At 53.2% G+C, this 55,627-nt stretch carries 62 protein-coding genes (2 of these 62 cut by a window edge); 46 read left to right on the top strand and 16 right to left on the bottom strand.

Annotated elements, in window-relative coordinates; all coding sequences use genetic code 11:
• The 5 genes from MKZ07_RS22630 to MKZ07_RS22610 form a co-directional block, all read left to right on the top strand.
• Window positions 1–186 carry the 3' end of a phosphotransferase gene (locus MKZ07_RS22630; RefSeq protein ID WP_036691543.1) on the top strand. Its footprint begins 792 nt before the window's first position, so the window shows 186 of its 978 coding nt (coding positions 793–978); its start codon lies beyond the left edge, outside the window; the stop codon is at window positions 184–186.
• A gap of 21 nt (window positions 187–207) precedes the next feature.
• Window positions 208–549 carry a GNAT family N-acetyltransferase gene (locus MKZ07_RS22625; protein WP_200869179.1) on the top strand — a complete coding sequence of 114 codons (342 nt, stop codon included), beginning with the start codon at window positions 208–210 and terminating at the stop codon, window positions 547–549.
• Window positions 540–764: a hypothetical protein gene (locus MKZ07_RS22620; RefSeq protein WP_200869180.1), complete on the top strand. Its 225-nt coding sequence runs from the start codon at window positions 540–542 to the stop codon at window positions 762–764. The genes MKZ07_RS22625 and MKZ07_RS22620 overlap by 10 nt, the downstream gene beginning before the upstream one ends.
• 124 nt (window positions 765–888) lie before the next feature.
• Window positions 889–1,299, top strand: a complete 411-nt coding sequence (locus MKZ07_RS22615) for a hypothetical protein (protein ID WP_036691545.1) — start codon at window positions 889–891, stop codon at window positions 1,297–1,299.
• A 76-nt stretch (window positions 1,300–1,375) separates the two neighbouring features.
• Window positions 1,376–1,645: a hypothetical protein gene (locus MKZ07_RS22610; RefSeq protein ID WP_036691547.1), complete on the top strand. Its 270-nt coding sequence runs from the start codon at window positions 1,376–1,378 to the stop codon at window positions 1,643–1,645.
• A gap of 130 nt (window positions 1,646–1,775) precedes the next feature.
• On the opposite strand, the gene pdxR is transcribed toward MKZ07_RS22610, so the two are convergent.
• Window positions 1,776–3,209, bottom strand: coding sequence for a MocR-like pyridoxine biosynthesis transcription factor PdxR (gene pdxR / locus MKZ07_RS22605; RefSeq protein WP_036691549.1), 1,434 nt, complete (start codon window positions 3,207–3,209; stop codon window positions 1,776–1,778).
• Window positions 3,210–3,358: 149 nt separating this feature from the next.
• Between pdxR and MKZ07_RS22600 the strand changes: the two genes are divergently transcribed.
• The 3 genes from MKZ07_RS22600 (at window position 3,359) to MKZ07_RS22590 (ending at window position 7,090) form a co-directional block, all read left to right on the top strand.
• Window positions 3,359–3,907 (top strand): pyridoxamine 5'-phosphate oxidase family protein, encoded by a 549-nt coding sequence (locus MKZ07_RS22600; protein ID WP_036691550.1) that lies wholly within the window; start codon window positions 3,359–3,361, stop codon window positions 3,905–3,907.
• A gap of 276 nt (window positions 3,908–4,183) precedes the next feature.
• On the top strand, window positions 4,184–5,392 hold the full coding sequence (locus tag MKZ07_RS22595) for a hypothetical protein (protein ID WP_341027606.1): 1,209 nt from the start codon (window positions 4,184–4,186) through the stop codon (window positions 5,390–5,392).
• Between the two features lie 174 nt (window positions 5,393–5,566).
• On the top strand, window positions 5,567–7,090 hold the full coding sequence (locus MKZ07_RS22590) for a malate:quinone oxidoreductase (protein WP_036691554.1): 1,524 nt from the start codon (window positions 5,567–5,569) through the stop codon (window positions 7,088–7,090).
• Window positions 7,091–7,222: 132 nt separating this feature from the next.
• Here MKZ07_RS22590 and MKZ07_RS22585 read toward each other — a convergent pair whose 3' ends face one another.
• The gene (locus MKZ07_RS22585) at window positions 7,223–8,371 is read right to left on the bottom strand and encodes an MFS transporter (protein ID WP_341027604.1); all 1,149 of its coding nucleotides are present in this window, start codon (window positions 8,369–8,371) and stop codon (window positions 7,223–7,225) included.
• Window positions 8,372–8,507: 136 nt separating this feature from the next.
• On the opposite strand from MKZ07_RS22585, the gene MKZ07_RS22580 reads away from it, so the two are divergent.
• The 8 genes from MKZ07_RS22580 to MKZ07_RS22545 all read left to right on the top strand — a co-directional run bounded on the left by MKZ07_RS22580 (window position 8,508) and on the right by MKZ07_RS22545 (window position 15,413).
• Window positions 8,508–9,398: a LysR family transcriptional regulator gene (locus MKZ07_RS22580; RefSeq protein WP_036691557.1), complete on the top strand. Its 891-nt coding sequence runs from the start codon at window positions 8,508–8,510 to the stop codon at window positions 9,396–9,398.
• A gap of 64 nt (window positions 9,399–9,462) precedes the next feature.
• Complete coding sequence (locus tag MKZ07_RS22575) at window positions 9,463–10,248, top strand: MerR family transcriptional regulator (protein WP_036691558.1); 786 nt, start codon at window positions 9,463–9,465, stop codon at window positions 10,246–10,248.
• Window positions 10,245–10,892, top strand: coding sequence for a GNAT family N-acetyltransferase (locus MKZ07_RS22570; protein ID WP_076156289.1), 648 nt, complete (start codon window positions 10,245–10,247; stop codon window positions 10,890–10,892). Before MKZ07_RS22575 ends, MKZ07_RS22570 begins: the two co-directional genes overlap by 4 nt.
• Entirely contained in the window at window positions 10,892–11,914 is a 1,023-nt protein-coding gene (locus MKZ07_RS22565) for an alpha/beta hydrolase family protein (protein ID WP_036691562.1), read from the top strand. Before MKZ07_RS22570 ends, MKZ07_RS22565 begins: the two co-directional genes overlap by 1 nt.
• 115 nt (window positions 11,915–12,029) lie before the next feature.
• Complete coding sequence (locus tag MKZ07_RS22560; protein WP_036691563.1) at window positions 12,030–12,722, top strand: response regulator transcription factor; 693 nt, start codon at window positions 12,030–12,032, stop codon at window positions 12,720–12,722.
• 85 nt (window positions 12,723–12,807) lie between these two features.
• Window positions 12,808–13,731, top strand: a complete 924-nt coding sequence (locus MKZ07_RS22555; RefSeq protein WP_076156294.1) for an ATP-binding cassette domain-containing protein — start codon at window positions 12,808–12,810, stop codon at window positions 13,729–13,731.
• Window positions 13,724–14,485: an ABC transporter permease gene (locus MKZ07_RS22550; RefSeq protein ID WP_341027599.1), complete on the top strand. Its 762-nt coding sequence runs from the start codon at window positions 13,724–13,726 to the stop codon at window positions 14,483–14,485. Before MKZ07_RS22555 ends, MKZ07_RS22550 begins: the two co-directional genes overlap by 8 nt.
• Before the next feature lie 19 nt (window positions 14,486–14,504).
• Window positions 14,505–15,413: a sensor histidine kinase gene (locus tag MKZ07_RS22545; RefSeq protein WP_341027597.1), complete on the top strand. Its 909-nt coding sequence runs from the start codon at window positions 14,505–14,507 to the stop codon at window positions 15,411–15,413.
• 75 nt (window positions 15,414–15,488) lie between these two features.
• Here the strand turns inward: MKZ07_RS22545 and MKZ07_RS22540 are convergent, their stop codons facing one another.
• Window positions 15,489–16,400, bottom strand: coding sequence for a helix-turn-helix transcriptional regulator (locus tag MKZ07_RS22540; protein ID WP_076156296.1), 912 nt, complete (start codon window positions 16,398–16,400; stop codon window positions 15,489–15,491).
• Window positions 16,401–16,499: 99 nt separating this feature from the next.
• On the opposite strand from MKZ07_RS22540, the gene MKZ07_RS22535 reads away from it, so the two are divergent.
• From MKZ07_RS22535 to MKZ07_RS22515, 5 genes are all read left to right on the top strand, one after another.
• Window positions 16,500–16,970 (top strand): VOC family protein, encoded by a 471-nt coding sequence (locus MKZ07_RS22535; RefSeq protein ID WP_341027595.1) that lies wholly within the window; start codon window positions 16,500–16,502, stop codon window positions 16,968–16,970.
• Between the two features lie 224 nt (window positions 16,971–17,194).
• Entirely contained in the window at window positions 17,195–18,451 is a 1,257-nt protein-coding gene (locus MKZ07_RS22530) for an acyltransferase family protein (protein WP_036691574.1), read from the top strand.
• Window positions 18,452–18,534: 83 nt separating this feature from the next.
• Window positions 18,535–19,389, top strand: coding sequence for an ABC transporter ATP-binding protein (locus MKZ07_RS22525; protein WP_036691576.1), 855 nt, complete (start codon window positions 18,535–18,537; stop codon window positions 19,387–19,389).
• On the top strand, window positions 19,382–20,038 hold the full coding sequence (locus MKZ07_RS22520) for an ABC-2 transporter permease (protein WP_036691579.1): 657 nt from the start codon (window positions 19,382–19,384) through the stop codon (window positions 20,036–20,038). The genes MKZ07_RS22525 and MKZ07_RS22520 overlap by 8 nt, the downstream gene beginning before the upstream one ends.
• Window positions 20,035–20,400, top strand: coding sequence for a GntR family transcriptional regulator (locus MKZ07_RS22515; protein WP_036691581.1), 366 nt, complete (start codon window positions 20,035–20,037; stop codon window positions 20,398–20,400). Before MKZ07_RS22520 ends, MKZ07_RS22515 begins: the two co-directional genes overlap by 4 nt.
• Before the next feature lie 107 nt (window positions 20,401–20,507).
• Here MKZ07_RS22515 and MKZ07_RS22510 read toward each other — a convergent pair whose 3' ends face one another.
• Complete coding sequence (locus MKZ07_RS22510; protein ID WP_372238064.1) at window positions 20,508–21,167, bottom strand: glycosyltransferase; 660 nt, start codon at window positions 21,165–21,167, stop codon at window positions 20,508–20,510.
• A gap of 87 nt (window positions 21,168–21,254) precedes the next feature.
• A complete protein-coding gene (locus MKZ07_RS22505; protein WP_341027592.1) occupies window positions 21,255–21,881 on the bottom strand; it encodes a pentapeptide repeat-containing protein in 627 nt (208 codons plus the stop codon).
• A gap of 103 nt (window positions 21,882–21,984) precedes the next feature.
• Here MKZ07_RS22505 and MKZ07_RS22500 point away from each other — a divergent pair, with 103 nt between their 5' ends.
• From MKZ07_RS22500 to MKZ07_RS22455, 10 genes are all read left to right on the top strand, one after another.
• Window positions 21,985–22,557 carry a hypothetical protein gene (locus tag MKZ07_RS22500; RefSeq protein ID WP_036691588.1) on the top strand — a complete coding sequence of 191 codons (573 nt, stop codon included), beginning with the start codon at window positions 21,985–21,987 and terminating at the stop codon, window positions 22,555–22,557.
• A 6-nt stretch (window positions 22,558–22,563) separates the two neighbouring features.
• Window positions 22,564–23,187 carry a hypothetical protein gene (locus MKZ07_RS22495; RefSeq protein ID WP_036691590.1) on the top strand — a complete coding sequence of 208 codons (624 nt, stop codon included), beginning with the start codon at window positions 22,564–22,566 and terminating at the stop codon, window positions 23,185–23,187.
• A 34-nt stretch (window positions 23,188–23,221) separates the two neighbouring features.
• Window positions 23,222–23,494, top strand: coding sequence for a hypothetical protein (locus MKZ07_RS22490; protein ID WP_036691592.1), 273 nt, complete (start codon window positions 23,222–23,224; stop codon window positions 23,492–23,494).
• Window positions 23,495–23,529: 35 nt separating this feature from the next.
• Window positions 23,530–24,066, top strand: a complete 537-nt coding sequence (locus MKZ07_RS22485) for a hypothetical protein (RefSeq protein ID WP_036691595.1) — start codon at window positions 23,530–23,532, stop codon at window positions 24,064–24,066.
• Window positions 24,067–24,098: 32 nt separating this feature from the next.
• On the top strand, window positions 24,099–24,557 hold the full coding sequence (locus MKZ07_RS22480; protein WP_036691598.1) for an SMI1/KNR4 family protein: 459 nt from the start codon (window positions 24,099–24,101) through the stop codon (window positions 24,555–24,557).
• A 2-nt stretch (window positions 24,558–24,559) separates the two neighbouring features.
• Window positions 24,560–25,120 (top strand): DUF4303 domain-containing protein, encoded by a 561-nt coding sequence (locus MKZ07_RS22475; protein WP_036691601.1) that lies wholly within the window; start codon window positions 24,560–24,562, stop codon window positions 25,118–25,120.
• Between the two features lie 44 nt (window positions 25,121–25,164).
• Window positions 25,165–25,902: a hypothetical protein gene (locus MKZ07_RS22470; protein ID WP_036691603.1), complete on the top strand. Its 738-nt coding sequence runs from the start codon at window positions 25,165–25,167 to the stop codon at window positions 25,900–25,902.
• Window positions 25,903–25,927: 25 nt separating this feature from the next.
• Window positions 25,928–27,016: an ankyrin repeat domain-containing protein gene (locus MKZ07_RS22465; RefSeq protein ID WP_036691605.1), complete on the top strand. Its 1,089-nt coding sequence runs from the start codon at window positions 25,928–25,930 to the stop codon at window positions 27,014–27,016.
• Window positions 27,013–28,020: a sigma-70 family RNA polymerase sigma factor gene (locus tag MKZ07_RS22460; RefSeq protein ID WP_076156317.1), complete on the top strand. Its 1,008-nt coding sequence runs from the start codon at window positions 27,013–27,015 to the stop codon at window positions 28,018–28,020. Before MKZ07_RS22465 ends, MKZ07_RS22460 begins: the two co-directional genes overlap by 4 nt.
• A 75-nt stretch (window positions 28,021–28,095) precedes the next feature.
• Window positions 28,096–28,515, top strand: coding sequence for a VOC family protein (locus MKZ07_RS22455; RefSeq protein ID WP_036691608.1), 420 nt, complete (start codon window positions 28,096–28,098; stop codon window positions 28,513–28,515).
• A gap of 92 nt (window positions 28,516–28,607) precedes the next feature.
• On the opposite strand, the gene MKZ07_RS22450 is transcribed toward MKZ07_RS22455, so the two are convergent.
• A complete protein-coding gene (locus tag MKZ07_RS22450) occupies window positions 28,608–29,369 on the bottom strand; it encodes a class I SAM-dependent methyltransferase (RefSeq protein WP_036691611.1) in 762 nt (253 codons plus the stop codon).
• A 94-nt stretch (window positions 29,370–29,463) separates the two neighbouring features.
• Complete coding sequence (locus tag MKZ07_RS22445; RefSeq protein WP_036691613.1) at window positions 29,464–30,369, bottom strand: alpha/beta hydrolase; 906 nt, start codon at window positions 30,367–30,369, stop codon at window positions 29,464–29,466.
• 279 nt (window positions 30,370–30,648) lie between these two features.
• On the opposite strand from MKZ07_RS22445, the gene MKZ07_RS22440 reads away from it, so the two are divergent.
• From MKZ07_RS22440 to MKZ07_RS22395, 10 genes are all read left to right on the top strand, one after another.
• A complete protein-coding gene (locus MKZ07_RS22440) occupies window positions 30,649–31,023 on the top strand; it encodes a hypothetical protein (protein WP_036691616.1) in 375 nt (124 codons plus the stop codon).
• Between the two features lie 131 nt (window positions 31,024–31,154).
• Window positions 31,155–31,712: an RNA polymerase sigma factor gene (locus tag MKZ07_RS22435; RefSeq protein WP_036691618.1), complete on the top strand. Its 558-nt coding sequence runs from the start codon at window positions 31,155–31,157 to the stop codon at window positions 31,710–31,712.
• On the top strand, window positions 31,709–32,659 hold the full coding sequence (locus MKZ07_RS22430) for a hypothetical protein (protein ID WP_341027580.1): 951 nt from the start codon (window positions 31,709–31,711) through the stop codon (window positions 32,657–32,659). Before MKZ07_RS22435 ends, MKZ07_RS22430 begins: the two co-directional genes overlap by 4 nt.
• Window positions 32,660–32,803: 144 nt before the next feature.
• Entirely contained in the window at window positions 32,804–33,670 is an 867-nt protein-coding gene (locus MKZ07_RS22425; RefSeq protein ID WP_036691623.1) for a carbohydrate ABC transporter permease, read from the top strand.
• A gap of 58 nt (window positions 33,671–33,728) precedes the next feature.
• Window positions 33,729–34,559 carry a carbohydrate ABC transporter permease gene (locus tag MKZ07_RS22420; protein ID WP_083677884.1) on the top strand — a complete coding sequence of 277 codons (831 nt, stop codon included), beginning with the start codon at window positions 33,729–33,731 and terminating at the stop codon, window positions 34,557–34,559.
• Between the two features lie 45 nt (window positions 34,560–34,604).
• Window positions 34,605–35,765, top strand: coding sequence for an RND transporter (locus MKZ07_RS22415; RefSeq protein WP_341027577.1), 1,161 nt, complete (start codon window positions 34,605–34,607; stop codon window positions 35,763–35,765).
• A gap of 49 nt (window positions 35,766–35,814) precedes the next feature.
• Entirely contained in the window at window positions 35,815–37,146 is a 1,332-nt protein-coding gene (locus MKZ07_RS22410; RefSeq protein ID WP_341027576.1) for an ABC transporter substrate-binding protein, read from the top strand.
• A 23-nt stretch (window positions 37,147–37,169) separates the two neighbouring features.
• A complete protein-coding gene (locus MKZ07_RS22405) occupies window positions 37,170–37,868 on the top strand; it encodes a response regulator transcription factor (RefSeq protein ID WP_341027575.1) in 699 nt (232 codons plus the stop codon).
• Window positions 37,861–38,949, top strand: a complete 1,089-nt coding sequence (locus MKZ07_RS22400; RefSeq protein WP_036691631.1) for a HAMP domain-containing sensor histidine kinase — start codon at window positions 37,861–37,863, stop codon at window positions 38,947–38,949. Before MKZ07_RS22405 ends, MKZ07_RS22400 begins: the two co-directional genes overlap by 8 nt.
• A 30-nt stretch (window positions 38,950–38,979) precedes the next feature.
• Window positions 38,980–41,493, top strand: a complete 2,514-nt coding sequence (locus MKZ07_RS22395) for a hypothetical protein (RefSeq protein ID WP_341027574.1) — start codon at window positions 38,980–38,982, stop codon at window positions 41,491–41,493.
• Window positions 41,494–41,550: 57 nt separating this feature from the next.
• Here MKZ07_RS22395 and MKZ07_RS22390 read toward each other — a convergent pair whose 3' ends face one another.
• The 5 genes from MKZ07_RS22390 to MKZ07_RS22370 form a co-directional block, all read right to left on the bottom strand.
• Complete coding sequence (locus tag MKZ07_RS22390; protein ID WP_341028085.1) at window positions 41,551–42,015, bottom strand: PD-(D/E)XK nuclease domain-containing protein; 465 nt, start codon at window positions 42,013–42,015, stop codon at window positions 41,551–41,553.
• A gap of 310 nt (window positions 42,016–42,325) precedes the next feature.
• Window positions 42,326–42,949 (bottom strand): hypothetical protein, encoded by a 624-nt coding sequence (locus MKZ07_RS22385; protein WP_341027572.1) that lies wholly within the window; start codon window positions 42,947–42,949, stop codon window positions 42,326–42,328.
• Window positions 42,950–43,131: 182 nt separating this feature from the next.
• A protein-coding gene (locus MKZ07_RS22380) for an IS5 family transposase (protein WP_341027176.1) occupies window positions 43,132–43,904 on the bottom strand; the annotation gives its coding sequence in 2 pieces (ribosomal slippage) (window positions 43,132–43,574 and window positions 43,574–43,904; 774 coding nt in all).
• Between the two features lie 47 nt (window positions 43,905–43,951).
• Window positions 43,952–44,422, bottom strand: a complete 471-nt coding sequence (locus MKZ07_RS22375; protein WP_341027570.1) for a hypothetical protein — start codon at window positions 44,420–44,422, stop codon at window positions 43,952–43,954.
• Window positions 44,423–44,685: 263 nt separating this feature from the next.
• Window positions 44,686–45,087 (bottom strand): RidA family protein, encoded by a 402-nt coding sequence (locus MKZ07_RS22370; protein WP_341027569.1) that lies wholly within the window; start codon window positions 45,085–45,087, stop codon window positions 44,686–44,688.
• A gap of 517 nt (window positions 45,088–45,604) precedes the next feature.
• Between MKZ07_RS22370 and MKZ07_RS22365 the strand changes: the two genes are divergently transcribed.
• Window positions 45,605–47,716 carry a TerD family protein gene (locus MKZ07_RS22365; protein ID WP_341027567.1) on the top strand — a complete coding sequence of 704 codons (2,112 nt, stop codon included), beginning with the start codon at window positions 45,605–45,607 and terminating at the stop codon, window positions 47,714–47,716.
• Window positions 47,717–47,797: 81 nt separating this feature from the next.
• On the opposite strand, the gene MKZ07_RS22360 is transcribed toward MKZ07_RS22365, so the two are convergent.
• The 3 genes from MKZ07_RS22360 to MKZ07_RS22350 all read right to left on the bottom strand — a co-directional run bounded on the left by MKZ07_RS22360 (window position 47,798) and on the right by MKZ07_RS22350 (window position 52,206).
• The gene (locus MKZ07_RS22360; protein ID WP_341027565.1) at window positions 47,798–48,295 is read right to left on the bottom strand and encodes a hypothetical protein; all 498 of its coding nucleotides are present in this window, start codon (window positions 48,293–48,295) and stop codon (window positions 47,798–47,800) included.
• 27 nt (window positions 48,296–48,322) lie between these two features.
• Window positions 48,323–51,868 carry a DUF3289 family protein gene (locus tag MKZ07_RS22355; RefSeq protein ID WP_341027564.1) on the bottom strand — a complete coding sequence of 1,182 codons (3,546 nt, stop codon included), beginning with the start codon at window positions 51,866–51,868 and terminating at the stop codon, window positions 48,323–48,325.
• Between the two features lie 203 nt (window positions 51,869–52,071).
• On the bottom strand, window positions 52,072–52,206 hold the full coding sequence (locus MKZ07_RS22350; protein WP_268748795.1) for a hypothetical protein: 135 nt from the start codon (window positions 52,204–52,206) through the stop codon (window positions 52,072–52,074).
• Window positions 52,207–52,418: 212 nt separating this feature from the next.
• On the opposite strand from MKZ07_RS22350, the gene pnuC reads away from it, so the two are divergent.
• The 4 genes from pnuC to MKZ07_RS22330 are packed head-to-tail and all read left to right on the top strand — an operon-like array spanning window position 52,419 to window position 55,488.
• Window positions 52,419–53,096: a nicotinamide riboside transporter PnuC gene (gene pnuC, locus MKZ07_RS22345; RefSeq protein WP_036691648.1), complete on the top strand. Its 678-nt coding sequence runs from the start codon at window positions 52,419–52,421 to the stop codon at window positions 53,094–53,096.
• Window positions 53,093–54,103 carry an AAA family ATPase gene (locus MKZ07_RS22340; RefSeq protein ID WP_036691651.1) on the top strand — a complete coding sequence of 337 codons (1,011 nt, stop codon included), beginning with the start codon at window positions 53,093–53,095 and terminating at the stop codon, window positions 54,101–54,103. Before pnuC ends, MKZ07_RS22340 begins: the two co-directional genes overlap by 4 nt.
• 26 nt (window positions 54,104–54,129) lie before the next feature.
• Window positions 54,130–55,035: an NUDIX domain-containing protein gene (locus MKZ07_RS22335; protein ID WP_036691756.1), complete on the top strand. Its 906-nt coding sequence runs from the start codon at window positions 54,130–54,132 to the stop codon at window positions 55,033–55,035.
• A gap of 12 nt (window positions 55,036–55,047) precedes the next feature.
• Window positions 55,048–55,488, top strand: a complete 441-nt coding sequence (locus tag MKZ07_RS22330) for a DUF6097 family protein (RefSeq protein ID WP_036691654.1) — start codon at window positions 55,048–55,050, stop codon at window positions 55,486–55,488.
• A 97-nt stretch (window positions 55,489–55,585) separates the two neighbouring features.
• On the opposite strand, the gene MKZ07_RS22325 is transcribed toward MKZ07_RS22330, so the two are convergent.
• On the bottom strand, window positions 55,586–55,627 hold the 3' portion of the coding sequence (locus tag MKZ07_RS22325; RefSeq protein ID WP_341027563.1) for a HAMP domain-containing sensor histidine kinase. 1,371 nt of this gene lie beyond the right edge of the window; only the last 42 of its 1,413 coding nucleotides appear in the window; its start codon lies off the right edge, out of view; it ends in the stop codon at window positions 55,586–55,588.

The following is a 55,627-nucleotide window of genomic DNA, read 5'->3' as shown; positions in this document are numbered from 1 at the left end:
GGCTACCGCTCGGTGAGAGACTTTTCTGAACAAGATGAATCTGTAATTGATCTGTTTATGATGGCCCGCCGCTTGTGGGTGATGGGACTGGATGTCGAGTTCATCAGTGACAGCGGTGCGCTGGATTATACGGAAGACTGGCTGGAGGAGTTCATTGGTGAGTTCCGCTCTTACGATATAGTCTGATGATTCATGAGGAGGAGGAAGATGGCTATGTACACCCTCTATAAGCATTGTCCGGTATTTCGAAATGAACAAATTACCCTGCGGCCGGTGCTGGAGGAGGATGCTCCAGGTCTGCTTAACTGTTACGCAGATCAGAAGGCGGTGCCCTTGTTCAACGCGGATAATTGCAATGGCGATACGTTCTACTATCCAACAGCGGAGCGGATGAAGCAGGCGCTTGATTTCTGGAGGTATAGCTATGACACGGAGCAGTTTGTCCGCATGACGATCATCTGGAATCCTACTAACGAGATCATCGGAAGTGAGGAGATGTTTAACCGCGGGGGGCTCCCGGCTATGGGGTGCATGGCGTATTGCGCATAGATGTGATGAGCGTATATGAGCAGGAAGAGGTGCTGAACGCTGTCCTGGAGCTGGTGCAGGAGCATTTCTACCATGCATTCGGTGTGGAATGGATCATGACCAAGGCCATCGACGCTGCGGCAGCACGCAGGGCTGTTCTTACAGGGCAGGGGTATATTCCGCTCAAGGAGTTCGAGTTATCGGATTATTATGGCCGCGTAAAAAAGGAGCTGTAGTGACGATTACCCTCCGTTAGGCGGGATGCTGTTAAAAGCCCACTGCAGCTGGGCATCCGCCCAGTCATCTTCTCCGCGAATGCATATGATGATTATGCCTAATGAAACGGAGAGGATGATAGATATGGGATTTATACCAGTGCCGGGAGGCGGCGGAGGATTTCCGGGGATACCGGGATTTCCGGGTGGACCAGGCTTGCCGGGAGGGCCGGGGGTTCCAGGGATTCCAGGCGGAGGGCCCGGAGGATTTCCGGGGACGCCCGGGGGTGCGCCGGGAGGAGTAGCGGCACCGACGGCGCCACCGCCGCAATTCGTGCCGCAAGCACCGGCGGTCACGGCTTATGCGGTTGACCCCGGAGGCATCAGAGGATGCCTGTTCCGCAACACCTATATCTGGCTGAATAATGGTGAGCAGTTCTGGTTCTACCCGGTATTCGTGGGCAGAAGTTCGGTGGCGGGCTTCAGATGGAACGGCTTCTTCTGGGGATACTACGGCGTTGATTTGAACCGGGTTAGCTCGTTCACCTGCTTCTAGCCTGGCGGCATCTCCCTGTTTGGCGTACCGTGTCTTGGTTAAGTATAGATCAAGATCACGAACAGGGAGGTGTACTATGGACAACCTGTGGATGACATTCGTCTACCCTGGCAGCTTCTTAAGTCTGCTGGGGATTGTACTACTCATTATTGGCTATCAACGGCGGCGCACGGGCAGGCGTACCCGTCTGGAGGGCGTGGTAGCCCAGCCCGGTCCGCCGGCACCTGGAGGCCCAGGCACCGCATCGTTCCAGCGGGAGGTACGGTATTCGCTGATGGGAGGCATTCTGCTGGGGCTGGGCTTGCTCCTATTTGCTGCACTGGGCGTTACCACGCTATTGGAATAGAACAAGCTGTGCCTTTGTGTTTAGTAATATTCTCTTGGTGCTTGCTGTTCTGGTTATTGCGGTGAGCATGGTCTATTATGTGCAGTTTGGGCGCAGGGGTAGCCGATCATCCGGGACCCTTACGAAGGATTTATAACACCAGCCCAGCCAGCCGGTGAATCCCCTGCTCAATCAAGGCCTCATCCACCTTGGCGAATCCCAGCACCCATCCCTTCCTGCGGCTCTGAAGGCAGTAATGGGCAAGCGGATATACCCGGATTCCCTGCTCCAGGGCTAACCGGGTCACGGCTTCCTCGTCGTAGTCTGATTCTGCCTCAAGGAATACATGCAGTCCCGTCTCTGCTCCGCTCAGGGTGAACCGCTCGCCTAGACCGCTGGATGTTATAGCCTTGGTTATGGCTTCATGTCTCCGGCGGTACACATTGCGGACTCTGCGCATATGGCGCATGAAATGCCCCTTCTGGATGAAGTGGGTCAAGGTGAGCTGATCCATCACCGGAAGGTGGCGGTAGGTCAGCTCCTGTACACGCGCCAACTGGGCAATGGCCCGTGCCGGGCCGACAATCGCCGAGATGCGGATGGCCGGGGCGATCATTTTGGAGAAGCTCATCAGATACAGGGTATTATTCGGCGCCTGGCTATAGAGCGTGGGCAGCGGGTCGCCACGGTAGCGGAATTCACTGTCATAGCCGTCTTCTATAATCCATAGCTGCTCCTGCACGGCCTGGTACAGCAATTGTTGCCTGCGCGGCTCTGACATCACGGAGCCTATGGCGCACTGGTGTGATGGGGTTACGAAGACCAACTTAGATTCCGGGTGGATCTGGTCAACCACAAGGCCATGCCCGTCTACCGGGACAGGGGCTACGTGCATCCGCCGGTAATTCATCGCCATCCAGGCCGCAGGGAAGCCGGGATCTTCCGCAGAGACGGTATCTCCTTCTGTGAGAAGGGATTGGGCAATCAGGTCAAGGCTGTGCTGGGCGCCTGAGGTCAACAGAATCTGATCGGGCTCGATCCGTATGCCCCGCTCAAGCAGCAAGTAACGCTGAATCTGTTCCCTAAGCGGCAGGAGACCATAGGGATTGCCGTAGGACCAATCCGATACGTCCATTGCGGCGGAGGCGTGAAGCAGCGATTGCCGCCAGTGGTTCTGGAAGGTCCTGTCCACATACGGCTCGTGCGGGGTGAAATCGATCTCCACCTCCTGAGTCTGAGGGCCTCCGAACCAGTCTTGCAGCTGATCTACCGCTGAGTTCAGCAGGGGAAGGGAAGGAGGAACGGGTCCTTCCGGCATCGACTCCTCTTGAGCCGCTTCAATGGCCGGGTTCCAGTCGCTTACCCGTGTTCCGCCCCGCCGGGAGGTCACGGTATACCCTCTGCTCAGCAGTTCCTCATAGACGAGCTGCACCGTGGAGCGGGAGACTCCAAGCTGCTCGGCGAGTTCACGGGAAGGGAGCAGCAGCTCGCCCGGCGCCCAGATACCTTGTGTAATATTATGAATGGCCTGATTCAGCAGTTGCTGCCAGATCGGGCCCCTGTCGTTGCGGTTGACGAACATCATAAGTCATCCCTCCTAGTCGTAGCTTTGGTTCCGTATTTTCATTATGGATTGCTCGGAACCGTCCTCTTTGGATATTTTAGCACAGTCCAATAGCTGATATACTACCGAATAACGTATACGCGGAGGACGCGGGAAGGAGAGGGTTCGATATGAATCCGGTTCGTTATAAGGTCAGGGAATGTAAGGATGAGGCGAGGATTGAACAGTTTTTGAAGCAGGCGAGAATTGGGTTTCTGGGATTAGCGGATGGCAATCTCCCCTATGTTGTGCCGCTGAACTATGTGTGGATGGACGGAAAGCTGTATATCCATGGGGCCGGGGATGGAAGACGCAATCAGGTGATGAGTGACAATTCAGAAGTATGCTTCACGGTCTGTGAGGAGTATGGAACGATCACGAACCCCGTGCCCGCCAAGACGGATACCGCCTATATGAGCGTGATGGTCTTCGGACAGGCAGAGCCGTTGACGGATTTGGATGAAGCTACGCAAGTCTTGCAGGAGATGATGAACAAGTATGTGCCCGGATACTATAACCGCCCTCTGTCCAAGCAGCATGTCGAGAAATACCGGTCGGCTGTGTACGGCGGGCCCGTACAAGTGTACCGGATTACTCCGCAGCATCTGACAGCCAAAGAGAATCCAATTGAAGCAGAGAGTATGTACAAGCCAGGGACGAATGAAGGGCAGATTATGTAGGGACTGCACTCCAACTGAATAGAGAATGAGCGCTCGGGCCGGTAACGGCCCGGGCTTGTTCTCGTTATGGCATGGGCGGAAATGTAATCGAAAAACCGATTACAATGGTCAGGGTGGAGGCTTGTGGACCAAATGTAAGCGAGGATAGAGGGCCGGCAAAGTTGCTGTGAACCCCAGGATGTCGTATGGTTGAGTTATTATAGCAAACAAAGGTAGTATGGAGAATATTAGCAGGATCGAGAATACAGGCAGGATCAAGCAGAAAGGATGAAGCAAATGTCCACAGATAACCAAGCTCTTCCCCCGGCTCCGATTACAGAACCCGGACGGTATGTCCTTGATCTGACGGGGCCCGGCAGCCACACGCTTGAACGCAAGCCCGGTATGGGCAGCTTATCGATCGGCCCCAAGGAGTTGAAGCAACCAGCGGAGCTGCTGGTCGCAGCAGATGAGCGCATGAACTGGTCCGTCTTCGAGCCGTTCGCCACGCCCGCAGGCTCCCCCTGGCCGCGTTATCTGAGTTATACCGGCGGTGATGCGGGGTTCCTCGAGTGGGCGGAGCGGCGGCCTATTGAGACTATAAGCTGGACCCCGGTGCTGCCGGAGGGTGCATCCTTGGACGGTAGCCGGGCGGATATCTATACCCTGGGTATCAAACTGGGTCCTCTGGCAAATGGACAGCTGAGCCTGGTCCTGCCGGACAAGCTGTACAACCTGAGCTTGTCTGGTGATCTGACGCGCTTCTCAGCTTCCGGCCATCTGCCCACTACTCTGGCCTTAGTACCGAATATGAGCCGGCGCAGGAGCGATGCGCCTTACCGGCTGCCGGATCTGGGGGAGCTGCAGGGTGTGACTCACCTGACGCTGAATAGCCCGCCCTTGGGCCAGCCCATCTCACTGGACGGCCTGGAGCAATTCCCGAACCTGGAGTCGCTCAGCCTGTGGGGAAGCTTCTGCGATCTAGAGGCGCTTGCCCGCCTGACGGGGCTGACCAGCCTGGAGCTCCGTTTCATGCCGGAGCTGGAGGGCCTGCCTTCCCTGGATACATGGCCGCTGCTGGACCGGTCCATCGCCTACAATGTCGAGGAGGCCGTAGGCAAACGTCTGCGGCAGCAGATGAAGGCGCGCGCCAAGGTCCGCCCTTGGGATGATTATGCCTCCATAAGCCAGCTCAGGAAGCCGGAGTGGTGGCAGAGCGAATACGGCCGCCCGTTCTCTGCCTGGCCGAAGCGTCTGGCCAAGCTGGCGAACGAAGCCTACGATACTGCACAGTCAGCTATAGCGGAGGCCCGCAATCTTGAAGAGGCGGAAGCAGCCATTACTGCCTTCACCCTGCGCTTCAATTCACTGAAGGGCATCGAGACTACCGAGAGGGAAGACCTTGGCGAAGCTGTGTGGCAGCTCAGCCAGTCAGAGCACCAGATCGGGCAGCCTATAACAGAGGAAGTGGCGCAGGGCTGGTTCGATGCGGCCCGTGATTATTAATTAAAAAGTTTATAAAAAATAAGATAAATCTTAAAATTTAGTTTCATTAGTGATAAACTAGGATCAGGATTGATCCAAACGGTGTGTGACTTGGTCCGCGCTGGCTTGCTATGGCGCCTAAGCAGGAGTGCCTGCATCCTTCCTGCAAATCGTAGGGTAGAAGGACGGTATAATATGAGCAACCAACAAACAAAAACAGACGTTATTTTAATTGGTGCTGGAATCATGAGTGCAACACTTGGTTCACTGTTAAAGGAATTAGTACCGGATTGGCAAATAACCGTGTTTGAGCGGCGTGCGGGTGCCGGGGAGGAGAGCTCAGGAGAATGGAACAATGCGGGAACGGGGCATTCTTCACTCTGCGAGCTTAACTATACTACAGAGCAGCCGGACGGATCGATCGACATCAGCAAGGCGATTAAGGTGAACGAGGAATTTCAGTTCTCCAAGCAATTCTGGTCCTATCTGGTGAGCCAGAAACGAATACACAATCCGCAGGATTTCATTGTACCTGTGCCGCATATGAGCTTTGTGGAAGGACAGAAGGACGTTGCATTTTTACAAAAGCGATTTGAAGCGCTTTCAAATAGTCCGCTGTTTCAAGGCATGGAATTCTCAGATGATCCAAGGCGGCTGATGGAATGGATTCCGCTGATGATGAAGAACCGGAAGCTGGACCAGCCGATAGCGGCCACCAAAATTGACTCGGGAACGGATGTGAACTTCGGCGCCCTGACCCGTATGCTGTTCAACCACTTACAGAGCAGTAACACCGATATTAGGTACAATCATCAGGTGGATGATCTGAAGCGCGCGCAGGACGGCTCCTGGGAGCTGAAGGTGAAGAATCTCGCCAGCGGCGTAACAGAGCGTCATAACGCCAAGTTCGTCTTCATCGGCGGAGGGGGAGGAAGCCTGCATCTGCTGCAGAAATCCGGCATCCCGGAAGGCAAAAAGATTGGCGGATTCCCGGTAAGCGGACTGTTCATGGTCTGCAAGAAGCCGGAGATTGTAGCCCAGCACCATGCCAAGGTATATGGTAAGGCTGCTGTGGGTGCGCCTCCGATGTCTGTTCCGCATCTAGATACCCGGGTGATCGATAAGCAGGAATCCCTGTTCTTCGGGCCGTTTGCCGGTTTCTCGCCCAAGTTCCTGAAATACGGCTCCATGTTCGATTTGATTACCTCGGTCAAGCCGAATAATCTGACGACGATGCTTGCAGCAGGAGCGAAGAACCTGTCATTGACCAAATATCTGATCGGGCAGGTCATGCTGTCCAAAGAACAGCGCATGGAAGCGCTGCGGGAGTTCATCCCGGATGCGAACAGTGAGGATTGGGAGCTGGTGGTGGCGGGCCAGCGGGTACAGATTATTAAGGATACAGCAGCCGGCAAAGGCATGCTGCAATTCGGAACGGAAGTCATCAGCAGCGCGGACGGCTCCATCGCTGCATTGCTGGGAGCCTCGCCAGGAGCGTCAACGGCTGTCTCTGTCATGCTGGAGGTCATCACCAAGTGCTTCCCGCAGCAGATCAAGGCCTGGGAGCCGAAGATCAAGCAGATGATTCCTGCCTACGGCATGTCCCTGTCCGCTAACCCGAAGCTATTGAATGACATTCATGCTTCCGCAGCGCACACGCTGGGCCTGACGAATGGAACAGACGGGCATGAGCCGCCAGCCGCGGTCAACCATCTGTAGCAATAGCAATAGAGAGCGTGCGGCTGACCACCAGCCTGCCAGCTGTTATATACATGCAAAGAGAGGCCATCCCTGGGGATAGCCTCTTTGTCTTGCTGTGTTCATCTCCCAGGCTGAGTACTTCAAGTGCGATCAAGCCTTATGAGTCTTGAACAGCCGGATGGCCAGAATCAGAGCTACCGCTACAGCGGCGAGGCCCGCCCAGTTCAGGTGGAGCACAGAGGTACGGCTGATCACATAGCCGCCTAAGCCCGATCCCAGCGCGAATCCGAACTGGATGAAGGAGGTGTTTACGCTCAGGGCCATATCCGGGTTCCGGGGAACCAGGGTGACCAGCAGAAGCTGCTGCGCAGGGGAGATGCTCCAGGTCCCCAGCATGAAGATCATCAGGATCAGGAGGAGGACGATCATATGAACGCCCGTTAGTGAGAACAGGAGGAGCGTGGTTGCCTGTAACAGAAGTCCTGTCATTATGGTGAACTTCGATCCCTTGGAATCAGCCAATTGCCCGCCTAACTTGGAGCCCATGAAGCTGCATACCCCCGCGAGGAAGAGCACCCCGCTGATTTCGGTGATGGACAGGGAGGATGCGGCCTGAAGGTAAGGGGTAATATAAGTGAAGAGTGTAGCGTAACCCCCTACATACAATAAGCTGATCGCCAGAGCGGTAACAATTCTGGAATCCTTAAGCACAGACAGCTGCATCTTTAGGGTGACGGCTTCTTTTTCTTTTATGGCAGGGACCTTGGCAGAGATGATGAACAGCGGAACAAGGCTTAGCCCCCCGACGATGATGAACAGAGCCCTCCACCCAAAGTATTCGCTGAAAAAGGTACCGGCCGGAACGCCCAGAACCAGCGAGCTGCTGAGTCCCATCAGAATAATGCCAATCGCATTGCCTCTCCGCTCCTTCTCCACCAGTCTGGTGGCTACGGCCATAGCGACCACGGTTGCGATTCCCCCGCTTGCCCCTTGAATAATCCGTATCCCCAGCATAGCTTCATAAGGCAACTTCAGCAGCATCAGCCCGTTGCTGGCAATGAACACGCCGAGGGCGGTCAGCAGCAGCTTTTTGCGGTCCATACCCAGGGTCAGTGCAATGAGCACCGGTGCAATAATCGCTGCGGACAGCACAAATACGGTCACCAGCAGCCCCACTTCGGAGGTGGATACGCCAAGATCTGAGGCAATCATCTCAATCACACCGGTAATAATGTATTCAATCGTCCCGATCAGAAAAACGGCAAGTGCCAGAATATAGATCGTCAATCGGTTATTCAATTTCTCCCACTCCTTGTACATTCATAACGGAATCGGCCGCCGTTCTTGTCATCACTCTACGATGCTGCTAAGGTTAAGTCAAAGAAACGTTTCTGAATGAAACGTTCATTTTTTTTGAACGAAGGAGTGACACAGAATGGAATTGCGCCAACTTAAAACCTTTTATACGCTGGCTTCCACGCTTAATTTCGCCCGTGCCGCCGAAGCGCAGAACTACGTTCCCTCAACGGTTACGATGCAAATGAAGGCCCTGGAGGAAGAATTGGGGGTGAAGCTGGTGGACCGGCTCGGCAAAAATGTGACGTTAACCGATACCGGAAAAACGTTCCTGCGTTATGCAGACAACATCCTGTGTATGGTGGAGGAGGCGCAGCATGCCCTCAAGCAGCCCGGTGAGCTGACAGGCACCATCGTAATCAGTGCAGATGAGACGTTATGCACTTACAGACTTCCCGCTGTGCTGCACCGGTTCCGCCAGCTTCATCCCGGAGTCCGGCTGATCTTCCTGCCGCTGGTGAGTCCGAGTCTCAGGCAGAGCCTGCGGGACGGGGATGTCGATGTCATCTTCATGCTGGATGAAGTGAAGGGCGAGAGCGGATTTTGCGGAGAAAAAATAAGGGACGAGCGCTTCTGCCTCCTGGCTGCTCCCGATCATCCGCTGGCATCGCGTCCGGCGCTGGCTATCCAGGATTTTCACGGCGAGACCTTCCTGTTAACGGAGCAGGGATGCTCTTACCGCAGCTTCTTCGAGCGCAGCCTGTCGCAGAAGGGAATGGCGGGCATTACGGAATTGGAGTTCCACAGCGCAGAGGCGATTAAACAATGTGCGAAGCTGGGGATGGGCATCGCCATCCTGCCTGAAATGGCCGTAAGCGAAGAATTGAAGCGGGGGGAGCTGATCTCCCTGCCGTGGGATTTGACCGCAGTATCCTTTGCCACCCAAATGTTCTGGCATGAGGAGAAGTGGCTCTCCCCGGCAATTGAGGCTTTTATCCGTCTGGCCCGGGATCTCGAATCCTCTCCTTGACCTTAGGTCAGACCTAGGGTGTATCGTAGAGATATTCCAAGCCGTAGTCCGGGGAGTGATTAGGATGAGAGATGAAATAACGATTAGTGAGCTGGCCAAGCTGATGAATGTGTCGGTCCACCAGATCCGGTATTTTGAAGAGAAGGGTGTTCTGCAGCCTGCTTATACCGGTGAGAATCAGTACAGAATGTACAGTATGGATCAAGTGTATCAGCTCGCGCATATCCTGCTGCTCCGCAAGCTTGAAGTGCCTGTTCAATCGATTAACGAATGTATGAGCTATAGTCCGGAGCAGCATCGCGGGCTGCTGGAGCACTCTCTCGAAGGGATTGAACAGGAGCTGGCGCGTCTTCAGGAGCTACGGCAGTTCATCCGCAAGATGCTGGAGGAGGAGCAGAGCTACAGCTCGCAGGCGGAGCCCTTCCAGCGGGTGCAGCAGTCTGAGGTCTATCTCACCGAGATGATGAAGCTGGATTCGTATAGTCAGCTCAGTGCAGCGCTGCTGGCGGAGCAGGCGGCAGGCATACCCAATCTGTTTGAATCGGATATTTATTATGTGGCAGATGAGCAGGATACCGTGACCCTATATCTGGAGGGGCAGGCTCCAGGCGATCTGACTCTTCCGGCAGGAGAGTACCTGACGCTGCAATGTGTGATTCAGGAAGAGGAGCTTGAAGAACAGTGTGACGATTTCTTCACCTATGCTGCCGCAGAAGCGATTCCGCTGGCGGGGCCCCTGGTGGTGATTGAACGGTCGTATCTGTCGCTGTTCGCTCCGGGTAAGCTGCATTATGAGCTGAAGGCGCTGATTCAGCCGGGAGCACCTGCGCAAGGGACGGTTTCCTTATGAGCGCAGCCCCGATTACGATAGAGCCGATGCGGCCGGAATATAACCGGCCGGTAAGCCAGTTGCTGGCCCAGGCGTTCCTGGCCAAATTCCACAGGCGGCTGCGTCTGAATGAGGCTGTGCTGGCTGAAGGTCTGGAGGCGCTGCTCGACTATGCTCCGGCCGGACCGTTCGCCCTCAGAAGCGTCGCCTTGCAGCAGGGAGAGGTGATTGGCAGCATCGGGATGAAATATAAGCCTGCGGCGGATCAGCAGGTAAGGGGTAAGCTGCTGCCCGCGTTGCCTGCTGTATTCTCTCTGCTAAGGAGACGCGGCATGGTCCGGCTGCTGGCTGGTCTGGCGACACTTGAACATTACTCCAAGGCCGGCGAGTGTTATATTACCGACCTGGCGGTTCATCCGGCCCACCACAGCAAAGGCGTAGGCCGGCTGCTGCTCGGATGGGCCGGGGAGGCTGTGGCTGCCGATCCCGGCCTGGACCGCCTCAGCCTGCATGTTGCAGCCAGCAATCCGCGGGCCAGACAGCTCTATGAGCGGCTGTCCTTTCAGACAAGTGCCCGTCAGAACAGGCAGCTCCTACACTTATTATTGGGCGAACGGGCATGGGATTACATGGTCTTGATTCAAAAAGGGAGACAGATAGAGTAATGATGAAGAACAAGAAGATCTTGATTTATCTATGTGTGGTAGTGCTTTTGCTGATTAGCGGGGCAGGAATGTATATCGTGCAGCAGAACCGCTTTGAGATGATGGAGCAGGCCATCCAGATTGCGTCGCCTGAGGGCGAGCTGACGGGTACGCTGGTGTTGCCCAAGGGGTCTTCCGTATCTTCCGGCAAGCTGGGACTGGTCCTCTTCATTCATGGGGACGGGCCGATTAATGCCTCGCATGATGACGGGTATAAGCCGCTATGGGAGCGGTTAGCCGGTCTGGGGTATGCCTCCTTGTCTCTTGATAAAAGAGGAATCGGCGCTTCCACAGGCAATTGGCTGGATCAGAGTATAGATGACCGGGTAGAGGAAGCCCGCGAGGCTATCGCATGGGCCCGGAAGCAGCCGAATATCGACCCGGACCGGATCGGGGTGTGGGGCGCCAGTCAGGCAGGCTGGGTGATTCCCAAGCTGGCCGGGAAGGAGCCGCTCGCCTTCAGCATTCTGGTCTCCCCGGCCATTAACTGGCTGCGCCAGGGTGCCTATCATACCCGGCAGCAGATGCTGCAGGAAGGAAAAACGGAGACGGAAATTGCAGCCGAAGAGGCGGCTAACAACGAAGTTCGGCAGCTTTTGGCGCAGAGAGCGAGCTATGAAGACTATCTGGCTGCGGTGAAGGAAGATGACCCGATGACGAAGGAGCGGTGGACGTTTGTCAGCAAGAATTACCTGTCGGATGCCGAGCAGGATCTTAAGCAGTTCCGCTCTCCGGTACTGTTGCTGCTGGGCCAGCAGGATATTCATGTCGACTGGCAGGAGACGGAGCAGGTGTACCGCAAGATGATCCAGCCTGAACTGCTGACCGTAGCGGTCTTCCCGGACGCAGAGCATTCGATGCTGAGCAAAAAGACAGCGGACTCCAGCTTAAGGGCGCTCATGGTCAGCCTCTTTGCTCCGCGCCAAATCACAGTTCCGGGCTATATGAATCAGATTGAGGATTTCCTGAAGGAGCTGGATTAATGCTCTTCGTCCACCATCTGGCGCTGGAACTTGCGGCAGCAATGGTCTATCATATAGGCTGAAGTATACAAATTATAGGATGTGCTGCGGAAGATGAATGACATGAGGAGATCCGATGGACAAGCCAATATCTATTCTAGTTGCTGAAGACGACAGTGACATTAGCCGGCTGCTGTGCAGCATTATTACAAAAAGCGGATATTTTCCCCAGCCCGCCTTCTCCGGTACAGAGGCCCTACTCTATCTGGAGCAGCGGCAATGGAGCATGGTTCTGCTTGATCTGATGCTGCCGGGAATGACGGGAGAGGAGCTGCTGAATTGGATTCGCGCGCGGGGGAGTATGCCTGTCCTTATTATCTCGGCGAAGGGAGAGCAGCAGACCAAGGTGTCGGCACTGCGCGGAGGTGCAGATGATTTTATTACGAAGCCTTTTGATATTGAGGAGGTATCGGCACGGATTGACTCCCATTTGCGCCGGTTCATGCAGATTATACCCTCAGCTTCAGCCCGCATCCTCCAGTATAACGGTCTTGTGCTGGATTGCGATTCCAAAGTGGTAACAGCAGAGGGAGTGGAGGTAGCTCTGACTGCCCGGGAGTATGAAATTCTCCAGTTGCTGTTATCGGAACCCAGAAAGGTATTCACTAAGGCCAATCTGTACGAGAGCGTATGGGGGGAGCCCTATTATGGTGACGATAATACGGTTAACGTCCATGTGAGCAATCTGCGGGGCAAGCTGGCGAAGACTGCGCCCGGCAGTGATTATATCGAGACCGTATGGGGTATGGGCTATCGGCTGAAGTCTTAAGATATTCTTAAGGGTTGGCTTTAGCCCTTTTTAAGTTTTGATTTCTATACTTGGTCTATCACATGTGAAGGAGGCCAAGGCAGCAATGAGTGAATATGTGTTGCAAACGAATCAGTTGACCAAAAGATTCAAAGGCAGTGTTGCGCTGGATAAAGTGAATATCTCTATCCGCAAGGGCGCGATCTATGGCTTTATTGGACAGAATGGAGCCGGCAAATCGACACTGATGCGTATTGTCACCGGACTTGCTTTTCCATCGGAAGGAACAATTGAATTATTTGGCACCGGTACGGAACGGGAGCTAACCGAGGCCCGTAAACGGATGGGACTGATTATTGAAGGTCCCTCGTTGTTCCCGCAGATGACGGCCCGTGAGAATCTGGAGGTGAACCGTCTTCTTCGGGGCATTCCCGGCCAGGACTCCATCCGCAGAATGCTGGAACTGGTTGGACTGCAGGACACAGGGCGGAAGAAGGTGAAGAATTTCTCGCTAGGTATGAAGCAGAGGCTGGGCCTTGCCGTTGCCATGCTAAACGACCCGGAATTTCTGATTCTGGATGAGCCCACCAATGGGCTTGACCCGATGAGCGTTATCGAAATGCGCGAATTGCTTAAGCGGCTCAATCATGAACGGGGGTTAACGATTCTGATCTCCAGCCATGTTCTAAGCGAGTTGCATTTGCTCGCCAGCCATTACGGCATTATCCATCAAGGCAAGCTGCTGGAGCAGCTTACCGCGCGGGAATTGAACGATAAATGCCAGCAGTATGTCCATATTAAAGCGGATCATCCGGACAGAGCAGCCATGGTAATTCAGAACGAGCTGGGCACAACCGACTTCGAGGTCATGCCGGATGGAGTCATCAAGCTGTACGGGTACCGGGAACAGCCCGGCAAGGTGTCCACGGCCCTATTCTCCGCAGGTCTTACCATCGAGCAGTTTATGTCCATGGGGGCAGATCTGGAGAGCTATTTCATGAAGCGGATCGGGGGTGCAGGGCATGTATAACCTGATCAGAGCGGAGCTGTTCAAGCTGCGCAGGGACCGGTCGTTCCTAGTGTTGCTGCTCATCATTGCCCTGCTTTCCCTGGCCTATCCCCTGCTCTACTATATCGATAATAAGACCAGCGGCAAGCCGCAGTTCACCGGTGCCGAATTTCTGATTAAATTCCTGGCCAGCAATGGTTATGTTATTAAATTCAGCGTGGCTGCGTTGGCCGGATTCTTCATTGCCAGCGAATATACGACAGGTGTCATGAAGTCGGCCGCTTCGTCGGGCAACGACAGAGGGAAGCTCTACACAGCCAAGCTGATTGGATTCTCAGCGGGAGCTATGGTGATTTCTCTGATATTTCCCCTGCTCAGCTTGGCCGAAGTATCAATGATTTCAGGCTTCGGCCAGTTGCCGGAGGGAGTGGATGCTCTCTTCATCCCCCGGGCCCTCGGATTCACGTTGTTGTACACGGCTGCCTACGCAGCAATCGGGGCTTTATTCACAGCGGTGTTCGCCGAGAGCGGCAAGACCATCAGCTTCCTGATGATCTTCTTCCTGGCTATTAATATGATATTGGGATCCTTGGCGGAGTATATCCCGGTTCTAGCTACGGTGTACGATTACTCGGTCTTCAAGCTGCTGGGTGAAATCGGCAAGACTCATATGGATGGTAGCGATCTGCCGGCTCTCCTGCTGGCACCGCTGCTGACGATAGTTGTATCCGGGCTGCTGGGCGTTCTCGTATTCCGCAAGAAGGAAATTAAGTAAGAGAAGGGGGCGGAGAGTCTTGTTCATCGTAATGCTCATATCGGTTACAGCGGCGGCTCTCCTGCTGGCCCATCTTCTAGTGCTGAGGCGGGAGCTGGTGAGGATGACTAGGCAGCTTCGCCGCTATAACGAACGAGCCACTGGTAAAAAGCTGGAGGTCACGCTATTTGACAAGCACCTCGAAGCGCTAGCAGGCCAGATTAACCTCCAATCCGATCTGATTGTTGAAGCGGAGGCTAACCGCAGGCAGACAGAGAATGAGCTGCGTCAGGCAATTGCCAACATCTCTCATGATATCCGTACGCCGCTAACCTCCATCTTTGGCTATATTCAATTGCTGGAAGTAGAGCCGATAACGCCTGATGAGAAGCGCGAATATCTGAGCGTTGTCAAAAACCGGACAAAGCGGCTTCAGGCCCTGTTGAACGATTTTTTTGAGTTGTCCTTAATCGAATCTGCGGATTATCAGCTTAAAACCGAGCAGATTGTAATGACGGTTCTGCTATCGGACACACTGGTCGGTTTCTACGATTCGTTTAATGAGCGGGGACTGATGCCGGACATCTGGCTCCCCAAGGAACCGGTAGCAGTCTATGCTGACGAATCGGCCGTGCGGAGGGTCGTTGAGAACCTGCTTATCAATACGTTGAAGCACGCTACCGGCCCGGTGTTCATCTGTTTCGAGCAGCGGGAGACGACAGCAGAGCTGCGGATTGTGAACGAAGCGAAGGACCTATCCGACATGGATGTGAGGCTGCTGTTCGACCGCTTCTATACGGTGGACCGTACCCGGTCAGGGCAAGGCTCAGGATTGGGACTGTCCATTGCCAAAAGCCTCATGAACAAGATGAACGGTACTTTGACCGCGGAGCTGCACGGAGATAACTTAAATATGGTCTGTCGCTGGCCGCTGTGGTCACCGGTCTAAGCGCATCCTCATTACCATTGAACCGTACGGGGGAAAGCTAGCCTCGTGACAGCCGGCCTCTCCGTATAGTGACTTTTATGCATACCGGCTCATCATTTCAAGCAGGTACTTACGGAATTCTTCACGGTAATCCTTCGGCTCCATAATCTCCAGATGGGTGCCGAAGCCGGCCAGGAATTGATATCCGATCGGGTGCTGCGGAATATAGAACGTAGCCAGCAGTTGTTCCGCGTTATAGGCTTCGATGCTCTTGCGGCCGTACCGTTCAATGAATTGATCCTTGATGCCCGGCGAGATCAGTGCCTTCACTTCGGTTAACTGCGGCGGAACTTCAGCCTCCCGTGCCTGATTCAGCATTTCGGCTCTGGGGCTGAAGGTCTGTTCCTTCCGCTTCAGCTGCTCCATCCGGGAGAGCTTGAACATCCGCGCCCCCATCCGCTCCAGACAGAAGCCCTTCAGATACCAGCTTGATTCACTGAAATGAAGCTGATAAGGCTCCACGGTCCGTTTTGTGGGAGTACCTGTTCTATCAGTATAGTCAAAAGAGAGCAGCCAGCCCCCGGCGATGGCCTCCTGACAGAGCTTCATGGCTCCGGCAAGCTCCGCGCGTCCCTCCCAATCATAAAAGGACAGCTGAACCGACCCCTTAGAAATGAGCGGGCTAACCATTGCTTCTATTTTCCGAATCGTCATAGCTACATCCTCACTGATCAGAATTTGCCCCAGCCCGCCGAGTGCAGCCAGTATATTCTCCAGGTCGGAGCTGCTTAGCAGCCGCTTGTCCATCTTGTATTCTTCCATAATGCCGTAGCCGCCCTGCACGCCGGGTGTGGCGTATATCGGAATGTGCGCCAGGCTGAGCGTCTCCATATCGCGGAGAATCGTCCGTTTGGACACGCCGAATAATTGTGCGAATTCAGTGCTGGGCACAATGTCTTTTTTGAGCAGAATCATGATGATGGTAATCAACCGCTCCACCTTGTCCATCCGGTTCCCTCTTTCTTGAGTGAAGTGTGAAACGGTGACATATAGCCGTCACCTATCGTGTATTATACTACATTTATCTTATGAGGGAGGTTATGCTCTATGTCAGCTATTGCTTATATTAATTTCGATGGTGTTGCCGGGCAAGCGATTGAATTCTATGCGGAGGCCTTGCAGGCTACAACCGTGAAAAAGGTCCAATTCGGAGATATTCCCCAGGACCCGAACTACCCCCTGCCGGCCAATGAGTTAGCGATGATTATGGAGTCCTCTATAGCATTCGAGGGAGGGACAATTATGATGTCCGATCTGTTGCCCTCTATGCAGCAGGTCACAGGCGAACTGGTGAAGGGGAACAACATCATGATCAGCCTGGTCACTCAGGACAAGGAGAAGCTCGAAGAGTACTATAATCAGCTGTCCCAGGGGGGGACGGTTATCATGCCGCTCTCCAGCACTCCATGGTCTTCGTGCTTCGGGATGATCGTGGATCAGTTCGGCATAGGGTGGAAGTTCAACAGTGATGCCGTGCAATTCCTTGATCATGTGCTGGCCAGCCGGGGCAACCTCTGAAATATTTTGGCAGAATGCGGGAGAGCGGAAGGATTTATCCATCGTGTATTGAAAGATAGGAGTACCTGATATCGGCGTATATCGGTTAGGCGAATAGGAGTGGTGAATTTACGGCTTCGGTGCTTCAGTCCTCGATTATCCTGCTTGCGTCCGGCAGCTATGGTGGTTGTGTTGCTGGTGGCCATCCGTTCAGGAATCACTCATGAAAAGAGGAAGTTGAGCTGATGTCAAACCTTCGTCTGGGCAGTACCCGTTTATCTGGAGCGGATGGTGTTCGTGCAATCGCTTGCTTATCTGTTATTCTGCATCACTTGTCGCAAAAGCTGATCATGCCCGCACAAAAACCCTGGCTCCAGGATCTGCAATCCGTGCTGCTTCTGGGGAACAGCGGGGTCAGCTTGTTTTTTCTGCTAAGCGGCTTCCTGCTGTCGTTCCCCTTCTGGAGTGCGTATCTGAATAATGGTCCGTATCCGAGCCTGCGGACGTACACCCTGCGCCGTGCCGCTAGAATTATGCCCGGTTTCTATGTGTCACTGCTGGTGTGTCTGCTCCTGACCTGGAGGCTGGACATTCCTATGGAGTTCCTGGGGCGGCGGATTGCAGCGGCCTTCACCTTCACATCGGGCTTTCACTACACCACGTTCTTCCCCTCCGACTTGAACGGGCCGCTCTGGTCGATCAGCTTCGAGGTATTCTGCTACCTGCTGATGCCACTCTTCATGGCGGTGTTATTCATGCTTGGCAAGCGGCATTCCTTCGGTAAGGCGATCCTGTTCTGGGTCGCCGTATTTGGGTTGGTGCTTGCTGCCAATGCCCTCATTCATCATTGGTTTACTCCAAGCGAGCAGGGCCGGGGCTGGGACTATGGCCAGGTAGGCGGCGCGAAATTCTGGATGCCGCGATACAATCCAGTCGGCTTCTTCGGCCACTTCACCATTGGGATTCTGGCGGCGGGGATAACGAACGCCTTGCTGCAGCGCCGCTCCAGAGTGGAACGGCTCAGCAAGCTCGGCGTGTTCGATGCCGCCGCAGTACTTGCTCTGTGTCTTGCCGGTCTCCTGATCTGGCGGATGCGCCATGCAGGCGAATTCGACTTCAGTCTCCAGCAGCAGCCGTATATGTTCCCGGTCTATGCTATATTGTTCGGCATCGTGCTGTTCTCGGCACCCTTCAGCCGGTACGCCGGGCGTGTGCTGGATAACCGCTTTTTCCGGTATACGGCCAAAGTGTCCTTCGGCCTCTACATATGGCACTATCTGTTCATTACCTTAATCGAGAAGTACGGCATTCAGGATTTCCATTATTCCGGGGTCAGGGATGTGTGGCGCTGGCTGGGCATCAGCCTCACCGTTGTTGCCATCTCGTATCTGGCCGCGACGCTCTCCTTTTATGTTATCGAGCAGCCGTTCATTAACTGGTCTAAGGGCAAGCCGTTCTTCCGGCGTAAGCCGAAGGAGATGCCTGCGGAGGCGGCAGCCTAATCTTCACCCGACCGTTGACTTTGTGAAATCTCCATGATACATTGTGTATACACGGAATACACAATTTGTTGAGGGGGTTAGTTATGCTGGCTTTGGATGTTAGACACTTGAATAAGAAATATTCGAATTTTCAGCTCAAAGACGTATCTTTTCAACTGGAGCAGGGATATATTATGGGCTTCATCGGCGTGAACGGCGCCGGCAAAACAACGACGATCAAATCCATTCTAAATATGATTCAGATGGACAGCGGCGAGATTCACATTCTGGGCAAGAATATCGCGGAGCATGAGATGGAACTGAAGCAGGACATCGGCTGTGCCTTCGGCGATATTAACTTCTACACCCGCAGCCGGATCAAGACGCTGACGGGCATCACGAAGAAGTTCTATAAGAACTGGAATGATGACACGTATTACAAGTATCTGGAGCGGTTCAAGCTGGATGAGAACAAAAAAATCGCGGAGCTGTCCACCGGGATGAAGGTGAAGTACAGCCTGACTCTGGCCCTGTCGCATGGCGCCAAGCTGCTGATTCTGGATGAGCCGACCAGCGGACTCGATCCGGTCTCCAGAGACGATCTGCTGGATCTTTTCCAGGAGCTTATCATGGGCGGCGAGATCAGCATCCTTTTCTCCACTCATATTACCTCTGACCTCGAACGCTGTGCCGACTACATCACCTTTATTGAACAAGGGCAGATTGTGGCAAGTAGCGAGAAGAACGAGTTCAAGGAATCCTACCGGTTACTTAACGGCAGCGAGTCCCGGCTTAACGAAGTGAAGGGGAAGCTGATCTCCTACAAAATCAACTCCTTCGGCTTCACCGGATTGATCCATACCCGGGATCTCGATCCCGCCTGGACGTTTAGCACGGCTATCCCGACTCTCGATGACATCATGATCTACTTTGCCAAAAAGGAGGGTGTCTATGTATAATCTGGTGCTGAAGGATTTGAAGTTAGGCGTCAATCCCTGGTTCTTCGTCTTGCCCTTCCTGATGGGCTGCCTTATGCTGATTCCCGGCTGGCTCTATTTCCTGGTCCCGCTGTACTTCTGCTTCATCACGGTACCGAATATTTTCGGCGGCTTCAAAAGCCAGAATGATCTGATGTTCAGCACCGTATTGCCTGTGACCAAAAGCGATATTGTGAAGTCCAGAGTCACTGTACTTGTCATTCTGGAGCTGATGCATCTGCTGGTCGCCATGATTGCCAGTATATTTACCTTTCAGCTATACCCGAAGATGCAATATTTCTTCTTTGCGCCGCATATGGGCTTTTGGGGAATGTGTTTCCTGATGATGGCTCTTTTCAACCTCATCTTCATTCCGATATACTATAAGACAGCCTATAAGTATGGTCTAGCAACCACAGCATCGACCGTTGCAGCCGTCCTGTTCGCCACCTTGGTCCAGTGGGCAGGTATCCAGAATGATTGGCTGCATAGCCTGTTCTACGGCTCCGGGCTGGACCGGACAGGGCTGCAGCTCTCCATTCTGGCCGGCGGCGTCCTGATCTTCATTGCTTGTAACCTGCTGGCCTACCGGATGGCGGTAAGACGATTCCTGAAAGTGGAGATTCTATGAATGTAACAATATCCAGCACCTCCGAGAAGCCGATCTATCAGCAGCTGTATGAACAGATCAGCGCCCAGATTCTCCAAGGGGAGCTGGAGAGCGGCTACTGCCTGCCGCCGATCCGCCAGGCCGCGCTGGAGCTTGGTGTCAGTGTCATCACGGTGAAGAAGGCGTGGGAGGAGCTGGAACGGAGCGGGCTGATTAACACGGTAACCGGCAAAGGCTGCTTTGTCGCCGAATTCACGCCGGAGGAGATGCTGTGCATTCGTAATGAAATGGTCCTGAAGCAGATGGAGAGCGACATTCAGTATTACAGGTCATTCGGCCTTACCCTGGAGGAAGTGGCCGCACTGCTGGGCAAGATCTACTAAAGCGCGGAGAGATTAAACGTAGAAACAGGCTTTTCACAATCCCTAGGGGGAGGGTGAAAAGCCTGTTTGTATGTCTGCTAGGTTCGTCCGCCTACGGGACGGTCAGTCTATTTTCCCTTAAATTTCTCCGGGAACTGCTTCACAATGCCTTCGGTCAGCAGGTCGGCAAAATGAATCATGTGGACCTCGTTTTTATCGGTGGCAGCAATAGAAGCGGCGTAGTCTCCTTTGAGGATTTCAAGCACGATGTCCGTGACGAGCTGCAGATGCTCGTACAGCATGTCCTGCACCTGCTTCACGGACCAGTTCGGGTTCAGCCCGCTCAGGAACTGGGCAATCTCATCGGCGTTCCGGTGCCAATCCGCCTGCAGCTTCTGCACCTCCGCCGCATTACCTTTCTGGGCGGCAGCGACGATCTGCCCGGCAATCTGAATATGCTCCTTGAGCAGTCCGGCCAGCTTGTTGCCGTTCGCCTCCCCGTAATAAGGCCCCAAGACATTACCGATGTCCTCCTGGTTCCTTAGCAGCCGCGCTAACACTTCCTTCTGGTCCGGGTTATTGTAGAGGGCGCTGACAATATAGTTGTGCGTCCAAATGGTGTGGTCAATCCACACCTGCTGCATATCGCTTCTCAGCTGCACCTTCTGCGGGCTCCAGCAGGCCGCCTCCTTTTTGCCGCCGCCTGCCTGGGCCTGCACCATTCCTCCGGCTTGCGTCAGATTGAATACGAGCCCCAGAGTAAACACCATTAGCCATAGCTTTTTCAAGATCAACTGCTCCTTTGGGTGGGATGAGAGAATCTGTATTATTATGGCTAATCGGGATGGTTATATGCGGATCTATTCCAGGCTGCATCACTCCTCAAATTTAACATGATCCATTACCGTGTTCCCCCACTCAGGGAGCAAGCGGGCCTCTCCCGCAAAGCGGCTTCCGGCGATCGAGCCGTTTTGAAACAGCGCCCCCTCAAAGCTGCATTCCTCGAACCGGCAATACAACAATAAGGCACTGCGGAAGTTGGCGTCATCAAAGCGGCAGCGGGTGAAAGACACATCATTTGCGATCACTTTGCTTAAGTTGCAGCCTGTGAAATCACAATCATGGAACGCCTTGCTTATTCTGGCACCATTCAGCTTCGCTCCCCGGAAGGAACAGTGGCCAAAGGTATGGGTCACGAATCTGTTGTCGAGTCTTACCCCATCCAGACGACAATGAGTGAGCGTTGAGGTGTTGGGGCTTGCCGAATCCTCGAAGCGTGAATAAGAGAAATCAATATCCTGTAGAGTGAGGTACTGTATGCTCTCGGTCAGGGTAACTCCCCGGTAATCCTTGAGTCCTGTTTCCGTCTGTCCATAAGGGGAGGTGGGAAAGGAGCGGTCTTTTTGATGGAGATTATGTTTACCTGAAATAGCCGCTAGACGGCGGTTCACTTCAGAGAGCTGGTCGTCCTGCCATCTGGCTAAGAGGAATTTCTTATTCAAGGTGGCTCCTCCTTGCATTAATTTGGTAAAATAAATGAAATCTAGTTTATATGTTAGTATGCCAAGTAATTATAGACAAGCCATTAAAGGAGGCCATCCACCCGTGGGAAGATCGTTTGCAAATCTGCATATCAAGTCAGGTGACCTGAAAAAGACCCTTCAAGCCTTACAGGAGCTGACCGGCAAGCATGGCAAAGTACTGGGTTATCCTGAGACGCCGGAGCGTAAGGCCGTTATCTATGTAAGCCAAAGTAATGAGGGCTGGATCAGCGTGCTTCACGATTATTTCGTATGGGGTACGGTGAAAAAGGCTGGCAGAACCTTGTCCGCGCTGCTGGAGGAGCCGGTGATGACGGTGGCATACATGAATGAGGAGATCTTCGAGCTGTCGTTCTTTGAGCAGGGGGAGATCCAGGCCGAACGAATCTTCTGTGAGCCTTGGACCCGGGAAGAATATGAACAGCTGCGGGAAGAGCGCATAGCTGACGAATATATCCAGCGGGTGCTCGGGATGCAAGCGGAGCAGGAGAACTTCGGCGCATTCATCAGCCTTACGAACCCGGAGCAAGCGGTGGAGCGGCTGTCCGAAATTACTGGAATGTCACTATGGAGCGATGCGGATTGGCTGCCGTATGAAGAGACGCTCAGAGCACGCTTTGTTACGTATGAATGGTAGAAGAAGATGCTAAAAAACAGCGGGTTCTACAAGCTGCGCTTCTTCATCACCCCCGAGGAGCTTAAGAGAGTCGTAGAGCTTCTGGAGCCTACGCAGGTGCGGTACTATTTAACCAATAATACCCATACAGAGCATGATCAGAATCAGGTAGTGGAGGCGTATCGCGCCTTCTATCAATATTATATAGCTGCTGAAAAAGCGAGCGGGGTGCGCCCTTTCTTCATCTATTCGATGTCGGTTCTGCCGGACACGGAGAGCTTTGGTTTTTTTGCGAGAAATGAGGGTGTTTCTATTCCCTATCACGGGCAATGGGCAGAGAACGAGCTGCCCTGCATTATGATCTCCTGCCCTAAGGGGCACTGCGTCAATGCTCAGGATGAGCAAGGGGAGTATTATCTCTATGAGGATGTCCGGGAGCACAAGCCGCTGAGCTATGCCCTCTACAAGGGAATTACCGGCTCTATTCAAAAAATGACCAAGCCTCTCCGCTTCTACGCGCAAGACCCGAAGGCGATGGAGGAACAGAAGCCCTCTGTACGCATAAGCCGTGCGGCGGCTGAAGATTTAAGCAACTCCTGGATGGTCAGACAATATGGGCTCGTGATCAATGGCCCACCAGGGTCTAGCTGATGTACCGGGTTATCCATGAAAGGGAGGGGAACAGATGGCGCTGAAGTTGATCTGTACCTGGGGCGTGCTCGCTCTATCATGCTGTGCGGTATGGTGGAGCTTCAAGACCGAAAAGCTGATCACCGTCTCCTGGCTGATGTTCCTGCTCCCTGCGATTCTCCAGCTTGTTGCTGCTGTGCGGATCGGGCCGGGCAAAGCCAAGTTATTTCTTGTATTCGGCTGTATTAATCTGCTGTTCGCAGCCCTGACCGGTGCGGCTGTCTGGTATCTGGTCCAACTGGCAGATGCCTATAGAAGGGGAAAATAAATCAAGGGTGTCTTAAGCGGGGGGAGGGTGCTGATATGCAGCTGGGTTTTACGCTGGATACCCATGGAACATGTGTGGGTGTACTTAGAGATGAATTGATGCCGTTAGAGGAACTGGCGAATACATGGGAGTTTCCCTATGGTATCTTTGTGGTGTTCCGGGTGTTGCCTGATAGCTACGGGCGGAGAACGTTCAGACGCTTTGACAGCGGGGATCATACCCTCTATCTGGATCTCAGCCTAAGCTACGAGTTGTACCAGCGTATGTCCAAGAATGAGCAGCGCGAGGCCTTGGGCATTCACCTGTACAGCTATCTGGCAGAGTCTGTATCTAAATATACCAAGCATGCCGGTAAAACTGCCCAAGCGGAGCTGCTGGAACAGGTGAAAAGCTGGATGCTGGCCAATAACTGGCTGGAAGGGAAAATCCATCAGGCACGCCTCCTCCTCTCCCGGGAGATGGGACTCCATGAGGTTAGCCGGACGTTGAAGCTGCCGCTGGAAGAGGCCGAGTATATTCTGCTGCGCATGAATGATGATGCGCCCGTTGCTGTTCATCCTGACAATCTATAATCATCCCTTAGCAGGGAAAGGGGAGTACATCTATGTATGAGCGTCTGACCGAGAAATTGAGTAAGCCTTCCGCGATAAGGTGGTTTCCGGGCCATGGGGCCGAGGAGAGCTGGATTACCGAAGCCGAGGCGGAATTAGGCTTCAAGCTGCCGCCGTCCTACCGCTGGTGGCTGACCCGTTATGGGGGTGGGAGCCTGGGGGACGGGCAAATTCTGACGCTGGTTGCTCCTGAGGATAGGGAGTATACCGACTGGGATCTGCTGTATATCCACAGGCTGAACCTGGTGGAGGATTGGTGGGTCAGCCGGTTCCCGCACCGGCTGGATCTGTTTGTGCCGGACAGTGATGAGCTGTATTACTTCGATACTTCTGCTCCTGATGAACAGGGAGAATTCCCGGTCATGCGTTATGACCTGATGAATGATCTGATTGAGGAATACGCCCCCACGTTCGCCGGATTTCTGGAACAGCTGATCGACGAGAGGAAATAGCCATGAATGCGGGACTGGAAATACAGCGGCTGGCGGCGGAGATCGTGGAGGCGGCGCGGAGGTCGTTCCGCGAGCTTTTTGCTAATGGGGAGCATTATTATTACTGTACGCTATATACAACGGGCGAGGGACATGCGCCAAGCCTCTCCGCTTGGTCACGGGAAGCGCTGGAGCAGGAAGCGGCAAGACAGGCAGAAGGTGGCAGCATACCAGCAGCAGAAATCGCCGAGCTGATCAAATGGTCTTACGCCGATTCGCCTTATTGCTGCTTCGGGGATGAGCATTTCGATGAGGTCAAGCGGTTATTCCAGGCGCGCCCTTCTATTGCCGAGCTTGAGGGTGATGCATGGAACCATGAATTCGGGCTGCGGCTGGAGGCCATTGAGCTGGCGATGAGGATGCTGGATGCTGAGGGGCTGTTCGTTCTCAATCAGCCGCGTGAGGACGTATGCGTGCTTGCCGAGGTGATGCCGCCGGATGAGGGGAATACGGACATTGCTCTGCGGCTGAACCGGGCGGATACTCCGGCGATGCAGGCTTGGCTGGCGGAAGCCGCAGAGTAAGGTTATTGATGAATAACTCATGCAGGAAACCGGGGGAATGACGAATGTATATCGTATCTGAAACCAAAGGGTTGTCAGAGCATCTCAGGCACCTGCTTGAAGCGGAGAACGCAGAATTGTATCCGCCAGCCTATACCAAGTTCTTGCAGCAGTACGGCGAAGGGACGTATCGGGGCTGGATGAATGTGCAGGCTCCTGACCCGGAGGTGCTGCGGCCTTTTGCCGAATATGGGTTATGGGAGCATGATGAAGACAGTCCTATAACGGAGCAGCAGATCGGCGAGTGTACGGCTATAGGAACCACCGTGGACGGTGATTTCCTGGCAGTCCATCCCGGGGTGAGCGGGCTGCTGTGGCTGCCCCGTCATGCAGAGCAGATTCAAGCGATCCCGCTGTCTGCCGGGGAAGGGGAAGAGGCTGTTGGCTATGCCCTGATTCTGGATGGCATCTACCGCCGGATCTATGGGCGGAGCCAGGAGGAGAGCGTCTATTATGAGCCGTGGACGGGAACCCGCGAGCATGTCTTCCTGCGGATGCCGCCGGGAGCGGGCCAGCTGGCGCTCACGGAGCTGGCTGACCTCTACCGGGCGGACCATCCGCCGGATCTCTTCATTGAGAATCCTTATGTCTGCTACCTGTTCTATCGGGAGCTGGGGGGCTATATCCGCCTGAATCTGGCGGGTGGGCAGGAGGTAGCCGTCTTCTATGAGCAGGCTGCCGGGCAGGTATCTGCCAAGCTGAAAGAGTGGCTTCTGTCGAAGGGATGCGAGTCGTATGCATAGGAGTGAAGAATAAGGAGGAGTGCGGATGATTGTCCTGAAGGACATAGGGAAATTCGAGGTGCTGCCGGAGCGGGCGATGCAGATCTATCAGGGGGATGTTCCGGCTTTGCAGGCTGCCATCAAGGCGGGCTGGGATATCGAAGCAGAGCTGGAGCTTAGCAAGCGTACCACAGTCAGCCCGCTCGACCTGGCGATTATCACGCAGCAGACCGGGGTGGTGAAGCTGCTGGTGGAGCATGGCGCGAAGCTGAATGTCCGCGAGAATCCGGCCTTCCTGCGGGCGGTCCGTTATGGCAAGGAGGAGCTCGTCCGCTACCTTGCTGCACAGGACGCGAAGCTTGACCTGCTCAGCAGGACAGGATCGGGCGCTTATTCACAGGCGTACTACGGCAACAAGAAGAATATCCCGCTGATCCATGAGCTGGGTCTGGACATCCGGCAACATGCCGGTGCCGTGCTGCGGCAGGCCGCCTCGAACCATGATCTGAAGACGCTTACCTATCTGCTGGATATGGGAGTGGATATCAACTACCACAAGCCGGATATGGTCTATCCTTACGGGGCGACACCGCTGACGGTGGCTGCCCGGATGGGGAATCTGAACATGGTCCGCTTCCTGGTTGAGCGAGGCGCAGACATTATGATGACGGAGAAGGACGGCGAGCGGCCGTATACGATTGCGGTCAGCAGCAAGCATACCGCCATGGCGGAATACCTGAAATCGCTGGAACCGCCGGATGTCCATAATGTAGCGAACAAGAAAGCGGAGCTGGCCAAATATAAACTGCCGGGTGAACTGGTCCAATTCCTTACCGGGGATGAGCTGCGCCTGACGCTTGCCCCCAATGAGTATGAGATTGGGTACATCGACTTCTTCAGCTTCACCGATACTGTTCAGATGAAGGCCGGTCGGCGCAAGCTGCTGCGCCTGTCTGCCGATATTGACAATTATTCCGGTCTGGTGCTGGTCTGGAATCCGCAGAAGAAGGGGCAGCTCGGCTGTTATGATCTGGAGCATCAGACGTATGCAGATCTGTGCAGCTTCCCGGAATTTGTTGTGCAGCCTGAACACTACCTCATACAGTTCATGGAGGGAGAGCTGGACGGGTCATGAAGGAGAGACTGTCTGAATTGAATCATCATCATGAGACCTATGAGACTCCAGAGACCAATGCGACCCCCGAGACCCTGAACGGGCTGGAGGACATGCGCTCCGAGCTAACCGGGTATTGTTACCGGATGATGGGTTCCATCTTCGAGGCGGAGGATGCCGTCCAGGATACTATGATCCGGGCCTGGAAGCACCAGGAGCAGATGAGGCAGCAGGCCTCTCGCAGGTCCTGGATGTACCGGATTGCTACCAATGTCTGTCTCGACCGGCTGAGGAGCGCCAAGCGGCGGGCACTGCCGATGGATCTCTCGGAACCGGCCGCTGTGGTTGCAGAGCCTAGGGAGATTCTGCCGCAGCATTCCTGGATCTGGCCCGCTCCGGGCCATGTGGATGACCCTGGTAATATCCTGGTCAGCAGAGAGACCCTGCGGCTGTCCTTCATTGCACTGCTTCAGCTGCTGCCGCCCCGCCAGCGTGCCGTGCTGATTCTGCAGGAGGTCTTCCGGTGGTCGGCAGCCGAGACCGCCGGGGCACTGGAGATGACCGTGGCCGCAGTGAACAGTGCGATGCAGCGGGCGAGGGCAACCATAGCCAAGGCACAGCTCCGGTCCGAGGCCTTGCAGGCAGACGATGACGAGGTGGACGAAGGACTGATTACCCGCTATGTGGAGGCGTTTGAACAATACAATATAGCTGCGTTGTTAGCCTTATTCCAGGAGAACGGCAGCCTGTCGATGCCGCCATTTACGATGTGGGTGCAAGGCAGCGCGGATCTTGCGGCCTTCTACCAGATCACACGCAGTCACTGTGTGGGCTCGCGGTTGATGCCGGTCCGGGTGAACGGGAACCGGCCCGCCGTTGCCCAGTATGTTCCCTCTGGAGAAGACGGTTTACTGGTCCCGTGGGCAATTCATGTGCTTGAGCTGAGCGGGGGGAAGATCGCGCATGTTCATCATTTTATAGATACTGAATTATTTATTCGCTTCGGATTGCCGGAGCACCGATGATTCTTCCGCGGCTAGAACGTCTATACTAATGAATCACACAGGCAATTCCAATCCGAACTCAAGGAGGAACACACAATGACAGTCAAACTTACTCCCTACATCACTCTGGAGGGGCGCACGCAGGAGGCTATTCAGTTCTATGCACAGACTATGGGTGCTGAAGTTCTCTCCATCCTGACGTACGGTGATATGCCGGACCTCCCGGACACGTTCCCGGATGAGGTACGAAGCCTGGTGGCCCATGCCAAGGTACAGGTGGGCGGCACGGAGCTGATGTTCTCGGATACTCCTGGCGGTACGCCGGTTGAGAGCGGCAAGCGGGTAACCATCTGCATTACAACGGATAGTGTGGAGGAGTCGCGGAGAATTTTTGATGCGCTGCAGGAGGGCGGTCAAGTCAATATGCCGTTTCGGGAGGAGCCGTTCAGCCCCGGCTTCGGCGATCTGACAGACAAGTACGGGGTGACGTTCCAGATTTATACGGAGCTTGGGTAGAGCGGGCAAATAGTAGCGGAGAGGATCAATCATGATAGGCTGCACGCGATGAGCGTGCAGCCTATTTTGCTTTATGGGGAGTGAGTCTGTGTTTACACTTTCCGCACAATCGCCAGTGCATGCAAACTATATCCGAGCAGACTCTTATCCTCACAGGTCCGCAGATGAAACTGAAGCCAGTGTTCGAAATCTTCTGGCTGCGCCCCATTAATATGGTTAGCTAGAAGATAGCCGATCCCGTCTGTTCCAAGATGGGCAACGATCTCTGTATGATAGGCTGCGGCCATGTGTTCCATTTCCTGAGGTGACATATGTAGGAATAGACCATCCTTCGTCTGGTTGGTATGCCAGGTAAGTACATCTTCCATGTTGCTGAGTCTATCACTTATGCTCAATACCGAAACGGCGGCATTGTTAATATAGGAGACCGCGAGTAACCCGCCCGGCTTCAGTACGCGCAGGCATTCGGTCATGGCAAGCTGCCGGTCTTCATTGCCGATATGATAAAAGGCTCCCATGTTCAAAACAACATCAAAGGTTTCGCTGTCAAAACGTGATAAATCCGTGATGCTTCCTGTATACATATCAGCCAATACCGGGCGTATGCGCTGCTTCTCTCTGATGATGTCTACATTATGAGGAACAATATCTCCGGCAACTACCTTATGCCCCATTTCTGCAAGCTGAAAGGAGTAATTCCCCGTTCCTGCACAGCCGTCAAGAATGTAGGTTTCCGGCTTAAACAGCTTTTTGAAGTAAGACATCGTTGTGATCCATTCGATCTGATGCCCGTTATCCCTGAACAGCCTTCCCTCCTCATCATAGGAATCATAGTAATCGATTATTGGATCCATCGTATTGCCCTCCTTGTAGTATGGCCGGGCTCATCTTGAAATGCTGCCCTCCCCTTACCTTAGCGGATCAGGGGAAGGCAGGCTATGATCAGGATTACTTGAAGATCCGCTGCGAGAACTGATACAGTCCGCTGCTCCAGACCTTGCCCTCATGTCCGCCTACATCCAGATACCACAGATGCGGAACGTTCATGCTGGTCAGGCTGTTATGGAAATTCTGGCTGACATAGAGCAGGCCGTCCGAGGCGCCGCAGGAGATCCAGAGCAGCTTCAGCTGGCTGGCCGTCTGCGCCGGATTGGTGATCAGCTGTGAGGCCGACTTCGTATTCGGAGCAGAAGAGAACGCGCCGATCCAGGAGAACTTGTCCAGATGCTTCAGGCCAAAGTTCAGGGTCTGTCCGCCGCCCATGGATAATCCGGCCAGGGCACGGTTTTGCTTGTTTTTGTATACCGGGAAGTGAGAGTCAACGTAAGGAATGAGGTCATTGATCAGATCGAATTCAAACCGTTCGAAGGCAGCTACCTTGTCGGCAGCATAAATATCGCCGATTGGGCGGTCATCCGCCATAGCGCGGCCGTTCGGGAACACGACAATCATCGGCTCCAGCTTATTCTGGGAGTACAGGTTGTCCAGAATGTTCCGCGGATTCATCCCGTTCAGCCATTCGTTCTGATCCCCGCCGATGCCGTGCAGCAGGTAGAGAACATTGTAGGTCTTGGAAGGGGTATAGCCTGGAGGGGTGTATACCATCGCGTTTCTTGACTTGCCTACGGTAGTCGAATAATAAGAAATCTGCTGTACGTTGCCGTGCGGAATATTATTGCGGTATCCGTCATAGCCTTGCGGAGCGGGAGTGATGGTGCTGGTTACAGCCGCAGCGGCATCCGCAGAGAGGCTCAAATCCTGCTCCTCTGTCACAGGTGATGCAAAAGACATTGCAGGCAACAGCAGTACTGTCGCCAGAGCCAGACTTGCAATTCGGGTCATTATTTTCTTCATTTCATATCTCCTCCTTGATTCGATTGGTGAAGCCTAATTGCCTTCCCTCTACAGAAACGGAGCCGCCTCCTCCTCTCCCGACATATTATGTAAGCGCATCCACATCGAGGATACCATATATAGGATATTATGTAAATTGTTTTCGGAGATTTTTCAAAGAATGAAATTCAGTAGTGCATCTTAATGTTGTCATACCGGGAGCAGCAGGGTAATAGATAGGAATAGAAGCTTCCAAATATCTGGATTTGAGGCGGGGGCCAAGGACTGGAGGGATGGATCATGCTAGGACAGAGTGTATCAGGAATCAGTCCGGTACAGGTCATCATGGCCTACGGCGGCACACAGAGCGATGTCAGTTCCCTGGAGAAGCAGCGGAACCGGCTGATGATGGAGCTGGACCGGGTGAACGCGGCGCAGGGCGGGCAGGCGACATCCTACCGCCGGGAGCAGCTCCAGCGGCAGATCCGTCTCCTTGAGGTTCAGCTCGCGCACAAAGCCGGAAGCAGCGCGGTCACGGATGTGAGTGCCGCCGCCCAGAATGTTCAGGCTCCGCCCTGGCGGATGGAGTGGAAGGGCGGCCTTAAGGGTATCGGCCAGACCGATCCCCGGACGGCGACGGTGGATGCGGAGGGCCATTTCGACGCTTTAATCTAAGGTTGGAATCAGGATGCGATTAGCGTAACGGTGATGAACCGGGCGCTAATCGCATTTTTGGTGAGAGGGATGCAACGGATGCTAAGCATTCTCTACTATATACATAAGAGGACGTAAAAGGAGAATAGCAGATGGAAGATGAGGGGATAGTCCAGCTATACTTACAGCGCTCACAGCAGGCCATCACGGAGACCCGGAACAAATATGGTGCTTACTGCCGGGCGATCGCCAGGAATATTGTCGCAAGCCCCTCCGATATGGAAGAGTGTGAGAACGACACCTATCTAGCCGCGTGGAACGCTATTCCGCCTAATCTGCCCCGCAGACTGAAGGTATTTCTGGGGCGGATCACCCGCAATATCGCGCTCGACAAGCATGGTTATAATACGGCCAAGAAGCGGAGCCGCCAGCTTGAGGTGATTCTGGAGGAGCTGGAGGACTGCCTGCCCGCAGCAGAGACGGTGGAGACCGAGGTTGCCGCCGGTGAAACCGCGCGGTTAATCAACGAATTCCTGTACGGGCTGGAGGAAGAGGCGCGGCAGCTTTTTGTCAGACGGTATTGGTATGCGGATTCGATAGAAGCCATCGCCGACAGGTTCGGTATGAGCAGCAGTAAGGTGAAGTCGAGCCTATTCAGGACCCGGAACAAGCTTAGAGTTCATTTAGACCAGGGAGGCGTTCACCTATGAAACGGGAGGACTTGTATAAGGAGATTGGGCAGATTGACGAGGAGCTGATTGCGGCAGCTGAACACAGCGGAGTAAGGGGCAGGGGCAGGAGCCACAGGTTCTCCAAAAGATGGATCGCCGTAGTCGCCTGTCTGGTCGTGTACAGCTCAACTTCTACCGTGCTGCTCGCCACAGAATACACCAGAAATAAAACGGAGGAGCCTTATATCCGTTATCTGACAGCGGAGGATATGGAGCTGGCCCCCCGTGCGCAGTATGAGGCCGGCAAATTCCTGAAGGCGTTAGCCAGCGGCAACGATGATAAGGTATATATTGCGGTGAACCGGCTGGTGGAGAGCTTCAACGATCCCAAGGCGCGGGAGCTGGCGCTGCAGAAGCTGCGGCCCTTCTTGACCAGTGATTCCGCGAAGATCGCGGAGTCGGCTGCTTTTGCCACGGATATCCTGTCGAAAAGCTACCAGAGTCCGTATCTCCACAAAATGGCCGACGGGAGCATCATATTCACCTTATTCAACAATTACTCGGATTACGGCACCCAGAATGTGCTGTGGCGCATACAAGATGATGTGCTGGAACCGTATTTCAGCTTCGCGTCCCCCTCCATGTATATTAAAGAAATGATCGCGTCCCCGGACCGGAAGCTCCTGGCAGTGGTCACCAGCTCTAACAAGAGTGAATTCGTGCAAATCCTGAATGTGGAGAAGGGGACGATCAGTCCGGAGCTGGTAGAGTCGGCGAGAATCAGACATGGTGCGCAGCGCAAGCTGGATACTTGGACGCGCAGTGATCACGAGAATTACAGCTATGCGGACCATCTGGTGTGGACCCATAGTGATACGTTAGCGTTCGAGGGTTCTCTGGCCTACGACGACACAGCGGTTATCGAGAATGTTAGTGTGACGTACCGGTTCAGGGATAAGATCATGGAGATTACAGACCTGAAGTAAAATATGCGGTGCCCTGCAAAAGCTGCGAATGGATAATACATCCGTCCGCGGCTTTTTTGCGGAGAGAATTTAAGAAAGTTTTAATCTTTACCCGACTTGTTCTTAAATAGTTGGGCCTATTCTTGAATACAAGGAGGGAGCAACTTGAAGAATTGGGCCCGTAAGGATTCATCGGTGGCTTGGTTATTTCTGGCACCCAGTCTCATCGGGTTTGCCTTGTTTTATCTGATTCCGTTTGGCATGGGTGTGTTCTATTCCTTCATGGACCGTGCGGTGGACGGGCAGTATGTGGGCCTGCATCAGTACCGGGAGCTGATCGCGGGCGACTCCTTCCGCAAGGCGGCTTTCAATACCTTCTACTTCAGCCTGGTGAGTGTTCCGCTGCTGATCGTGCTGTCGCTGGGCCTCGCGCTGCTGCTCCATAAGAAGCTGTATTTTCAGAAATGGCTAAGGACTGCTTACGTTCTCCCGCTGGTTGTTCCTGTCGCTTCCATCATCCTGGTCTGGCAGATCCTGTTCGACTGGAACGGGGCGCTGAATGCGTGGCTGAGCGGCTTCGGCCTGGCACGGGTGGACTGGATGAAGACGGAGGCCGCGCGGAATGTAATTATGATGATGTATGTGTGGAAAAACATCGGGTACAACGTGATCCTGTTCCTGGCCGGACTGCAGCAGATCCCGAAGGATTATTATGAAACCGCCCAGATTGAAGGGGCCGGCCGTTTCAGGCAGTTCCGGAGCATTACGCTGGTCTACTTAACCTCTACGATGTTTTTTGTCGTCATGATGTCGATCATTAACTCTTTCAAGGTATTCCGGGAGACGTATCTGCTGGCCGGGCCGTATCCGCATGACAGTATCTATATGCTGCAGCATTTTATGAACAATATGTTCCTGTCCCTGGACCTCCCGAAGATGACAGCGGCATCTACTCTGATGGTCGGCGGCATTCTGATCCTTGTTCTCGGGCTGTTCGCCATGGAACGCCGGTATCGTCGAAATATGGAATAGAGGTGGAGAGATTGTGCCAGTGGATAAAGTCTTACCCAAGCTAATATTAACCGTCATTATGGGAGTGGTTGCCCTGCTGATGCTGTTCCCGATTGGGGTCACGCTCATCAATTCGTTCATGAGTAGCCGCGAGATAGGGATCAATTACGGTCCGGTCGGACAAATGAACACGGTCATAGAGGGCAGGAGCGATCCGTTCGCCAATCTGAAATGGCTGCCCGATCAGGTCTCTCTGGAGCAGTACGGCAAGGTGCTGCTGGAGAGCCCGGTGTACCTGTCGATGTTCTGGAATTCGGTGTTCCTGGTGGTGCCCATCATTGCTGGACAGACGCTTATAGCTGCGTTGGCAGCTTACGCATTCTCCAAGCTGAGATTCCGGGGCCGGGAGCTCCTGTTTCTGGTCTATGTCCTGACGATGCTGATGCCCTTTCAGGTAACCCTGGTGCCCAACTACATCATGGCTGACCGGCTGGGGCTGCTGAATAGCCCGGGGGCCATTATCCTGCCTGGTATTTTTGCAGCCTTCGGTGTGTTCATGCTCAGGCAGTTTATGCTGGATATTCCGTATGCCTATATCGAAGCGGCCAAGATGGATGGAGCCGGACATTTACGGATTTTTTATACCCTTATTGTTCCCATGGTTCAGCCGGGTCTGGCCGCGCTTACGATTCTCTTATTCGTCGATTACTGGAATATGGTGGAGCAGCCGCTGATTTTCCTGGATGATCCGCTGCGTCAGCCCCTATCCGTCTACTTATCGAATGTCAGCAGTGAGAAGGGACTTGCCTTTGCTGCCTCGGTCATCTACATGGCCCCGATGGTGCTGCTCTTCCTGTATGCGGAGACGTATTTCATTGAGGGCATTCAGTTATCCGGGATCAAGGGCTAGGGTTCGCATATGAGGGACTTATGAGGATAGGAGGAGAACGGGGAAATGGAGATTACAGGAGTGCCCGCAGACCACAGGCGGAAAAAAAATATTAAAAGGGCCTTCCTGCTGCTGCTGGGCGTGTTACTCTTCTTCACCTTCTTCAGCAATACGCTGCAGTCGTTGACCTTGCCCAAGGTAACGACGGTCACGCCGCAGAGCAAGAGCCTTGAATTCACGCTGGAGGGCAGCGGGGTGCTGCGGCCCGTGAATGAAGTGAAGCTCCAGAATGGCAGTGGCTGGAAGCCACGGGAGGTGCTTGTGCAGGAGGGGGAGCGGGTGAAGAAGGGGCAGAGGCTGATCCTCTATGACAGCCAGTCTGCCGAAGCCGGGCTGCAGGATGAAATCGCACTGCTGGATCAGCAAAAGACCCTGCAGCAGAACCTACAGGATCAGTTCATTCAGACGTATGCGGAAGGGGATGAGCTCCAGATTCGCAAGGCCCGGCGCGAGATTGAAGCAGGCAAGCAGGATCAGGCCAGACAGGCGCGTAAAATCGCCGGGATGAGAGAGAGGTTAACTGCGGAGCAGCAGCTTAAGGCACCCTTCGACGGGATTGTGACCCGGTTGAATGCCCTTCCGGGGATACCGTCATCGGGCGAGCCGGATCTGGTGCTGTCGAGCAGCCGAGAGGGATTTCAATTCGATTTCACAGCGGACGCGGGGCTATTAACTAGTCTTGGAATTACCTTGGAGGAGAAGCTTGAGGTGGAGGTTCATTCTGCTGAGGGACCATCGGCCCGGATATTGCCGGGAAAGATTGCAGAGATCAAGAGCGCTGAGGCGCGTGCCGGAAGTCCGGCCAGTGAGGATACCAGCGGGGCGGAGGACATCGCACAGAAGACGGTCTTCATTGTAATGAATGAGGGTTCGCTTCAGGGGGGAGAGCAGGTTCAGTTTCAGATGAAGAAGCCGTCCCTTCAGGAGGGTGTGGTGGTACCGACTAAGGCCATCCATCAGACGGGCGGGCGCAGCTTCGTCTATACCATCGAGGAACAGCGGGGTGCCTTAGGCAATATGTTTGTCGCCCGTGAGGTTCAGATTCGCTCCAGCATCACGAACGGCCCGGACAGTATGATTCAGACGGATAACCTGTATGGGGATGAGATGATTATTCTGGAGAGCAGTGAGCCCTTGCAGGACGGGAACCGCGTACGTCTGCAATAGCCACAGGAGTACGGCATAATATACGAACAATTATTGGAGGTAGTGAAGGATGAAAATGAAGATGATTAACAAAATGGGCTGGCTGGGGATGAGCCTTGCTTTTACAACGATGATGACAGCATGCAGTCCGGGGAGCAGTGCAGAAGCTCCAAGCACCGGGGGGAAGACGGTTGTTACGCTATCGGTTCAGCAGGATAGTGAATTCTACCGTGCGGTAGAGAAGAAGTTTGAACAGGCTTATCCGGATATCGATTTGCAGATTCAGGCGTATAAGGGGATCAGCGAGAAGATGGAGGGTCCGGATTATGAGAAGTATCAGAAAACCGCCGGTACGGCATTGCTCTCAGGCAAAGGAGCCGATATTTATGAAACGGGCAGTTTGCCCGCCAGTGATTACGTGAGCAAGAAGCTATTCCTTGATATGGATGATTACCTCAAGCAGTCGAAGACGCTGAAGCAGGAAGACCTGCAAATGAATGTGCTGAATGCCCTGAAGGTGAACGGGGGCACCTATATCATTCCTTCCGGGTTCAGCCTGAGAGCGTTCCTTGGAGACGGGGATGTACTTAAGCAAGCAGAGATCGACGATAAGAGCTGGACTTGGCAGGAATGGAAGAAAATCTCCAAATCGCTGATTACGTCCGGGCAGCAGGCAGGGTCCGCACACCGCTACGCGCTTCCGAATAATCCGCCGGATATGCTGCTTCAGGAGATGGTGTTCGACGGCTATAACCAGTTCGTAGACGTAGCTGGGCGCAAGGCCAAGTTTGATTCCCCTGCCTTCATCTTTATGATGCGGGAGATTAACGAGATGTATCAAGAGAAGCTGATGACCACCGAGCCGGTGGAGACCGAGAATCAATTGTTCTATTCTGCCGTTATACAGGGCCCGGCGGATTTCATCAACGTTCCGTATACCTATTTTGCCAATCCCAAGCTGCTGTATAAGCCGCATAGCGGAAATTCCGGCGCCATGAGAATTATTCCGAGCTACACGTTTGCGATACAGGCCAAATCGCCGGTTGCCGAACAAGCCTGGACATTCATGGAATTCCTGCTCTCTGATGAAGTTCAGTCCCTGCAGAGCAGAGAAGGTTTCTCCCTGCTCCGGTCGCTTAATGATAAGCAGTTCAGTGAGCTTCAGCAGCAGGTGAAGAGCGGGACGTATAAGCTCCCGGACGGCAAGCTTGCAAGTGTTCCTGAGGGACAATTCAAGGTGTTCCAGGACATGATGGATACAGCGGATAACTTCGCCATGATGGATGTGAAGATTCTGAGCATCATCGGTGAGGAAGCAGGCGCGTTCTTCAGCGGACAGAAGACGGCAGAGGATGTAGCCAAGCTGATTCAGAACAAGGCGACTACGTACCTTAACGAATAGAACAAGGTCTGGGAGGTCCCGGTATGAAGCGAACCACGATTCTAATCGCAGAGGACGAGAAGGAGATTGCCGACCTGATTGCCCTGCATCTGCAGAAGGAAGGGTATCACTGCATCAAGGTACCTGACGGCCGGGCCGCGGTGCAGGCCATTCAGTCACAGTCCATTGATCTGGCGATTCTGGATATTATGATGCCGGAGCTGGACGGGTACGAGGTTACCCGCCAGGTCCGGGTGAAGCATAACCTGCCGATTATCTTTTTAAGCGCCAAGACTTCAGATTTCGATAAGATTACCGGCCTTGTGATGGGAGCGGATGATTATATGATCAAGCCCTTCAACCCTATGGAGCTGCTGGCCCGTGTCAATTCCCAGCTGCGGCGTTCTCTACAGTTCAGCCAGCCTCCGGCTGTCCATCAGGCCCCGGTGCTGGAGTCGGGCGGGCTTATTATATCCCCTGACCGGCATACAGTTACGCTATACGGGAAGGCGATTGACCTCACGCCCAAGGAATTCGACATCCTCTATCTGCTGGCCAGCCACTCCAAGCAGGTGTTTAGTGCGGAGAATATTTTTCAGCAGGTGTGGGGCGAAGCGTACTACGAGTCCGGCAATACCGTGATGGTGCATATCCGTACCCTCCGCAGGAAGCTGGGCGAGGACCAGAACAAGGACCGGTTCATCCGAACCATCTGGGGCGTCGGGTACACGTTCAATGAATAAGCGGGCCCGGGGCTTCCGGGCCAGATTAGTCCAATTGCTGGGGGTAAGCATGCTGCTCTCAGCCGGTCTGACCTATGGAATCTTCAAGCTGCTTCAGCTCTACTACTCCGGGGTGAGGATGGAGGACCCGGAAGCAGAGGTGCGCCGGTTCATCTACAGGCTCGGGGACTTCAACGTATCGCTGATGCTGTTCATTCCGCTCATGCTGATCTTCTTTTTCAAGTTCACCAAGCCTTATATCCGTTATCTTAACGAGATCTCCAGCGGGATTCATCATCTGGCTAACGGGGAATTTCAGAATCAGGTGAAGATTGCTTCAAGGGATGAGTTCAGTGCGATTGCCGAGGATCTGAATGCGGCAGGGGCTAAGCTGCTGGCAGCGGTGCAGCGGGGCGATTTCGCCGAGAGCAGCAAGGATCAGCTGGTCGTCAATCTGGCCCATGATCTGCGTACGCCGCTCACCTCTGTGCTTGGCTATCTGGATCTGATCCTTAAAGAGGAGAAGCTGCCGGTGGAGACAATCATACACTACGCCACCATTGCCTTCACCAAATCCCAGCGGCTGGAGAAGCTGATTGACGGACTGTTCGAGATTACCAAGATGAACTATGGCACACTGCCAATGGTAAAAACGCAATTGGATATCGGCGAGCTGCTCCGGCAATTGAACGAGGAGCTATACCCGGTATTTGAGCGGAACGGCCTCACCTCACGGCTGAAGATTACCCCAGGCTTAAGCGTCTATGGGGATGGGGATCTGCTGGTACGGGTCTTAGGGAATCTGCTGACCAATGCCGCCCGTTACGGGCAGGAAGGCGTATATGTGGATATTAACAGCCGCCCTGATTCAGATGCAGTAGCGGTTGAGGTGATCAATTACGGGAATCCCATTCCGCCGGAGGAGCAGGCGCATATCTTCGAGATGTATTATTCCGGGGACCGGGCGCGGACTCATCAGGATGGCGGCACGGGTCTGGGTCTGTTCATTGCGCGGAACATCGTAGAGCAGCATGGGGGAACCCTGTCTGTGGAGAGTAACGAGATATGGACAAGATTCGAGATGCGGCTTCCGCAAGCGTAAGCGAAGATAAGGGAGGAGAGAATCAGAATCATGTATCATTCCAAGAGAAAATATGCTGCTGCCATGCTAAGCCTGGCGGTTCTCAGCCAGTCCATCGCCTTCGGAGCCTATGCGGCGGCGGCCGGATCTTCAGCGGGAACAGCGGCGGCCGCAGCCTTACCTACTCTGGAGGGACTGGGGGCGGTCTCCTTGAAAAGCGGTGTGAGTGTGAAGCTCCTGAACGCAGCGCTTCAGCCTCAGGAGAGCGGGAATATACTCACGTACACCTTGAATTACTACAACGGAACGGGCAGCAATGTAAGCCTGATCGATTATTTCTCCAAGGTCACCACTTCAAGCGGTGCTGTGATTCAAGGCAAGCCGGTAACAGGCAGTGCTGCCATCAAGTCTATTCCGGCTAACAGCAGTCAATCGGTGACGTACTACGTCAATGCGGGAAAGGCTGCCAAAATAAACGGAGTCCGCATCGCCCTGTTCGGCTGGGATTTCAGCCAGGCGAATTACCAGAAGAAGCTGGGAACGTTCACGATTCCCGGCTCCTACTCCACAGTGACCCCCAGGGGCCAGAGCAAGAAGCTGACCCTGGGAGAGCTGCCGGTGACCGGCAAGGCGGAAAGTCTGCATATCTATAAGATGGACGGGAAGGTATATGCCAGGGTTGGAGTCAGCTTCACCAACTCGGGAGCCAAGGTGTTTAAGGATACGGGCCTGAAGGGATACCTTGTATCGCCGGGAGGCTCGATGTTCGAGCTGAAGGCGGACAAGGCCGACACCCTGATTCAGCCTAAGGAGAAAAGAATTCTCTACTACCTGGCGGACCTCCCTTCTTATACGAAGCTGGACAATATGTCCCTGCAATTCGTCCAGGAAGACAGTGCGCTGCCAATAAAGCTGCCGGTTGCCGAATATAAGCTGCCTGCGGCGGAATCGCCTAACTTTAATGTACCTGTGAACGCCGTGAAACGGCTCAAGGTTAATAACAGCGCGATTGAGACCCAGTTAGCCAGTGCGGCGGTGTATTCGGAGGACAATTTGGCGAAGTGGAGCCTGAAATTCCGTGTGCGGAACACCGGCAATCAGGCAATGACGCTGCCGGCATACCCGTTCAGTCTAATAACAGCCGAGGGTTACAGCTACCCGGTCAGCAATACAGCCCTGGCGGGCCTTACCTTGAAGCCGCTGGAGGAGCAGACCGTAGAACTCAGCGCCGAGCTGCCCCTGAAGCTCAAGCAGGGTATGCTCCGGCTGCAGATGACCGAACCGGCTGAAGCGGACCGCATTGCCTTCCCGGCAGCGATTTTCCAGATTCCGTATTCCTTGCAGCCGGATCATCTGCTGGCTACGGAATATCCTGTGCAGAACCCTCTGGGGACTTTCGTAGTCAAGCTCGAAGCGGTGGAACGTTTGCCGTGGTCGGACCAGGATCAGGTGGTAACTAAGGTGAGCCTGCGCAATACAGGTGCAACCACGGTACAGCTCCCGGCGCTTACGGCACTGCTGAAGGCGGGGGATAAGGATATCAGCGGCAGCGCGCAGATTGTGATTGACGGCTCCGTGACTCATCTGGCTCCACGGGAGACAGCCGTACTGTATATTGCAGGGAACCTTCCCTATTCCTATAATCTCAAGAAGCTGAAGATCATTCTTCAGTATCCTTCGGGAGAGGCCAAAGCGAATTTCCTGACGCTGTTCACCAGCCAAGTGGATAACACCCTGAGAACGGCGGCTGCCGGAGAGCCTCTCCCTATAGGGCTGACCGGCAAGAAGGCAGAGGTGCTGGAGAGACAGACCCGGATTTATCCGGGGACAGATTCCAAGCTGATCTATACGGAGCTGATACTGACCAACGAGGAGTTACGCAAGACCCAGCCGTCACAACTGGTGGGTTATTACAGAACTGCGGATCAGCAGTATTTCGAAGCGGTAATCAGCCAGCCGGAGGCGGCCCTGAATGCCAAAGAGAAGAGTATCGTAACCGTCTGGAGTAAGCTTCCGCCGGAGATTAATGCTTCAGAGCTGACACTCTTTCTTGGAGAAGGGATTGCCGAAGGCAAGCTGACGGTACCCGGGGCAGCGCCGACCGCTTATATTGATACCGCAGGCCTGGCCCTTAATGCTACGAATCCTGCACCGCAGACGTCTCTTCAGAAGCTGGAGCTATTCCCGTACGTCATGTCGGTGACCCAGTCCACCGCAACCCTGTCAGAGGACCGCGAGTCTATCGAGGCGAAGCTTAGCTACCGGTTAACCCGCAGCGGGCTGTATATAGCCGGGGCGAATGAGCATAAGCTGGTGGCCGAGCTGATCGACCCGTTTGGACAGCCTTCAGAGAAGCTTCTCTCCTTGGGCGAGGAACTGACAAGTGCAGGAGCCTCGGACAGCGTGTCCTTTACGCTGAACAACCGGGCATACAAGACTCTCACTGGTGCGACGGTGCAGGTGAACATCTATGACGAGTTCCAGGGTAAGCGGATGCTGCTGGGCAGCGAGAGTTATGCTGTGGTGTATGAACGGCCTGCGGCGAAGAAGTGGGAGGAGGAGTGATAGGGTAGGCAGATGATGAAGCAGGCCGCTTTCCGGGGATGGAAGGCGGCCTGCTTTCTAAATTATTTTAATCGGTTGGATGACTATGGTGTGTATCTGCTTGGAATCGTGGGTTCTGTTGTAGTTCTTACAGAATGCGTCAACATTTGTAATGATTTTAGCTTTATCGTAGATGAAGAAATAGATGTGTTTTTTCGGATAATGATATGCATCTGACCCGATCTCCTCGGTGAGTTTCCGCTCAGACATATTGGGACGAGTACATTTAACTTCAATTACAGTTTCATAGGAATCAATAAATATATCGAAGCGGTACCCCTTGTATCCTCCGTCAGTGGGTACTTCAACTCTTGCTTCAGGAAAAATGGGACGAAGTAGTGAATAGAGCAAACGCTGCACATCATATTCGTTGCCCAGTGAAATGTCACCAAGGCTCTCTAGCTTCAGTGTTCCATTTCCATGGACTGGCTTCTGATACATTTCGTAAATATGCTTATCGAAATTATGAAGGACTCTGCTGATGATAAGATGAAAATGCGCTTCATCTACTTCATTAAGTGCTTTGGCATCATGGAATAGACCAGTGTTAACATCTGTAATTAAATTCTCCAGGTATAGTTGTGCCTAGAGCATACCTGCCCTGGTGAGCAAGACAAATTTCTGTGCTATGGACTGATCGGAGAAGAGGCGCTCTAATATGCGGCTGGTAGTATCCACCCATCTGCTGAAGTCAGCCGATTGTCCCTGTGGGAAAGATTGAATTTGTGCTTGAAGAGCAGTTATAACTTGCAGTCTATCCTCATTAATCGTAGTCAAAATAATCCCCCTTCGATTAGTTGAGATTACCCCAGCGTAAAAAGAACAGGAATAACGGTTCTAGAATGTAAACTTCATCGTCCTTATATTCAAAAACCTGATACATCGGTTCGCTGCTCTGCATGATAGCCTGCATCTGATCAATAGCAGCCTTAATTTTCACCCGGTCTGGCCTATCCGCATTATTACCAAGCAACACATCGATTCTTCGCTTGATACTGTCGATAGAAAGGCTCACAATGGGCGGATCATCAGCAATCGCCTTTAGAAGTAACTCATAGATATCAGTTTCTTCACCTTTTATAGTCAGATAGGTTTTTCTTTTCTGCCCCCGGGGGTTAGGACCTGTTTTCAACTTCCGGGCAACCTCTTGGTAAGCAAGAAGGTTCAATGAGGTCATTCTGTAGGCCTTGTCTAGGATCTCCTGGTCAGGCATCGCCGGATGATCTGTATTGTCAATATCGAGTATCATACTAAGGTTATAACAGATAGATTGCATGAGTTGAGGGGAAGATAGACTCTCCTGTGCAATGTTATCAGCGATCCGAAGATCAATCTGCATATTTAGTTTGTTGAATCCAGCAACAGCGATTTCACGCAGTTCATCTGTATTCCAAGGCTTGATATTAATCAGATTCAATCTTCCGCTTAAATCGGCATTCTTTCGAATGGCATCATCCGATCGGTGAGGTAAGGATATGATGATGGCTCGAAGCCCTTTGCGGATCGCATCTTTGAGCTGATAGGCAATCTCAAACTGTTTGCTGGGTGAAGCGTAATGGAAATCATCTAGGGCGTGTCTGAAAACTAATCATATTGAAGCTACTTCAACAGAATCATCGCGGAAGCGAGAAAGGCAAAGCTTAAAAAGTTTCGAGAAAGCTTGTCATAGCGTGTTGCGATTCCGCGGAATTGTTTGAGTTTGTTGAAAAAACATTCCACTACATGGCGTTCTTTATAATGGTAAAAATCACATGTCCAAGGATTTGCGGCATTGGATTTGGGCGGGATACAGTATGTTGCGTTTTGGGATTCAATGTACGTTCGAATCTCTACCGTTCCGTAGGCTTTATCGGCTAAAATAGCGGTTCCGGACAAGCTTACCCCTGACAGGACTTCGACCGCTGCCGTACAATCATGGATGTTTCCAGGCGTTAAAAATAGGCGAATCGGATTCCCTAGCGCGTCGACTACAGCGTGGATTTTGGTATTGCGTCCCCCTCGGGAAAGTCCGATTTCTTGGTTGGTTGCGGCATTTTCAGCCCTTTTTTAGCCCCCGCTGCGTGCTGGTGAACTTTACAAGAGGTGCTGTCTAGAGAAACATCCTGCAAGTCTGCATCGCTGGCGAGCGCTTCAAATATCTTTTGAAAAAGATCGTCATTGCTCCATAAACGAAACCGGGAATACACGGTTTTCCAAGAACCAAAACGTTCTGGCAGATCACGCCAAGGTGCCCCTGTTTTGACTTTCCAAAGCATGGCATTAAGCATCACCCGATTGGGTTTTGAGGGTCTGCCTTCACCCTTGTTTTCAGGTGGCAACAGTTCTTTGACCCTTTCCCAGTCCGGGTCTTTGATTTCGTGGCGTCTTAGCATCTTTTACAAGCTCCTCGTAATTGCGTCCTTGTAAAATTATGCTACGGTTATGCGTTGGAAGCAATATCTAGTTTTAAGACACGCCCTAGTAATAGAACTAAGTTGTTTGCTATAAAATATTGAATGACTTTATCTTTGCCGGAACGGAAAGACTCTGTGATGGAGGTGGTGATTCCTTCCGTTGTTCCGGCGAGCCCCTGACCTTCAAGCGTGCGTATCTCTGTATGGTCCCGTTCGAGGGAAATACCAATTTTATTTGCAATCGTCTCCCAGAAATCTACAGTATCTTTAAAGTCGCTTCCTATAAAATCGACGTATCCATCCAAGCCGATTACCTTGTCACACAGTACTGTTTTTCCAGTTTTCGATGGGCCTATAATTGAAGTTAAAAATCCGACCATATCGACTACGTTATGAAGACGGAATTCATAGGTCAGCCCGAATTCCGATTTGCGGGAAATATAGGTGTGAATCGGGAGGGCGCCTGCAATAAAAACATCTCTAACTCTGAGCTTCACACTATCACTCCTCAGCAGCACTAAATGGTTGTAAATTATCTTAGTTTCGTTATCTCCTTTAGTATATCCCTAAGTGACATGATTTAACAGCGATGTCTAACCTTTTAGGATGGACAACACCTTAATCCTCTTAAATAATAAAATGCACATCAAAAATATACCTTTACCCCTTAATTATCCGCAGCGCAGCAAAAAAACACCCAAAACAAGCCTCAAGAATATCTTCCAGGGCTTGTTTTGGGTGTTTTAAATTATTCTATCCTCTAACCGGCGGCCCACACATCCAGCTCGATTTTGAGTTCAGGCAGCCCTAATCCTTGGATGTAGGCAACCGTCATGGAGGGAGGCGTAGGGCCGAACACTTCATTCCAGATGGAATAGAAATGGTCCCAATCGATTTCCTCCGTGGCCCAGATGTTGATTTTGATGACATGGTCCGGGGTTAGCTGCTGCGAGGACAGAATGGCGACAATATTACTCATGGTATTGGTTACTTGCTGGTTGAAATCGGGGGGGGTGTTATTGTTCGGATCGATCCCGATTTGACCGGAAAAGACGTACATTTCAGCATCTCTGCTAATTTTGGTCACATGACTGTAGCTTCCAACCGGTTTTGCTATATTTTCAGGGTTATATCTTTGAACGACCTTATTATTTAGATTCATGATGGTAAGTCTCCTTTTAAATGGGCTGTTTTTGTAGTATCGCTTAATATTGGACAGACCTATCCCGTCCGCATCGATTCTAAAAGAAAACAGCCGTCGAATACCCGATTCCAGCAGACAGATATTGAATGGATCTCTTTTTCATCAGGTATCCCTCCTAAACATTTAAAATTTAACTTACTCTAAGAATGATAACATACCCTCAATAAAAACCAAAATACAGGGTGCGATACGATGCGTGGCGGAGCCATAAGTTAAAATTTCCCTCTGTCGTAATACTTTCGCCCTGTTGGCCTACTGGACCGTGTGCGAAGATGGAACCATCAAACGGCTGCAAGATCGCCGGGAGATCTTCAGGCTACCCGCGGTCCTTCCTTCTACTCAATTGGATGAAATAGGGCCGCAGCTCTCCTGAAGGATGCTTACTCAGAGAGGAGGCGTCCAGGCTATTGTATTCCTTCCTTCTACCCATGGACTTAAACCGAGTAGGGATACGGCTCTCCTGGACACTTTTACTATGCAAATAAACCGGATTTACCTGCGTAGAGCAGGCAAGATTATGCTGAAATATACACCTGACGCTGCTGACACAAAGAAGCTCCCGAAGGGGTACTTGGCCGCAGCCCTCCGCAATCTGCAGGGGCTTGGGTATACCCTGTCGCCTGCCTTATTCCGGGCGGTCCAGAAGCTGCCCCGCGAGGCCTTCGAGCAGCTGTACTATCCGCTGATTGCCGATGTAAGACGGATGGTTGGCGCGCATGTGCATTATGCACCGATGTATCCGGGGTTCCCGGAGCAGGTCATGCAGGAGGACGAAGCAGATCTGTATTTCAATGCGATGTTCCATTATTATACCTGGGAGCTTCCATATGCTGATTCTGTGCAGCGAACACCCCTTGAGGATCATGTGAAGCTGAAGGTCATTGATCTGGGGAGCAGCACGGAGTTCCGGACCCTAATCCGCCAGCTGATGGAGGCCAGGGGCTCAATTTCGGCAGAGGATCAGAAGGATATCGATGCTGTGATTGCGAATACAGCCAACGAAGAGCTGGATGAGCTTTTGCCGGAGGAGATACCGTTCAAGGAGAATGCCGGATATGTGGCGTCGTCGCTGCTTAAGCATGGTAAAGCGGACGTAGCAAGAATAAGCCCGTACTTCAAGACGGCAACCGATGTGCTGCGGCTGGCGGTGGCCTGGTCGGGAGGCGATGTTAGTCTGGCCTTGCCTACCCACTTCCGCAAGTTCAAGCGTAGTGAACGCCGGCTGCTGCTGGGGCTCTTGGAGCGGTGCCATCCCATCACCGAGGATATGCTAAGGTACCGGGAACGCTGGATTCGTCTCGGCGAGATCCTGCATCCATCTGAATATAAGCAGCGGTATAAGCGCTGTGAGGAAGCTTTTGATATCCTGCGTAATAAAAAGCCCTTCACCACCTATAACGGAAGTGTAGAGCTTGCCCTTCAGTACCAGCAGCTCTGGACGGCACTGGATCTGCTGGCGAAGCGTCCGGGTGAATTCGCACGAAGATTGGCGAAGCTGCTGCGGATGACCCGGGAGCCTGAGTACGTGGTGATGGCCTTCGGCGAAGTGGCCGGTCAGGTATCGACCCCGGTGCTGCTACAGGTGAAGAACTACTTCGAACGCCAGCGGGAGCTGCCTGAGCTGAGGGTGTTTTTCCCCAAGGGAAATGTCGCCAAAGCCTGGGCCACCCCTAATACCCTACCGGAGATCAGTGAAGAAGCCTGCCGGGATCTGGTGGATCTCTGCGAGCAGACGCTGGTGGCGCGGTTTGCTGCCCAGCCGTCTCTGGGAAAGGTATATGTGGATGAGCGCCTGAGGGACTATCTTGTGCCATTCTCCCAGCGGTCGGCCAGCAAAGCGCTGCATACCCTGGTCCGGGGAAGCCGGATTCCGATGGAAGAAGGGAATACGGTCCGTTTCTTCTGCTGGTGGAAGGAAGGGAAGATGGACGGTACCCCTACAGGCCGCGTTGATATTGATTTGTCAGCAGTGATGTATGATAAGAATTGGAATTATGTCGAGCATATCTCTTATACCAATCTGCGCTCGGCACAATATCATGCAGTCCATAGCGGGGATATTGTAACGGCACCTTACGGGGCCAGTGAGTTCATCGATCTGCATATTCCTTCTATTGTTGAGTATGGCGGAAGGTATGTGGTGGCTACCCTCCATTCTTTCACAGGACAGCCGTACTGCAATCTGCCGGAGTGCTTCACGGGCTGGATGATGCGGAAAAAGCCGGGGTCTGGTGAAATCTATGAGCCAGCCACGGTGTCGAACAAGATTGATGTCACGGCGGATACTCAAATCGCCATTCCTGTGATACTGGATCTGGTGGAGCGGACCGTGATCTGGACAGACCTGTCTCTGACCAGAGATCCGTTCTATCCGAATAATGTGGAGGCGAATCAGAAGGGGATGGTGATCATCGGCAAGGCGATGACCTCCTTGAAGAAGCCTGATCTGTATGATCTTTTCACGCTGCACGCCAAGGCCCGTGGTCAGCTGGCCGTGTCACCACAGCAGGCCGATACCGTATTCTCGGTAGACCAGGGAGTGACTCCGTACCACATCGAGCAGATTATGGCCGAATATGTGGTGTGAGTAGAGCGGGTAACCTGTTTGTTCAAAAGAAAGGGGTGTCTTAGCCATGATATGGCTTGGGACACCCCCCTTTTGTTGCAACTATTCTATCTCGATTCCGTACCAGCCGTCGGCCAGCGAAGTTAGCTTATACTTCACCGGCTCTGCGGCATAGGCCTGCTCCACCATGCTCTGACTTGCGCAATACACAATATGATAGGTGGGGCCATGCTCCCTTTCCCAGTCGAATACGAACCGGAGGAGCGGCTTCCCGTCTTGCCTGCTGTAGCGCACGAAGTCCAGGCTGTCCCGGGACCATGCAGCGATCTGCTGGATCTTGTCTTGCAATTCTGTATTTACACTGTCATGGAATGGAGGGGCGGTATTATTAGAGTAGATGAACGTATTCCCGATATCGCTCCGTTCATCCAGACTGTCCATCAGCAGCAGGGTCTCCGATTTCACAGCATCAAACTGCCCGCGATGCTCCCGGAATATGCCGTACTTCGCCTCGGAGGGATCATAACGGATGATGAAGCCTGCTGCGGCAAGCATCAGTATAATGGTCATGCCAAGGAAGCTTCGTGTCCTGCGGCTCAATGGATTCACCTGCCTGATTCATTGGAGTTATTTCACAGAGCCGCTGAAGGGCAGCTCGTAATCAATCGTTGTAATGAACGGCACATATTTGCCATTGAACCGTTCGTAGTGCTGCAAAGTGAACCAGTCTACAAACCCTGGATTATTGACCTCGTCATCGGCATCCAGACCGAAATGGTCGTAGAAATGGAACGCCAGCTTCCCGCTGAATTGCCCCCCGATGTTCTTGAAGTCCTTAATAGTAATATTATGACCATGGAAAGCATGGATGGCCAGCGATAACGCCAGATTGCTCTTCTCCGTGAATACCGGATATGGGCTGGTCGGGAATTGGTTCACGTAATTATTCACGATATTCTGGCTGCTGTTCGGGTTGAACTTCAGCCTGGACAAATCGCCTGAATTATTGCGCAGCTCCTGCACAACAAAATTCTTGATGAGCCCTACATAGTTCTGGGTGCTGGAGTCGGTGATGACGGCATTATCCAGCTCGCTATTATGATACTTAATGTATTTGCTGGTATCGAAGGTGTCGCCAAAGGAGACCGATGTTCCCTCATTAATGGTTTTGCTGTATTTGAAGGTTGAGATCAGATCGCCAAGAACGAACTTCATATCATCTGTTGCACCTATCTTGCCGACAGCGAATAGAGCGGCCATCTCGCCCCAGATCATGAACTCCGGTGTAATCTTGGCCACCGAGAATACCGGGCCCAGCTTGATTAACTCACTATACGTGTAGTCATTGAACGTCAGATCGTCAGAGACAGGAGAAGTTCCCTGCGCAGCGGTCTTCAGCACGCCCTCCCTGTGATTCGATTGAAGGATTAGGGCCTGCTCCACATCTGGAATCAGTCTTCTGCTGTCCACCGTATCGTTCAAGCCGTCGCCGTCCGTATCGGCCAGGTTGGGATTGGAGTACAAATAGGCGTAGACCTTGTCGCCGGATTTGACAATGCGGATCTCTTGCCCGTCCTTAAGCCCGTCCTTATCGCTGTCAGCATCCAGATAGTTCAATCGGATGGCTGCACCGCCAGTACCTACACGCAGTCTTCCGGCTTGTATCTCCTTCTCATGATAATCACTGATGCCATCCTTGTCGGTATCCTTGTACAGGTCTGAGGTCTCAGCGATGGTGTCGAAAATTCCATACAACTGGCTGGCATTGCTGGCGTGATAATAGCTGCCGCCGGTGCCCTGGGCCATGCTGGTCAGCACACTGGTCGAGATACTGCTCCCCAGGCCCACCGTATAGATCACAATACCCTGATCGGCAGCCCGCTTGGTTAGTGTGGTGTCATAAGAGCCTTCCCCGTCGGTAAGCATAATAATATACTTCAGGACATCCGCTCTGCCGCCGGCGGCGAACAGATTAAGTGCACTGGAAATCCCGCTGCTCAGAGTCGTTCCGCCGTACGCATCAATCCGTCCCGCAGCCTGACTCAGCACGGCCTTGTCTGAAGTAAAGCCGGATAATACTGTAGCATAGTCGTCAAAATCTACCACAGCCCCGCGGTCACTGTCCGTCAGCAGATCAACAAACTGCCGGGTAACGCTGATTCTCACATTGTTCCGGTCATTATCTGACATACTGCCCGAGGAATCGATGACGAAGGCGATATCCATCCCGGCATAATGCTCCTGCCCCTCATCGTACAGGAACTTATACTGCCAGACCTGGTCGTATACCGTCTTGTTCAGCAGAATGTATCTGGAGAAATGAGCCGTCTCTGCCGAGACCACATTCCCGGCCAGCCGTTGACCGGAGAGCTCTTCAAACAACTGGAATTCCTCATTGTAATAGTAGATCCGCGGCACAAAGTCTGCCTGATTCAATAGGCTCTGATCGAACTCAAAGGAGATCGTCGCCTTCTCAAAGCTCCCGTCGATGGAGAAATTATAGCCCTGGTCAATGTAACCGGGAATGGTGGCATCGTTAAGAATGCCGTCCACGACCGGCTGGACGGACAGGCTCTCTACCTGTTCCGCAGTGATCCCTTCCACGGATACGCTTGGAACAGCTTTGCCCCCGGCATCCTCTGCCTTCACCGTTCTAGCGAACTTCGTCTCAGGCACAAGCGGGTCGCTTCCGATTTGGAGCTCCCAGGCGTCAGAGAGTCCGTCCCCATCGGTGTCGGCCTTCAGGGGATCGGTCTTGTGCGTATGAACTTCTTCGCCGTCCGTTAGACCGTCGTTGTCACTGTCTTCACTGATAAGGCTGGTCCCGAGCTGCAATTCCTCCAGGTTGGTTAATCTATCCTTATCGTAATCTTCATCACCATCGGCAGTCCCGTTCTTGTCGCTGTCCGGTTCAAGCGGATTCAGCCTCAAGACAAGCAGCTCATCCTGGTCGCTTAATCCGTCACCATCCGTATCCCTGCTGGTGGGGGAGAGACCGAAATGTCCCTCATAATAATCGCTGATGCCGTCATGATCGCTGTCCTTCTCCGGGTCAATCCCGAGGTTAGGCAGATTGCCCTCATCGAAGTTCACGATTATATACTCTTTGGTCACTTCAGTTCCATCTTGAGCGTGGGCGCGCAGCTTCAGCAGATTGTATCCGATCCCAAGTCCGATTCCTTCCGCAGACCACGCCGCACTTACAGGGATCGTCCCTTGCTGGAGGACTGCTTTATTTCGGTCTTCAAGCTGATAGGTGAGGGCCGTGACGCTCGATGCTCCTCCCAGCACTCCGGTCAGCTTGTCCAGCTTGGAGCTCAGGAAGTAGTAGTCTCCATCCGGGCTGTTCTGAAGCTGGAGACTGTAAGTATCGAGCTGTACGGAGACCTTCTCCGGCTCAGGGGCTTCCTGCCGGGTGGAGATCTGCGTCAGCTGATAGACTGAAGGTTCGCTTGCCACATTCCCCGGGCTCCCGGTGAAGCCAAGGACCAGAGTCTCGCCCGGCTGAATGTTGGCATTATAGCCCGCATTATGTATCACGTAATGATTGCCGGTATGACTGATGATGTCAGCCGTCCAGAAGCGTTCCAGCTGCCCCTCATAATCGAACGCCAGTGTCCAATCCTCAACTGCGGACGGTGACAGATTCTTAATGGCAATTTCACCGTTAAAAGCGCTGCCCCAATCGCTTGTCACCTTGAAGCTGGTCTCGTATTGCCCGCCTGGAACGGTCTGCTCCCCGCCCAGCAAGTCAAACACTGCGGGCAGCTGCAGCTCTTCTTCAAAAGAAGCCGTGAAGCCGAAATTCACACTGCCACCCGCCGGAATGTCCTGATTGCTGCCTGCATTCTTGATGGCATATAGACCATTCTCATAAGAATCTACCCGGCCGTTCCAGATATTCGTGATCTCATACGGAGACGTAAAACCAAGGGTCCAGTTCTCCAGTACCCTGCTGCCCGTGTTCCTGATGGTAACATCGGCATTGAAGGCTCCCTCCCACCGGGAGGAAATGCTGTAGAGGACTTCATACCCTTCTCCCGTGTAAGTCACTTCCTGACTGCCGCCTGTCTCGTCTTGCGCTAAAGCGGGGTGGAGCTGAAGAGAAGAGAATACCAATACGAGAATGGCAAATAAGGTGAAGCTCCGTTTCATGATTCTTGTAGTGAACATTGCTGCCGTTCCTCCTCATATGATTATTAATAGGGTGGATAATATGTAAGATCTTGGAGTATATGAATCTATCATATTTGCATAAAGAGGTTTAGGCAACAACAAATGGAAGAAAAGTAGAAGAACTACAAAAAGGACCAGCCTGGGGCTGTCCCGTTCGATAGAGCTAAGGTGTAGTCTGCATCATTTTGCAAGCAGACCTCTCACCGGAGGGTATAATTCCAGAATGTTGCCTTGCGGGTCCCGGAAATAGAGCTGCTTGCGTTGCCAGAGCCCGGAGAAGTATCGCCCTCTTCAATTACCGGCATCTGGAGGACTTCGCTATAGAATGTCTTCATATCCTCCAAGTGACTGTTATCAGTTTCAATTGTCTGATCTTCATGGTTGTCCTCCCTTTCCGTGCGGATCTCTGATGTGAATTGTGGAATGTAATGCTTGCATCCGGATATAAATTCTGTTATCTTGATATTAACAAAATGTAATTATCAATTAGTTAATAAGTTAATAAGTAATTGGTTTTGCGGGAAGCAGAGGAATCGGAGGGATGAGCATGAAGAAGGCACCCGGCAACTGGAGCGGGTTTGAACTCGCCTGGCTGGTGATATTTACGCTGATTGCGGTTGTTTTTACGGTGATCTCCAAGGATTCGCTCTTCGGGTTCACGGTCTTCATCACCGGGGTACTATGCGTGGTGCTGACGGCGAAGGGGAAGCTGGCGAGCTATGGATTCGGGATGTATAATACTTTTGGTTATGCTTATCTGGCCTATATCAACGGATTATTTGGCGAGGTTATGCTGAATCTGCTATTCTTTGTGCCCATGAATATTGTAGGCTTTTATATGTGGAAAAGAAATATTCAGGGCGGCAAACTGTCCATGCGCCAAATGGAGACGAGGGGCATTCTGCTCACCATTGCAGTCTGTGTGGCGGGGGCGCTGCTGCTGGGCTTCGGCTTATCGTTCATTCCTGCGCAGAATTCACCTTATATCGATGCTCTGACTACCGTGTTATCGGTAGTGGCAACGATCCTGATGGTACGGCGTTTCAAGGAGCAGTGGCTGGTCTATATTGTGCTGAATATGTTCACCGTGCTGCTCTGGGTGATCCGGACGCTGGAAGGCAGCGGGGAGGGTCTGCTGATGACTGTCATGTGGAGCGCCTATCTGATCAACGCGGTCTACGGCTACTACAACTGGAATAAAGGGGCTAAGGAGGCGCTGTCATGAAGACACTTGGATTAACACTCGGGAAGTTCGCTCCGCTGCATAAAGGGCACCAGTTCATGTTCGAGACGGCGCTGAGGGAGGTTGACGAACTGATTGTAGTGATCTATGAGACGACCGTCTCTCCGGTTCCGCTGCAGGTTAGGGCTAACTGGATTCGCAAGCTCTATCCTGCGGTCCGGGTAATCGAGGCCTGGGACGGGCCGGACGGATATTCGGATGACAGGGAGCATGAGATCCGGGAGGAGCAGTATATTCTCGGGCTGCTGAAGGGCGAACAGGTGACTCATTTTTATTCGAGTGAATTCTATGGAGAGCATATGAGCCTGGCGCTGGGCGCTATTGACCGGCGGGTGGATGAGGCGAGGGTGCAGGTGCCTGTATCGGCCACGATGGTCCGTTCGGACCCCTACAAATACCGTGATTATGTAAGCGGGATTGTGTACCGCGATTTGATTACGAAGGTCGTGTTCGTAGGGGCGATGTCTACCGGCAAGTCGACGATCACCGAAGCGCTTGCCCGGAAGTACGGCACGTCCTTCGCCAGCGAATACGGGCGTGATTACTGGACGGAGCATCAGGTGGACCGGCGGATTGGGCTGGAGGCTTTTGACGAGATTGCGGTAGGGCATCTGGAGCGGGAAGAGCAGGCGCTGCTTGAGGCCAATAGGTATTTATTCGTCGATACGAATGCGATCACCACGTATATGTATGCGCTGGATTACCATGGGAAGGCACCTGAGCTGCTGACCCGGCTGGCCCTGGAGAACGCGCAGCGCTACGACCTGTTCTTCCTGTGCGACGATGATATTCCGTATGACGACACGTGGGACCGCAGCGGGGATCAGAAGCGGCAGGTGTTCCACCAGCAGATTATCGCAGATCTGAAGGAGCGGCGGATTCCCTATATTACCCTGAGGGGCGCGCTTACGGAACGTATAAGCAAGGTGGACAGTGTACTGGCAAAGTTCAAGCCGTACGGGAACTATTTCGGAGAGCTGGAGCATTGAGCAAGAGACAGAAGGAGGCGGAGAGAGTGGAATTGAGAGATGGTAACGGACTTACAGAACAAGAATTCCTGGAACAGTACCGGCCTGGGGATTATGTGCGGCCTTCAGTGGCTACGGATATGGTGATCTTCACCGCCATGGATGCAGAGGCAGACCATGTAACCGTGGCTGCGGCGAAGGAGCTGCACCTCCTGCTGATCCGCAGAGGCGGGCACCCTTGCCTCGGCAAATGGGCGCTTCCGGGCGGCTTCGCCCAGCCGGACGAGACCACGGATCAGGCGGCCGCACGCGAGCTGGAGGAGGAGACCGGTGTTACCGGTGCGTATCTGGAGCAGCTTCGCACCTTCTCTGACCCCGGGCGCGATCCCCGTACATGGGTGATCAGCAGCAGCTATATGGCGTTGGTCGACAGCCGCCGTATCCAATTAGAGGCAGGGGATGATGCCGAGGCTGCGGCCTGGTTCAAGGTAAGCTACCAGCTTCGGCAGGAGCATAAAGAGCTGCTGGAGCCGGGCTGCATACGCACCCGTACCTATGAGCTTCGGCTGGAGGCCGCAGGCCAAGCGCTGACTGCGGTGATCGAACAGACGGTGACAGCGGCACCGGCGTCCAGTTCGGTGCAATATGCCGTCTTGTCCAATGACGGACTTGCTTTTGATCACGCGAGGATCATTGCCTATGCCATGGAACGGCTGCGCCAGGAGACGGAGAGAACCGGAATCGCGCTGCTCTTAATGCCTGAGCAATTCACCTTGGCCGAATTTCAGCAAGTCTACGAGTTGATTATCGGCCAGGAACTGCCGAAGGCGGTCTTCCTGGACAAGATGGCTGCGCTTATAACGGCGACCAACCTGTACACAGAGCAAACGGAACACACCCCCTCCCGCCGCTTGTATCAGCGGAACTGGGGAGAAGTCTGGATTTTTAATTAGGAGGAATCATCCATGAACGCAGGCAGAGCAATATTAAGAACAATGGAATTCAGCCATGAATTGGATGTGCTGCACAACTACATTACACAATCCAAGATGCCGGTGCGCAAAAGCGACTCCTTCGATAAGCAAGTCATGCTGCTCGAAGAAGCCCAGGGTGAAAGGGCGTTTCAATCCACCTACAAAAAGATGAAAAAGGTCAACATCCTGTCCGGTCTGTTTGCCCTGCCGGTGCTGCTGGTGGTTGCCATCGCCGCGATCTACGGCCGGTATATCAACCGGGGTTATGATGTGTTCGGCTATTTCGTGGATCATCCGGTGCTGTATCTCGTACCCGCCGCGCTGATCGTGGTGACGCTGGTGCTGGCCTTGTACCATTCAGTACTGCGGCGGAAGCTGTATGGCCGGATCTATCCGGAGCTGAAAAGTAAGCTGGGACTGAACGCCGCCTGACCACAGGCGGCATTCAGTTTATCCCTTGAAATATAAGAATGTATAGGTTTCACGCTATACATTATCCTTCTATTTCTCGCTGAAACGGTACCGTCCTTCAAAAGGACGGCAAAGCCGTTTCCACTTGGCTGGGCTGCTG

Origin of the sequence: Paenibacillus sp. FSL P4-0338 (genome assembly GCF_038002365.1) — a bacterium.
Taxonomy (GTDB): Bacteria; Bacillota; Bacilli; order Paenibacillales; family Paenibacillaceae; genus Paenibacillus_AQ.
Note: the sequence above shows the minus strand (reverse complement) of the source record. Positions and strands in the feature narration are given on the sequence as shown.

Coding starts and splice junctions, on each gene's coding strand:
- MKZ07_RS22460 (WP_076156317.1), top strand. CDS start 27,013: ATGAAGGAGAGACTGTCTGAATTGAATCATCATCATGAGACCTATGAG.
- MKZ07_RS22570 (WP_076156289.1), top strand. CDS start 10,245: ATGAGCGCAGCCCCGATTACGATAGAGCCGATGCGGCCGGAATATAAC.
- MKZ07_RS22440 (WP_036691616.1), top strand. CDS start 30,649: ATGCTAGGACAGAGTGTATCAGGAATCAGTCCGGTACAGGTCATCATG.
- MKZ07_RS22445 (WP_036691613.1), bottom strand. CDS start 30,369: ATGAAGAAAATAATGACCCGAATTGCAAGTCTGGCTCTGGCGACAGTA.
- MKZ07_RS22405 (WP_341027575.1), top strand. CDS start 37,170: ATGAAGCGAACCACGATTCTAATCGCAGAGGACGAGAAGGAGATTGCC.
- pdxR (WP_036691549.1), bottom strand. CDS start 3,209: ATGATGTTCGTCAACCGCAACGACAGGGGCCCGATCTGGCAGCAACTG.
- MKZ07_RS22580 (WP_036691557.1), top strand. CDS start 8,508: ATGGAATTGCGCCAACTTAAAACCTTTTATACGCTGGCTTCCACGCTT.
- MKZ07_RS22410 (WP_341027576.1), top strand. CDS start 35,815: ATGAAAATGAAGATGATTAACAAAATGGGCTGGCTGGGGATGAGCCTT.
- pnuC (WP_036691648.1), top strand. CDS start 52,419: ATGAAGAAGGCACCCGGCAACTGGAGCGGGTTTGAACTCGCCTGGCTG.
- MKZ07_RS22530 (WP_036691574.1), top strand. CDS start 17,195: ATGTCAAACCTTCGTCTGGGCAGTACCCGTTTATCTGGAGCGGATGGT.
- MKZ07_RS22415 (WP_341027577.1), top strand. CDS start 34,605: ATGGAGATTACAGGAGTGCCCGCAGACCACAGGCGGAAAAAAAATATT.
- MKZ07_RS22420 (WP_083677884.1), top strand. CDS start 33,729: ATGGGAGTGGTTGCCCTGCTGATGCTGTTCCCGATTGGGGTCACGCTC.
- MKZ07_RS22520 (WP_036691579.1), top strand. CDS start 19,382: ATGTATAATCTGGTGCTGAAGGATTTGAAGTTAGGCGTCAATCCCTGG.
- MKZ07_RS22340 (WP_036691651.1), top strand. CDS start 53,093: ATGAAGACACTTGGATTAACACTCGGGAAGTTCGCTCCGCTGCATAAA.
- MKZ07_RS22470 (WP_036691603.1), top strand. CDS start 25,165: ATGTATATCGTATCTGAAACCAAAGGGTTGTCAGAGCATCTCAGGCAC.
- MKZ07_RS22355 (WP_341027564.1), bottom strand. CDS start 51,868: ATGTTCACTACAAGAATCATGAAACGGAGCTTCACCTTATTTGCCATT.
- MKZ07_RS22450 (WP_036691611.1), bottom strand. CDS start 29,369: ATGGATCCAATAATCGATTACTATGATTCCTATGATGAGGAGGGAAGG.
- MKZ07_RS22565 (WP_036691562.1), top strand. CDS start 10,892: ATGATGAAGAACAAGAAGATCTTGATTTATCTATGTGTGGTAGTGCTT.
- MKZ07_RS22490 (WP_036691592.1), top strand. CDS start 23,222: ATGGCGCTGAAGTTGATCTGTACCTGGGGCGTGCTCGCTCTATCATGC.
- MKZ07_RS22480 (WP_036691598.1), top strand. CDS start 24,099: ATGTATGAGCGTCTGACCGAGAAATTGAGTAAGCCTTCCGCGATAAGG.
- MKZ07_RS22465 (WP_036691605.1), top strand. CDS start 25,928: ATGATTGTCCTGAAGGACATAGGGAAATTCGAGGTGCTGCCGGAGCGG.
- MKZ07_RS22550 (WP_341027599.1), top strand. CDS start 13,724: ATGTATAACCTGATCAGAGCGGAGCTGTTCAAGCTGCGCAGGGACCGG.
- MKZ07_RS22435 (WP_036691618.1), top strand. CDS start 31,155: ATGGAAGATGAGGGGATAGTCCAGCTATACTTACAGCGCTCACAGCAG.
- MKZ07_RS22555 (WP_076156294.1), top strand. CDS start 12,808: ATGAGTGAATATGTGTTGCAAACGAATCAGTTGACCAAAAGATTCAAA.
- MKZ07_RS22625 (WP_200869179.1), top strand. CDS start 208: ATGGCTATGTACACCCTCTATAAGCATTGTCCGGTATTTCGAAATGAA.
- MKZ07_RS22365 (WP_341027567.1), top strand. CDS start 45,605: ATGCAAATAAACCGGATTTACCTGCGTAGAGCAGGCAAGATTATGCTG.
- MKZ07_RS22610 (WP_036691547.1), top strand. CDS start 1,376: ATGGACAACCTGTGGATGACATTCGTCTACCCTGGCAGCTTCTTAAGT.
- MKZ07_RS22540 (WP_076156296.1), bottom strand. CDS start 16,400: ATGGACAAGGTGGAGCGGTTGATTACCATCATCATGATTCTGCTCAAA.
- MKZ07_RS22350 (WP_268748795.1), bottom strand. CDS start 52,206: ATGAAGACATTCTATAGCGAAGTCCTCCAGATGCCGGTAATTGAAGAG.
- MKZ07_RS22590 (WP_036691554.1), top strand. CDS start 5,567: ATGAGCAACCAACAAACAAAAACAGACGTTATTTTAATTGGTGCTGGA.
- MKZ07_RS22595 (WP_341027606.1), top strand. CDS start 4,184: ATGTCCACAGATAACCAAGCTCTTCCCCCGGCTCCGATTACAGAACCC.
- MKZ07_RS22455 (WP_036691608.1), top strand. CDS start 28,096: ATGACAGTCAAACTTACTCCCTACATCACTCTGGAGGGGCGCACGCAG.
- MKZ07_RS22485 (WP_036691595.1), top strand. CDS start 23,530: ATGCAGCTGGGTTTTACGCTGGATACCCATGGAACATGTGTGGGTGTA.
- MKZ07_RS22535 (WP_341027595.1), top strand. CDS start 16,500: ATGTCAGCTATTGCTTATATTAATTTCGATGGTGTTGCCGGGCAAGCG.
- MKZ07_RS22560 (WP_036691563.1), top strand. CDS start 12,030: ATGGACAAGCCAATATCTATTCTAGTTGCTGAAGACGACAGTGACATT.
- MKZ07_RS22395 (WP_341027574.1), top strand. CDS start 38,980: ATGTATCATTCCAAGAGAAAATATGCTGCTGCCATGCTAAGCCTGGCG.
- MKZ07_RS22330 (WP_036691654.1), top strand. CDS start 55,048: ATGAACGCAGGCAGAGCAATATTAAGAACAATGGAATTCAGCCATGAA.
- MKZ07_RS22430 (WP_341027580.1), top strand. CDS start 31,709: ATGAAACGGGAGGACTTGTATAAGGAGATTGGGCAGATTGACGAGGAG.
- MKZ07_RS22475 (WP_036691601.1), top strand. CDS start 24,560: ATGAATGCGGGACTGGAAATACAGCGGCTGGCGGCGGAGATCGTGGAG.
- MKZ07_RS22600 (WP_036691550.1), top strand. CDS start 3,359: ATGAATCCGGTTCGTTATAAGGTCAGGGAATGTAAGGATGAGGCGAGG.
- MKZ07_RS22400 (WP_036691631.1), top strand. CDS start 37,861: ATGAATAAGCGGGCCCGGGGCTTCCGGGCCAGATTAGTCCAATTGCTG.
- MKZ07_RS22370 (WP_341027569.1), bottom strand. CDS start 45,087: ATGAATCTAAATAATAAGGTCGTTCAAAGATATAACCCTGAAAATATA.
- MKZ07_RS22575 (WP_036691558.1), top strand. CDS start 9,463: ATGAGAGATGAAATAACGATTAGTGAGCTGGCCAAGCTGATGAATGTG.
- MKZ07_RS22495 (WP_036691590.1), top strand. CDS start 22,564: ATGCTAAAAAACAGCGGGTTCTACAAGCTGCGCTTCTTCATCACCCCC.
- MKZ07_RS22615 (WP_036691545.1), top strand. CDS start 889: ATGGGATTTATACCAGTGCCGGGAGGCGGCGGAGGATTTCCGGGGATA.
- MKZ07_RS22515 (WP_036691581.1), top strand. CDS start 20,035: ATGAATGTAACAATATCCAGCACCTCCGAGAAGCCGATCTATCAGCAG.
- MKZ07_RS22525 (WP_036691576.1), top strand. CDS start 18,535: ATGCTGGCTTTGGATGTTAGACACTTGAATAAGAAATATTCGAATTTT.